Source organism: Microbacterium sp. ZOR0019, from assembly GCF_000800925.1.
Lineage (GTDB): Bacteria > Actinomycetota > Actinomycetes > Actinomycetales > Microbacteriaceae > Microbacterium > Microbacterium aurugineum.
The window spans coordinates 56,606-100,574 of record NZ_JRKC01000004.1; the positions used below are offsets into that span (position 1 = coordinate 56,606).

Here is a 43,969-nt window from a genome sequence, read left to right on the forward strand (position 1 = left end):
GACACCGAGTCTGGTGAGCGAGCCCTCGACCGCGCGCACGAGGTTCACGGAGCCGAGCCCGGGGTTGTCGGCATGAGCGCCGACGCGCACACTCAGGACGGCACGCTCGCTCTGTCCGCGCGAACGCAGCCACTGGCCGATGATGTGCTCGCTCCGGCCACCGGAGAATCCGTCCGCGGTGTGGATCGCGTTGCCACCGAACTCGACGTAGCGATCAAGGATGCCGTGGCTGGTCTCGAGGTCGACGTTCCAGCCGAACTCTGCAGCGCCGAGCATCAGCGGGAAGGTCTCGAAGCCGGTCTCGCCGAGTGGCACCCGGATGGATTCCCCTATCCCCGGACCGACGATGGGAATGGGCGCGGAGGGATGCTCGGCTGCGGCCGCGTGGTCGCGTTCCGCTGACGCTCCTGCGCCTACGCCGAACAACCGCATACTCTCTCACCCCCGCGTCGATCGGTGCGTCCCGACCTGCGTACCTGCTGGATCTGCACCCCCCGGTGCGTACTTCCGAGGGTAGGCGAATTCACACAACGTCCTGACCAATCCGGGGAACGTCGGGGAAACGCCCGATAACGATTTGGTCACACCGGAGACGACGGAACCCGGGCCCGTCCAGCGCGGACGGACCCGGGTTCCTGTTCGAGCTCTGGGCCTACTCCGCGGCAGCGGCCTCGGCAGGAGCTGCCTCGGCGGCCGGAGCGTCGTCGAGCACGGGCTCGAGCGAGAGCTTGCCGCGGTCATCGATCTTCGTGATCTTCACGAGGATCTTCTGACCGACCGACAGGACGTCATCGACGTTCTCGACCCGCTTGCCACCGGCGAGCTTGCGCACCTCGGTGACGTGCAGGAGGCCGTCCTTGCCCGGCAGCAGCGAGATGAACGCACCGAACGTGGCGATCTTCACGACGGTGCCGAGGAACTGCTCTCCGACCTCCGGGTTCGTGGGGTTCGCGATCGCGTTGACCTGAGCACGGGCGGCCTCGGCCGAGGGGCCGTCGGTCGCGCCGATGTAGACGGTGCCGTCCTCCTCGATGGAGATCTGCGCGCCCGTCTCGTCCTGGATCGCGTTGATCGTCTTGCCCTTCGGGCCGATCAGCTCACCGATCTTGTCGACAGGGATCTGCACGCTGATGACGCGCGGAGCCGTGGGCGCCATCTCGTCCGGAGCGTCGATCGCCGCGTTCAGGACGTTGAGGATCGTCAGACGAGCCTCGCGGGCCTGAGTGAGCGCACCGGCGAGCACCGACGACGGGATGCCGTCGAGCTTCGTGTCGAGCTGGATCGCCGTGACGAACTCGCTGGTACCGGCGACCTTGAAGTCCATGTCGCCGAGAGCATCTTCGGCGCCGAGGATGTCGGTCAGTGCCGCGTAGCGGGTCTCACCGTCGACCTCATCGGAGACGAGACCCATCGCGATACCGGCGACGGGGGCGCGCAGCGGCACACCCGCGTTCAGCAGCGACAGGGTCGACGCGCACACGGAGCCCATCGAGGTGGAGCCGTTGGAGCTCAGCGCCTCGGACACCTGACGGATCGCGTACGGGAACTCCTCGCGGCTCGGCAGCACCGGCACGAGGGCGCGCTCGGCCAGGAAGCCGTGCCCGATCTCGCGACGCTTCGGCGAACCGACACGGCCGGTCTCACCGGTCGAGTAGGGCGGGAAGTTGTAGTGGTGCATGTACCGCTTGCTCGTCGTGGGCGACAGCGAGTCGATCTGCTGCTCCATCTTGAGCATGTTCAGCGTGGTGACGCCCATGATCTGGGTCTCGCCGCGCTGGAAGATCGCGGAGCCGTGCACGCGCGGGATGACCTGCACCTCGGCGTCGAGCGGCCGGATGTCCGCCAGGCCACGGCCGTCGATGCGAGCGCCCTCGGTGAGGATGCGTCCACGGACGATCTTCTTCGTGACCGACTTGTACGCGGCGGAGAACTCCAGCGGAGCCGCGGCCGGCAGCGAGCCCGCCTCGGTGGCCTCGATGAGCTCGGCCTTGACGCGGTCCTTGATCGCGTCGTCAGCGGTCTGACGCTCGACCTTGTCGGCGATCTGGTAGACGTCGCTGAGCTCGGCGAAAACGCGCTCGGAGACGAAGCTGTAGACCTCGTCGCTGTACGCGGGGAAGACCGGGTACACGCCCGGCTCCTTCGACGCGGTGGCGGCGAGCTCGGCCTGAGCCTTGACGAGCTGGGCGATGAAGGGCTTCGAGGCCTCGAGGCCCTGGGCGACGATCTCCTCGTTCGGCTTCGTGGCGCCGGCCTTGATCAGGTTCCAGCTGTCCTCGGTGGCCTCGGCCTCGACCATCATGATGGCGACGTCTTCCGTGCCATCGGCCTTGGTGACCACGCGGCCGGCGACGATCAGGTCGAACACGGCCTCCGAGACCTGCTCGGCAGTCGGGAACGCGACCCACTGGTCCGCGTGCTGGCCGTTGCCGGGGATGAACGCGAGGCGCACACCGGCGACGGGGCCCGAGAACGGCAGACCCGAGATCTGGGTCGACGCCGATGCCGCGTTGATCGCGAGAGCGTCGTAGAACTCGCCCGGTGCGATCGACAGGACGGTGATGACGATCTGGACCTCGTTGCGCAGGCCGTCGACGAACGACGGACGCAGCGGACGGTCGATCAGACGGCAGACGAGGATCGCCTCGGTGGAGGGACGACCCTCACGACGGAAGAACGAGCCGGGGATCTTGCCTGCGGCGTAGGAGCGCTCCTCGACGTCGACCGTCAACGGGAAGAAGTCGAAGCCCTCGCGCGGGTGCTTGCCTGCGCTGGTGGCCGAGAGGAGCATGGTCTCGCCGTCGAGGTACGCGGCGACTGCGCCCTGAGCCTGCTGCGCGAGGCGGCCGGTCTCGAAGCGGATGGTGCGGGTGCCGAAGCGGCCGTTGTCGAGAACGGCCTCGGTGGCGGTGATTTCAGGACCTTCCAAGAGGTCTCTCCTTCTTTGTTTAGACTCGCGAGTCCATGTGACGCGCGAGCGTGTTCAAAGGAGCGGAACGGAAGGGTTCGGGCGCGCGGGCACTCCCGCGAATCTCGCCTGCGCTGGCCACCAGTAGAAAGCCACCCGACACGCGCCGAGGAACCCACCACAGGGGACCAGCTTCTCCGCCGATCGCTCCATGAGTCGATGTGAAGTTGTGCAGTTGACACACGTCAACCTCATCCACCCTACCAGCGCATACCCCGAATGCTGGTGTCGCTCCGAGCTTCGCGGATCCGACACGTGACGGTCAGATGCTGTTCATCCGCAGGATCCCGCGGCGCGACGAGGATCCGCTCTGCTGAGATCATGCGCATGTCAGTGATCGGCTGCGGGTACCTCGGTGCCGTGCATGCCGCAGCGATGGCCTCCCTCGGACACGATGTCACGGGTATCGACGTCGACGAGGAGAAGATCGCCGCCCTCATGGCGGGGAAGGCACCGTTCTTCGAGCCTCGACTCCCGGAGATGCTCGAAGAAGGCCTCGCTTCCGGACACCTGCGATTCAGCAGCCGGATGGCGGATGCCGCGGGCGCGGACGTCCACTTCCTCGCGGTCGGAACGCCTCAGATTCCCGGAGGTCACGCCGCGGATCTCCGCTACGTGGATGCGGCGATCGACGCGCTCCTCCCCCACTTGCGCCGCGGGGACGTCGTCGCGGGCAAGTCGACCGTGCCCGTCGGGACCGCCGGGCGACTGGCACGGCTCATCGCCGCGTCGGGAGCGACCCTGGTCTGGAACCCCGAATTCCTCCGCGAAGGGTGGGCGGTGCACGACACCCTGACCCCGGATCGTCTCGTGGTCGGTGCGGAACAGGGGGGTGACGGCACGCGCGCCGTCGCCACCCTGCGCGAGGCGTACGCGGCGGCCGTCGACGCCGGAACACCCTTCCTGGTCACCGACCTCGCCACGGCCGAGCTGGTCAAGGGGGCGTCGAACGCCTTCCTCGCCACCAAGATCTCCTTCATCAACGCGATGGCGGAGATCGCCGAAGCCTCCGAGGCGGACATCACGCTGCTCGCCGATGCCCTCGGGCTGGACAGCCGTATCGGGCGACGCTACCTCGGCGCGGGTATCGGCTTCGGTGGCGGGTGCCTGCCGAAGGACATCCGCGCCTTCGCCGCGCGCGCAGATGAGCTCGGTCGCGGCGAAGCGGTCGGCTTCCTGCGCGAAGTGGACATGATCAACCTGCGACGCCGCGACCGGGCCGTGCGCCTGGTGGTCGATGCGCTCGGCGGACTCGTGTTCGGGCGCCGGATCGCTGTCCTCGGAGCGGCGTTCAAACCGTTCAGCGATGACATCCGTGATTCTCCGGCTCTGGATGTCGCCGTGCGCCTGCGAGGTCTCGGCGCAGACGTCGTCGTCACCGACCCTGCGGCGATCGACAACGCCATCGCCGCGCACCCGCAACTGGGATATGCCCGCGAGTGCGACGACGCACTGCGCGACGCCGATGCCGTGGTGATCGTGACCGAATGGGACGAATACCGGCGTGAGCTCTCGCCGGAGCACGCGGGCGGGCTGGTCCGCGGGCGGATCGTCATCGATGGACGCAACTGTCTCGACGCGGCGGCGTGGCGCGCCGCCGGCTGGCAGTATCACGGCATGGGTCGACGCTGACCCCCCGTCCGGAGGGGATTCAGCCGACGAACGCGGATCGGGGAGCCGACGATCCTCCGAGGCGGACGTAGTCATCATGCTTCGCCGTCCGCCCGTCGCCCGCAACGCGACCGTGCAGACGACGCCAGACCCAGGGCAGTGCGTGACGTCGCCACCACGCCCCCACGCCGAGGGGCTCGTGCTCGTGTAGTGCGGCATCGAGCGCTCCGAGAGCGTCGGCGTCCGGCACCCCGAGGAGCTCACCCGCCCGATACGCGAGGAAGCGATGCCCCCGGCTGCTCAGATGAACCAGGTCTTCGCCCCAGTTCGGGTGTTCGGCCAGCTGAGGGTGCAGATCCGTGTCGATCAGCATGGCCCCGGTGCGCGCCGCGATCCCGGTCAGAGCCGTCGCGTAGGCGGAGAACCTGCGGGTGTAGATCCACGCCGCACGGCGACCGGGGAGAAACGGCGTCACGAGGAGCACGTCGGCACCGATCGCCCGCAACCGCCGCACCGCGACCTCGAGCTCTGCGGCGAGCGCGGAGACATCGACACGGCGCTTCACGAGGTCGTTGGCTCCGATCAAGATCGACACGAGGTCCGGGCGAAGCTCGAGTGCCCTGGTCAGCTGGACGCCGGAGACGTCGTGCACTCGCTGGGAGCGGACGGCGAGGTTCGCGTAGTGCAGGTCGCCCCGGGCGGCGAGCAGCAGGGCGAGGCGATCAGCCCAGCCGCGGAGGGTCCCGTCGGGGGCCGGATCGCACAGTCCCTCCGTGAGTGAGTCGCCGAGCGCGACATAGCGGTGCCACTTCCGATCGGTGACCGGTGCGGGCGGCTCCGGTCGGACGCGCCTGCGCGCGCGGGCGCGGGAATCCGCGTGGTGCAGCGCCTGCGCCTCGTCGAAGTACTCGAGGAGCCGGTCACACACGCCGGTCCAGCTGCGGCTCTGCACGGCGTCGCGTCCGGCTTCCCCGAACGCCCGGCGTTTGCGGGTGTCGCCGGCGAGGTCGGCCACGCGCGCACGGAGGTCGTCGAGGTCCCCCGGGCGGTACAGCCACCCGTCGATGCCCATGCGCACCAGGTCCAGGGGTCCGCCACGCCCGGTCGCGATGACGGGGACACCGCTGGCATGGGCCTCTTGGAGTGTCTGCCCGAAAGTCTCGCTCTCCCCCGGGTGCACGAACACGTCGAACGACGCGATCGCTGCGGCGAGCGCGTCACCGGCGAGGTGTCCGAGGAAAAGGGCATCCGGGAGCACGGTCTCGAGCTGCGCTCTGCTGGGCCCGTCCCCGACGATCACGAGCCGGGCGCCCGGGATGTCGCGGAGGACGACGAGGTCCTCGACCTGTTTCTCGGGGGCGAGCCGACCGACGTAGCCGATCACGACGTCGGCGCCCCAGGTCGCACGGAGCGCGGGGTCGCGTCGCGTGGGTTGGAAGCGCTCGGCATCGACCCCTCTCCCCCAGCGGCGGACACGGTCCACACCGAGTGCGGCGAGCTGCTGCGCCGCATCGGCGGAGGGCGCGAGGGTCATCGTCGCCCGCCGGTGCAGTCGTGCGATGTGCGTCTGAGCGATCCCCGTGGTCGCCGCCATCCGGTACCTCTCGGTGTAGGCGGCCACGTCCGTCTGATACGCGGCGACGCTCGCGACGTCGAGCCGCTCAGCGGCGAGCACGCCCCGCCAGCCGAGAGCGAACGGGGAGGCGAGATGGACGACGTCGGGCGCGAAGCCTCGCAGGGAGGAAGCGATGCGTTGCGCACCCGACGTTCCCACCCTGACGTCGGGGTAGCCGGGCAGTCCGAGACTCGGGATCGCCTCGATCGGGGCGCCGTCGACCTGTTCGGGGACGCCGACGGCGGCCGGAGCCACGACATGTGCCTGGTGACCTCTCTGCTCGAGGTGGCGCAGGACCTGGAGGACGGAGCCGGTGACGCCGTTCATGTGCGGAAGGAAGGATTCTGTGACGATCGCTACTCTCACATCCCCAGGATGACGGCACTCGAAGGCCGCAGCGTCGGAAGACGGCACTCGGCACCGGATGTTCACCGGATGCTGGTCGATGGGTCACCGGCTATCCGATCTCCGGTTCCCGAGTCGGTCGATCCGGCGACCGACTCGGGCCCGCTGCTCGCCGGGTGCGCGATCGAGAGAGGGTGACCCGTTGCACCGGGTGCTCTAGGCTCAGGTCATGAGCACCGAAGAAGGCGCCTCCTCGTCTGAGGAGATGAAGCGCAAGTTCAAGGAAGCGCTCGAGAAGAAGAACGCGCACCAGCGGCAGGGCGAGGCACACCTCGACGGCGATTCCGCCGTCCACAGCGCGCACGCCCCGCAGACCCGGCGCGAGTTCCGACGCAAGAGCGGTTGACCGCGCGGATGCGGGAGTCCGTTCCTCGGACTCCCGCATCCCTCTCTCTCGGTCAGGCGCTTCCGGCCCGCATCCGAGCCCGCTCCTCCTTCGCCGCCATCTCCGTGAGAACCGCCTCGCGCAGGTCCTGGACATCGGCCCCTTGCGACCCGCCCGATGTCGCGTGCGCGTCCACCCCATCGAGCAGCGACTCGTCGAACGGCAGCTCGCCGCCGAGGACCCGGCGCACGCGCGCCCGGTCGATCTGCTTCGTCCAGGTGCCGATCAGGAGCGTAGCCACGGCGTTGCCGGTGAAGTTCGTGAGGGCGCGACCCTCGGACATGAAGCGGTCGATGCCGACGATCACCCCGACGCCGTCGACGAGATCGGGACGATAGGCCTGCAGACCACCGGCGAGCGTCGCGAGCCCTGCGCCAGTGACCCCGGCTGCGCCCTTGCTCGCGATGATCATGAACACCAGCAGTCCGATCTGCTCGCCGATCGACATCGGCTGCCCCATCCCGGTGGCGATGAACAGCGATGCCATGGTCAGGTAGATCGCCGTGCCGTCGAGATTGAACGAGTATCCCGTCGGAACCGTGATGCCGACCACCGGCTTGGAGACGCCGACGAACTCCATCTTCGCGATCAGACGCGGGAGCGCGGACTCCGAGGAAGAGGTACCGACGATCAGGAGGTACTCCCGTCCCAGGTACTTCATGAGCGAGAAGATGTTCACCCGAGCCACCGTCCAGAGCAGCGCTCCCAAGACCACGACGATGAACAGGATGCAGGTGATGTAGAACGCGCCCATCAAAATGCCCAGGCTCCAGATCGCTGCGATCCCGGTCTTGCCCACCACCGCCGCGATCGCACCGAACGCCCCGATCGGCGCCAGCCACAGGATCATCCCGAGAATGCGGAACACGAGCTTCTGGAGTTGCTTGACCGCCTCCATGATGGGCGCCCCGCGCTCACCGAGCCCCTGCAGCGCGAATCCGACGAGGAGCGCGATGAACAGCACCTGCAGCACACTCTCACCGGTGAAGGCCGAGAAGAACGTGGTCGGGATGATGCCCAGGATGAACTCCTGCGTCGTCTTCGCCTCCGTGTCGGCCGCGTCGTAGGTCGCCGAGGCCATGTCCAGTCCGGCGCCGGGGTGGATGATGTTGCCCACGAGCAGTCCGATCGCGAGTGCGAACGTCGACATCACCATGAAGTAGAGCAGTGCCAGCCCGCCGATCTTGCCCACGGTCGCGGCCTTGGCGATGGAGCCGACCCCGACGACGATCGTGCAGAAGATGATCGGCGCGATCATCATCTTGATCAGCGCGACGAAGCCCTTGCCGAGAGCTTCGAACCCCTGGCCGATCTCCGGCCAGACCAGACCCACCACGGCACCGAGCACCACGGCGATCAGGACGGACACGTAGAGCCACGTATGCCTGTCCCACGCGTGCTTCCCCCGTCGCCAGTTGAACTTCGGGAGTGCGAATCCTGTCGTGAGCGCCATGCGTCCTCCTTGATCGTCGACGTCGTCGTCCGGTGGCGGCTGCGGTGCCGCCGATCGGGTCCCAGAGTCGCCGACTTCGCGGCGCAGCACGATTTGTGGTCGTATTGGTCTCGGCACGGACCATCGACGATCGGAGGCACGCGATGACGCGCACCTCCCCCGGGCGCAGCACCGCCTCTCGCGTGTTCTTCGTGCTGCTCGGCGCGACCGTCGTTATCGGCGTGCTGGTGGCCGGTTTCCTCGTCGTGGAGACCCAACGGGCGCTCCGGACCGAGGCGGAGCGGGTCACGGCTGCCACCGCGGAGGCTCTGGCGGTCTCGCCGGTGGTCGTGGCCGGGCTCGTCGGCACAGACGCCGAGGCAGCCACCGAGGTTCTCGAGCCCTACACGCTGGACGTGATCGCGCGCGCGGACCTCGACTTCATCACGATCATGACGCCCGACGGCATCCGGATCACGCACCCCGATCCGGCACAGATCGGCAAACGCTACCTCGGAACGATCCCCACCGCCGCCCGCAGCCTCACAGAGGTCTTCACCGGCACGCTCGGACCGTCCGTGCGGACGATCGTGCCCGTGACCGCCGCAGACGGAGAGGTGATCGGGTGGGTCTCGGCCGGCGTCACGACCGAGACCATCAGCGACACCCTGATCCGCCGGCTGCCCCTCACCCTCGGCATCACCGCCGGGCTGATCGCACTCGGCGCGGCCGGGGCCGTGATCGCGCGGCGGGCGACGCGGCGCATCACGGGAGATCTTCCGCCGGGGCAGCTGCGAGATGCGGTCTCTTCGTACGAGTCGATCCGTACGCTCGGCGATGCCCTCCGCGCCCAGACCCATGAACACGGGAACCGGATGCATGCCGCCGTCGCCCTGCTCGAGCTGGGGCGCAGCGCCGAAGCCATCGAGATCCTGACCGAGACGTCTCGCCAGAGTCAATCTCTCGTCGATCAGGTCACGGCGCGGCGTCACGGTGACCCGGCCGTCGGTGCGCTGCTCCTCGGGAAAGCGTCGCAGGCCAAAGAGCGTGGCATCGACTGGCGCGTGCACATCGAGCCGGAGACTCCGCGTACCCCGCTCTCGCCGGTCGACGCCGTCTCGGTGCTCGGCAACCTCGTGGACAACGCGATGGATGCGGCCGCCGAGTCCGAGGATCGCTGGGTGCGGGTGTCCCTGCGCTCCGGGGAGGAAGGTGAGGTGGTGCTCGAGGTCTCCGACAGCGGCCCGGGTATCCCGCGAGCCCAGCAGGACCGGATCTTCGAACAGGGCTACTCGACCAAGCCCGCGGACGCCCAGGGACGCGGCGTCGGCTTGGCACTCGTGCGGTCCGTGGTCACCGGAGCAGGCGGCACAGTCTCGATCAGTGACGGGCCGACGACGTTCCGCGTCGTCCTGCCCGCAGCGACCGGGCCGCGGAGGTCACGCCCATGATCCGCACGCTGCTCGTCGACGACGATGCCCTCACGCTCGAACTCCACCGCGACTACCTGGCCCGCCTCGACGGGTTCATCGTCGCCGGAGAGTGCAGCAGCGCCCGCGCAGCCTTGAACGCGGTGCTCGATCGGCCCGGCGCCGCTGCCTTCGACCTCGTCCTGCTCGACATCACCATGCCGGACGGGTCGGGGATCGATGTGCTGCGGACGCTGCGTGCTCGGGCGGAAGCCACCGACGTCATCGCGATCACCGGGGTGCGTGACGCCGAGACCGTCCGTCAGATGGCGGCCCTCGGCGTCTATCACTACCTGATCAAGCCGTTCCCGTTCGCCGTGTTCCAGGAGCGGATGGTCGGGTACCGCGCCCATCGGGAGCAGGCCACGACGACCGCAGGCGAAGCGACGCAGGCGGAGGTCGACGCCCTCCTTGGCCGTGCCACGGGCACGGTCGCCGTGCCGAAGGGCCTGTCCGTCGCGTCGCTCGAGAAGATCAGCGCCGTGTTGCGGACCTCCGGCCCGCTGTCGGCACGGGAGGCCGCCGAACGGCTCGGGATGTCGCGGGTCGCCGCGCGTCGGTACCTCGAGCACCTCGTGGCGGAGGGCGTGCTCACGCGGGCGGCGCGCTACGGGACGCGCGGACGCCCGGAGACCGAGTACGACTGGAGGCGGCGCACCGGACCGACCGCCTGACCGTCACCCGTCAGGGGCGAGTCGTGATCCGGCTCACTCGCCGGCCAGCCCGCCCAGCATGTGCCCGAACGAGCGCCCCTCGCCCAGGTACGTGGCGGGGTCGTACGGGTCTTCGACCGTCGTCTCCTCACGACGGATGATCGCCTCTGCGAGCTCTCTGGCTCCTCGCTCCACACGCTTGCCGAGCGGAGCCACATCGTCGCCGGAACCACCCCAGTCGCTCGACGCGGCGAACACCCCGGTCGAGACGGCATCGGCGTGGAGGTAGGCGAAGAGCGGCCGGATGGCGTAGTCGATCGCGAGAGAGTGTCGCGCCGTGCCGGCGTTCGCACCGATCAGCACGGGCTTGCCCCGGAGGGAATCCGGGTCGAGCACATCGATGAACGACTTGAAGAGCCCCGAGTAGCTCGTCGAGAAAATCGGCGTCACCGCGATGAGAGCGTCGGCCGAGACCACGGTGTTGATCGCGGTCTCGAGCGCAGGCGGTGCGAAGCCGGTGAGCATGTTGTTGGTGATGTCGTGTGCGTAGTCGCGAAGCTCGATGACATCGACACTCGCCTGGATGTCCTGCTCGGCGAGCGCCTTGACGGTCTCGGTCGCGAGCCGGTCGGCGAGCATCCGCGTGGAGGACGGGTTCGACAGGCCGGCGGAGACGACGGCGATACGACGCGTGGTCATCTCACGCCTCCGTCCGGCCGAGCCCGAATGCCGCGCCGGCGGGGGCGGGAGAGTCCTGATACGGCGAGTCGCCGGTCAGGTTGTCACCGCGGTTGGCGCCGGGACGGGCCTGACGGGTCGGCCCGTCCCCGAACTCGGCCTTGACGCGTGCCGCGTGGGTCGGCGCGTCGGGTACCGCGGCAGGACGGTCGTTCGCGAGTTCCTTGCGGAGCACGGGCACGACCTCGGAGCCGAGGATGTCGAGCTGCTCCAGCACCGTCTTCAGCGGCAGGCCCGCGTGATCGATCAGGAACAGCTGTCGCTGGTAGTCGCCGTAGTGCTCCCGCATGGCGGCGTAGCGGTCGATGACCTGTTGCGGGGAGCCGACGGTCAGCGGAGTCATCTCGGTGAAGTCCTCCATGCTCGGCCCGTGGCCGTAGACCGGCGCGTTGTCGAAGTACGGACGGAACCGGTTGACCGCGTCCTGCGAGTTCGCAGCCATGAACACCTGTCCGCCCAGACCCACGATGGCCTGCTCCCTGGTCCCGTGGCCGTAGTGCTCGAAGCGCTGCCGGTACAGCTCGATCAGGCGCTGGTAGTGCTCCTTCGGCCAGAAGATGTTGTTCGCGAAGAAGCCGTCACCGTAGTAGGCGGCCTGCTCCGCGATCTCCGGGGTGCGGATGGACCCGTGCCAGACGAACGGCGGGATGCCGTCGAGCGGACGAGGCGTCGAGGTGAAGCCCTGCAACGGAGTGCGGAACTTCCCCTCCCAGTCGACCACGTCCTCACGCCACAGCTTGTGCAGCAGCGCGTAGTTCTCGATCGCGAGCGGGAGTCCCTGACGGATGTCCTGCCCGAACCACGGATACACCGGTCCGGTGTTGCCGCGGCCGAGCATGAGGTCCATGCGGCCGTCGGACACGTGCTGGAGCATCGCGTACTCCTCGGCGATGCGCACGGGGTCGTTCGTGGTGATGAGCGTCGTCGACGTGGAGACGATGAGGCGCTCGGTCTGCGCGGCCAGTGCCGCCAGGAAGGTCGTGGGGCTGGAGGACCAGAACGGCGGATTGTGGTGCTCGCCGATGGCGAAGACGTCGAGTCCGACCTCTTCCGCGTGGACGGCGATGGCCGTCGTCGCCTTGATGCGCTCCTGCTCGCTGGGGGTGATGCCGGTGAGGGGGTCGCGGGTGATGTCGCTGACCGACATGATGCCGAACTGCATCGCCTGCGCGCCTGACTGCTCGCTCATGATTGCTCCGTGTTCTCCGAACCGGATGACTCGCATCCAGTTCTATTCACTTGAATGTAACTGTGTCAACGCGCTCACAGCAACTTTATTCCCGGGCTGTAATCTCGGACGATGAGCAGTACCGGCGCCGACCTCACAGGGCCCACCACAGGTTCGATCCCGCGACGAAGACGGCGCGTGCCGTTCTGGGACAACGCACGGTACTTGTGCATCGTGCTCGTCGTCCTCGGACACGCGATACAACGCCTCACCTACGACTCCGACATCGCGTTCGCCCTCTATCTCGCGCTGTACGCGTTCCACATGCCGGCGTTCGCGATCATCTCCGGGTACTTCTCCAAGTCCGGCTCCCCCACCAAGACGCAGATGGCCCGGGTGATCACAGACATCATCCTCCCCTACGTGATCTTCGAGACGCTCTGGACCCTCACCAAGTGGGCCGTGGAAGGCGAGGCATCGCCCAACTTCACGAAGCCGAGCTGGACGCTCTGGTTCCTCCTCGCCCTCGGCATCTTCCGCCTGATCCTCCCCTACCTCGCGCTGCTGCGCTGGCCGTTGCTGTGGACCGTCCTGATCTCGATCGGCTCGGGCTATCTCCCGAACGTCGACAGCACCTTCTCCCTGTCCCGCACGCTCGGACTCCTCCCGTTCTTCGCGCTCGGCTGGTGGCTCCGCGAGCATGACATCGTCGATCGACTGCGGTTGCTCGACTTCCGCCCGTGGTGGATCCGCGCTGCCGCGGTCGCCGTCCTCGCCGCAACGGGCTGGGCGGCCTGGAACTGGCTGCCCCTCTGGCAGGCCATCGACCTTCGACACTGGCTGTTCTATGAGGACGCATACTCCGATCTGGGCGGCGACCAGTGGTGGGCGGGCGGGATCCGGATCGCCCTGATGCTGCTGGCCGTCGTGCTGTGCGCGGCGTTCTTCCTCCTGATCCCCCGCGGCTCGTATTGGTGGACGTCCTTCGGTCAGTACACGATGTACGTCTACCTGCTGCACTCCTTCGTGCTCTATCCGTTCCGCGAGACAGGCGTCCTCCGAGACCTCGAACCCACCTGGCTCTGGCTGCCGCTGGTCACCGCACTCTCGGTGCTCGTCGCACTTCTGCTCGCGACCCGGCCGGTGCGCTGGGTCTTCCGCCCGCTGATCGAACCGCGCCCGGGGTGGTTCTTCGCCGACCCCGAGCTCACTCGACGGGAAGGGCGTCGCAACGATCCCACCGGTTCGCGGCGTCCGGGTCCGACCTCGTGACGGCCAGGAGCGTGGCGCACACCGTGCGGGACAGCATCGTGGAGGCAGCCACGCTCTCCGGCTTCGGCGCACACGGACTGCACGTGCGCATCGGCGACGCCGAGGCCGAGCACCGGTGGACCGCCGACGTCCGGGAAGACGTGCACTCCGTCGCGAAGGGCGTCTGCGTCCTGGGCGCTGCCCTCGCCGCCGACGAGGGGCTGGTCGACGTCGACGAACCGGTGGTCGCCTCTCTTCCCGACTTCGCGCACGGTGACGGGGTCGACGAGGTGACGCTGCGCCATCTCCTGACGATGTCGAGCGGGATCGATCTCCCCTGGTCGGAGACCCTGATGACGGATTGGCCCGACCTGGCGCGCGAGTTCCTCCGACGCCCATCACGTGGGCGCGTCTTCCAGTACTCCAACGCGAGCACCTACACCGCGATGACGGCTCTCGCGGCGCGAGTGGGCGACGTGGGCGAGTATCTGGATGCGCGGCTCTTCGCTCCGCTCGGCATCACCGACGTCGCCTGGGCACGCTGCCCGAACGGACGCATCGAGGCCGGCGGCGGTCTCCCCCTCCGTACGAACGAGATGGCGCGCATCGGGCTGCTGATCCGAGACCGCGGGAAGTGGCGAGGCAGACGGCTGGTGTCGCCGGAGTGGATCGACGCGATGCATGAGGATGCCGTCGTCGCCGGCGAGAACCCCGGATACGACCGCTATGGGCTCGCGGGATGGGGCGGCCCCGGCCCTGCGTGGCGGCTGCACGGAGCGCACGGTCAGCTCCTGATCTTCCTCGACGACGCGGTCGTGACGATCAGCGCGAACGACCATGCCGGTGCCGACGCGATGGCGGCCTCGGTGGTCGCGATCCTCGAGGACGCCCTGCCGACGCCCTGAGGTCAGGCGAAGAGATCGGCTCCGATGTACGACCCCGGCTTCACCCCGGCGGGAACCGCCCAGATCCCTGAACCGACGTGCCGGACGTACTCGTTCATCCGATCGGTCGAGAGTCGCCGCTGCAGGGAGACGAACTGCGACGGATCGCGCTGGTAGGAGAGGAAGAACAGCCCGGCGTCGAGTCGTCCGAGATCGTTGTTGCCGTCGACGTAGTTGTATCCACGACGAAGGATCCGGACGCCGTCGTTGTGCTCGGGATGCGCGAGGCTCACGTGACTGTTCTCATCGATCGCGGTGCCCTGGAAGTCGGGCGCGGTGAACTCGTCACCCCCGGAGAGAGGAGCCCCCTCCCCCTTGTCCCGCCCGATGATCGCATCCTGCTCGGACAGGCGCACCCGGTCCCAGGTCTCGATCAGCATCGCGATCTTGCGGGCGACGAGGTACGAACCGCCGGCGAGCCACGCGGGCTCATCCTGGGTCGAGACCCAGACATGATCCCTGAGCGCGGCGGCATCATCGGCGAGGATGTTCGCCGTACCGTCTTTGAAACCGAACAGGTTGCGCGGCGTCGCCTGCGTCGTCGTGGTGCGTGACGTCTTGCCGAAGCCCAGCTGCGACCAGCGCAAGCGCGCGCGTCCGAACGCGATGCGGCTGAGGTTGCGGATCGCGTGCACCGCCACCTGCGGATCATCCGCACATGCTTGGATGCACAGATCTCCGTGGGATGCCTGCGGGTCGAGGTCGTCCCCGAGGAATGCCGGGAGGCGCTCGAGCCCCGACGGCCGCTGCGCAGCGATGCCGTAGCGGTCGCCTTCCTCGTTCTCGAACAGTCCCGGACCGAAACCGAAGGTGAGGGTGAGTCCCGAGGCAGGAAGGCCCAGGGCCTCACCCGTGTCGTCCGGAGGCGCTTCGGCCGACCCTCCGACGGCACCCGTCGCGCTGACCTCGAGGCCCTGCGCCATCCGCGAGGCCGCATACGACCAATCCTGCAGCAGCGAGATCAGGTCCTCCCGGTCCGTGCGCGGCATCATGTCGAAGCTCGCGAAGTGGAGGTGGTCCTGCACCGGGGTGGTGATGCCGGCCTGGTGCTCGCCGAAGAAGCCGTACGCCGAGTGCGCGTCCTCCGCCGCTCGCGCGCGACCCAGCGCCACACCTCCGGCGAGCCCGGCGCCCGCTCCGACGGCGAGCCCCGCCACACTTCCGCCGATCGCCAGACCGAGGAGCCCTCGTCGGCTCAATCCACCGGAGGCGGATGCATCGCGCGTCGCCGCCTCGTCGGGCGCAGCGCCCTCTTCAGGTTCGTTCACGTCCGTGATGGTATCCGGTCGGTTCGGCACGCGGCTGATCAGTCGAGAACCGTGCTGGTGAGCTGCGAGAGCGGCTCGGCGAGGGCGTTGATCAGATCGGTGAACTCCCGCTTGTCGCCTTCCGTCAACGCGGAGTATCCGACGAACCCGTCCGTCAGCGAACCGTGTGCGGCGAGCGAATCATCGAGGGACGCGTAACCCGCTTCGATCTCGCCGACGAGCGCCTTCCCGTCTTCGCCCTGCGCGACGGCGAAGTCCTTCACGAGAGAGAAAGCCATCTTGGACCCCTCGACATTCGCCGCGAAGTCGTAGAGGTCGGTCCCGGACCACCAGTCCTCCTCGCCGGAGATCTTTCCCGTCGCGACCTCGTCGAGCAACGCGATGGCGCCGTTGGAGATCCCGCCGATGCCCTGGTCATCGAGAGCCGTCGTGAAGTCGTCCGAGTGCACGTACTCGTACAGCTCCTGGACGTCGGCGAGAAGCAGGTCACCGTAGTCGGCGCGCTCCTGGGGCGTCGACGGCGCCCAGTCCTGCCAGGCCGACGTCTCGCCGTCGGCGTTCAGGGCGTCCTGCGCCGGCACCCACAAGTCCTTCTCGATGCGGTGGAAGCCTGTCCAGTCCAACCCCTCGGCGACGGCGTCGACCTCACGGTAATCGATGCGCGGGTCGAGGTCGCCCAGTGCCTCGGCGACCGGTTCGATGCGCTCGTAGAACGCACGGGTCTGCGGGAAGAGCTCCCGTGCAGTGGCGTCATCGCCGGATTCGTACGCGGTGACGAATTCCTCGACGGCCGGGACGAGCTGGCCGACCTGGTCCTTCACGAACGCGGCGTAGAGGTCGACCGCCTGCTGCTTCTGCTCGGCGTCGGGTCCTTCGACAGCCACCCGATCGCCCGTGACGGTGAAGGCGGCCTTGCCGACTCCGTCACCGATCATGCCCGGCTTGCAGAGCGTGAAGTACTCTCCCGGCTGCGCCACGACCGTGAGGGTGCGGGATGCCGCGGGGGCGATGTTCTCGACCTCGCCGACGATGCGGAGACCGTCTTCGGCCAGGAGGTAGAACTCGGAGACCTGATCGGTGTCGTTCTTGACGTCGAAGGTGAGCGTCCCGCTCTTGGCCGTGGCCGCCGACACGGCGCAGTCGGTAGCGGTCGAGGATACGGCGAAGGCGGCATCCGCGGCGACGTCGCTCTTCGCGACGCACCCGCTCAGGACGAGCACTGCGGCTCCCGCGGCCGCCAGGGTCCCCAGGACACGGTGAGAGGTGGTCATGCTGCTCCTTGTTGTGTGAGAGAAGTCGGTGACGGCCCGGACTCGGGCAGCGGCGCGTCGTGTGACCGAGCCGCACGCGGAGACCGCAGGCCCCGCACGTACAGTGATCCGACGACGAGGATGTAGAGGGTCCACGCGATGACCTGGACCCACGTCATCGCGGGCATGAAGCCGACCGTGGCCTGCAGCACCGCGGCCAGCGGACCACTCGGCGCGATGACGGACGACACGTCGAAGGCCCAGCCGAACGGGAACCCCGCTCCGCCGACGGCGACCGCGCCCGTCACGGGGTCGAGCGGTGCAGCGGCGGTGAACGGCCCGGGGAGGGCACCCGCCTCCTGCAGATCCATCAGCGCGTAAGCGAGCACGCCGGCCGCGACGACGACCAGGAAACCACCGGTCCACGCGAAGAAGCGGCGCAGGTCGAGCTTCACGGCTCCGCGGGAGATGAGCCAGCCGACGATGACGGCGGCGGCGAGGCCGAGCAGCGCACCGAGCAGAGCGGAGGGGGCGTCGCCGAATGCCTGCACCATCGACCACAGCAGAAGAGTCGTCTCGATACCTTCACGCGCGACGGAGACGAAACCGATCGCGACCAGCGCCCAGAGCCCGCCGGTGGTGAGCGCACGATCGAGACCGCCCTCCAGCGTCGCCTTCATCGTGCGTCCGGCGCGCTGCATCCAGAAGATCATCCACGTGACCATGCCCACGGCCAGGAGCGAGAGCCCGCCGCCGATCAGCTCCTGCGCCTCGAACGTGAGCTCGTAGGCACCGAAGGTGAGCACGGCGCCGATGCCGAGGGCGAGGGCGATCGCGAGTCCCACTCCGGCCCACATCTTGGGGAGCGCATCCTGACGGCCGAGGCGACGGAGATACGCGACGAGGATGCCGACGACCAGCGCGGCTTCCAGACCTTCACGGAGGCCGATGAGAAAAGTGGCGAGCACGGGAGAACTCTCTTGCGATGACTGAGGTAAGGCATCCCTTACCTCCAGGACTCTAGCATCTCCTCGACGCGATATCGGAACAGGATGCGTCGGGCTGGACGAACGTGCGCGGTAACGCGACGCAACAGTCACCCTCACTCCTGGACGGCCGACGTACCCTCGGTCCATGTCTGAACTCTCGCTCCCGATCCTCGACCTGTCCCAGCTCGATCAAGGCCCCGAGGCCGCGGCGCGCTTCTGCGAGAGCCTCCGGGCGGCGACGCACGATGTCGGCTTCTTCTATCTCACCGGCACGGGCATCTCCCCGGAGCTGGAATCACGTCTGCACCGAGCTGCGCGCGACTTCTTCGCCCTCCCCGAGGAGGACAAGCTCGCGATCGAGAACGTGAACAGTCCGCACTTCCGTGGCTACACCCGCATCGGCGGCGAGCGCACCCGGGGCGAGGTCGATTGGCGTGAGCAGATCGACATCGGGCCCGAGCGCGAGCCTCTGGACGACGGCCCCGCGTTCAACCGCCTGATCGGGCCGAACCTCTGGCCGGCTGCACAACCGGAGTTGGAGGAGGTCGTGGCTGAGTGGCACGAAGCCCTCTCGGAGGTCTCGCGCACACTGTTGCGCGCCTGGGCACTGGCGCTCGGTGCCGACGAGACGTACTTCGACGAGCACTTCGGGGAGCCGTCGACCCTCATCAAGATCGTGCGCTACCCGGGCACCCATGAGCCGGAGCCGCAGCAGGGTGTCGGGGCGCACAAGGACTCCGGTGTGCTCACGCTGCTGTGGGTCGAACCCGGCAAGGGGGGACTGCAGGTCGAACGCGACGGCGTCTGGGTGGACGCTCCCCCGGTGCCCGGGGCCTTCGTCGTGAACATCGGGGAGCTGCTCGAGTATGCGACCGGCGGATACCTCAAGGCGACGAACCATCGGGTCGTCTCTCCGCAGGCACCGGATGACCGCATCTCGATCCCGTTCTTCTTCAACCCCGCGCTCGACAAGCGTCTGCCGTTGATCGAGCTCCCTGCGGAACTCGCGGCCGAGGCGAACGGGGTGACGGACGACCCGGACAACCCGATTCACGCGCTCTACGGCGAGAACGCGCTGAAGTCACGCCTGCGCGCCCACCCGGACGTCGCAGCGATCCACCATGCCGACCTCGTCGGCGCGCGAGTCTGAGCGGGAGCGCCCATCTGTCGCCTGCCTCCGCGGCTGCGTGACCCACCACACATGACGAAGGCCGCCCCACACCGTGGGGCGGCCTTCTCAAGAATGTTCTGCGCGATTGAACGCTGGCGGAATCTGCCTTATCGGCGAAGACCCAGGCGCGCGATCAGCGAGCGGTAGCGCTCGATGTCGACGCTCTGGAGGTAGCCGAGCAGACGACGGCGCTGACCCACGAGCAGGAAGAGGCCACGACGCGAGTGGTGGTCGTGCTTGTGCTCCTTCAGGTGCTCGGTGAGGTCCTTGATGCGCTGCGTCAGCATCGCCGCCTGCACCTCGGGGGATCCGGTGTCACCGGGGTGCGTCGCGTACTCTTCGATGATCGCCTTCTTGACGTCTGCTTCCAGTGCCATAGATTCGATCCCCTCTCTGCTTGTTGCGCGGCGCCCGACGCCTGATACGTGGGCTCTCTTTATCCGCGGCCGATCGAACGGCAACCTGAAGAGTCTACCAGCCGAGCGCTCCCCCGTGTGACACGGGCGGATACCGCGCACCCCGGTGCAACTAGGCTCGAACGGTGCAGAAGAAGATCCACCGGTGAGCGCGCGCCGCGGTCATCTGATCGACCTCACCCCGCTGAAGACCAGTCCCGCCTTCGCGCGGATGTGGATCGGTTCGACCCTGGCCGGTATCGGCGGGCAGCTGACGATCGTCACGGTGATGCTGCACGTGTTCGTACTGACCGGGAGCACCTTCGCGGTGTCGATGATCGCGGTCGCCGGACTCGTGCCGATGATCCTCGCCGGACTGTACGGCGGGATGCTCGCGGACGCATTCGACCGGCGGCGGGTGGCACTGATCGCGGCCACGATCACGTTCGTCTCGACCGCGCTCCTCGCCGCCCTCACCTGGACGGGCAGTGAGACCATCTGGTGGCTCTATGCGTTGAGCATGATCAACTCGGCGGCGAACTCCGTCGGGATGGCCACCCGCACAGCCATCGTCCCTCGGCTCATCCCCCGCACGCAGCTCGCCGCGGCATCCGCATTGAACGGCGTCGCGTTCGGGCTCACCGTGATGGCAGGTCCCGCACTCGCCGGGCTCCTGGTGGCGCTCACCGGCTACGGCTGGACCTACACGATCGACGTCGTGCTCATGCTCTCGATGTTCCTCGGGCTGTGGACCCTCCCGGTGCTGCGCCCGGAAGGGGATGTCGTGCGACCAGGCTTGGCATCCCTCGTCGACGGGTGGCGATTCCTCCGCAGGGCCGGCAACATCCGGATGCAGTACATCATCGACATCATCGCCATGACCTTCGGTCAGCCCCTCGTGCTCTTCCCGGCGCTGGGCACGGTCCTCCTCGGTGGAGGCGCCATCACCACCGGAATCCTGACCGCGGCCGTCGCCGTCGGCACCTTCGCCTCGAGCCTCTTCTCCGGACGCGTCGTCCAATATCGCTGGCACGGCCGCGGGATCGCGAGGGCGGTCGAGGCATACGGGGCATCGATCCTGCTGTTCGGTCTGGTGCTGCTGATCGGAGCCCTCTCGGATTCCGCGTCGGAGGACGCACCGAACGTCGGATTGATCATCGCCGCCTGCGCGGCACTCGCCCTCTCCGGGGCATCGGACAATGTCAGCTCCATCTACCGCAACACCATGATGCAGGCGGCCGTCCCGGACGCCATGCGTGGCCGACTGCAGGGTCTCTTCGTGGTCGTCGTCGCCGGCGGACCACGGGTGGGCGCCCTCTACGCCGGAACCCTCGCGACCCTGACGACGCTCTGGTTCCCTCCCCTGTTGGGCGGCGTCCTGGTGATCGCCCTGGTCGCGATGCTCTCCCGCCGGAATCGGCGTTTCCTCGACTACGACGCAGAAGACCCCGAGCCCTGAGGGCCCGGGGTCCTGGATGCTGCGCGCAGCGCGATCAGTCCTGCTGCAGGGCGCCCTGAAGGTCCAGGTTGATCGTGATGTCCTTGCCCACGAGCACGCCGCCGGTCTCGAGTGCCGCGTTCCAGGTGAGGCCGAAGTCCTCGCGGTTGATCACGGCCTTCGCAGAGGCACCCGCCTTGTAGTTGCCGTACGGGTCGGTGCCGAAGCCACCGAAGTCGAGCTCGAAGCTGACCGGCTTGGTGACGCCGCGGATCGTGAGGTCGCCATCGACGACGAGCTCGTCACCCTTGACGCGGGTCCCCGTGGAGACGAACTCCATGGTCGGGAAGTTCTCGGTGTCGAAGAAGTCTGCCGAACGGAGGTGTGCGTCGCGGCCCTCGTCATTCGTGTCGACGGAGGTCACGTCGACAGTCGCCTCGACCTTGGCCTCGAGCGGGTTCTCGGGAGCGATCAGCGTCGCGTTCTTGACGCCGAACGTGCCCCTCACCTTGGAGATCATCATGTGGCGGACGCTGAACGTCACCTCGCTGTGCGAAGGGTCGAGCACCCAGGTGCCGGGACGGTAGCCGGGAATGTCGATGCTGGTCATGGTTTCTCCTTCGGAGACATCGGCCGCGGTTGCGGCGTCGGACAGGGGCCGCAGTGACGCGACCCTCGTGACAACTTGCATTCACTCGAATGTATTCCCACGAATGAAGATGATCTCGTGCCCGCACAGCACGAGACGCTCCTCTTCAGACGAAGAGGAGCGTCTCGCAGGAACGTCGACGGGGTCAGACCGCGATCAGATCGATGATGAAGATCAACGTCTTCCCCGAGAGGAAGTGTCCGCCACCGGCCGGACCGTAGGCGAGGTGCGGAGGGACGATGAGCTCTCGACGACCGCCGACCTTCATGCCGGGGATTCCTTCCTGCCACCCCTGGACGAGCGCGGCGAGAGGGAACTGGATGGTCTCACCACGACCCCAGGAGGAGTCGAACTCTTCACCGGACTCGTACTCGACACCGGCGTAGTGGACGGTCACGGTGTCGCCGCGCTTGGCCTCCGCGCCGTCTCCTTCGATGATGTCGCGGATGACGAGTTCCGCAGGAGCGGGACCGGTGGGAGCGTCGAACTCTGGCTTTGTGCGATCAGTCATGCTTCCATCAAACCGAGCATCGTGGACGAGGTCAACGCGATCGCACTTGCTCACAGCGAACAGCGAGACCAGGCGTCGACACAAAACCCTCTTGACACTCGGCGAGAGCCGGTGCACCCTGTTTACAGATCAACTCAGCGCCCGGGAGACTCGCAGGCATCGCCGCAGCACCGGGCGCTGAGTCTTGCCACGGGCTCCGTCAGCGCCCGACTCAGTACGCCAGCAACGCCGCCCTGGCTGCGCGCGTGCGGATCAGCAAGGCGCGCTCGTCATCCACCGCGAGGGGATCGCGCCCGGTGATCGCACGCTGGCGGACAGCGGCCAGTGCCGTCGCGTCCTTGATGAATTCGCGCATGAGTGGCCTCCGGTCGCCTCGGAGTCCGCGTGCCCAGGCGAGGCCAGCCTTGCGACCGCTCGACGTGGCGAGCATCGTGACCTCTTCCGGGGTGAACCACCCCGCGCTCGCATACTCGGCGAGGCGGGCCCGGGTGAGGCGCGCCTCCTCGCGGCGCAGCGCGATGATCCCGAGGATGAAGCCGATGAAGAGCGGCACCTGGAGTGTGAAGTAGAGACCGAAGAAGTCGGCGAACGTCGCTGAGCCGTTCCACAGTCCGTGCAGCAGCACGGCCCCGAGCCCTCCCAGCAGTCCGGCGCCCAGCGCCGAGCCCGCCGAGCCGTGTCGACGCGCCACGAGGCCGATCGCGAAACCCGTGACGGCCGTGAACATCGCGTGCGCGAAGGGCGAGAGGATGGCGCGCACCGCGAACGTCACGGTCAGCTGCTCGCCACCACCCTCGATCAGGCTGATCGCGAAGTACTGGATGTTCTCGGTGAAAGCGAAACCGGCTCCCACGAGCGCCCCGTACACGACGCCGTCGACCGGACCGTCGAATGCCCGGCGGGCCAGAAGGAAGATCAGGAAGACGCCGACTCCCTTCCAGAACTCCTCGACGATCGGTGCCTGCACCACCGCGGTGAAGGCTTCGGAGGTGGGACCGATCAGGATCGTCAGGCCGACATCGACGAGAAGCGTGAGCCCGACCGCCGCCACGGCTCCCCAGGCGATCGCGAAGAAGATCAGTCGCTTGGGTTCGGGCTCCCAGCGGTCGATCATGCGCACACCGAGGAACACGATGGTCAGAGGGATCAGCGCGAGGACCAGGCCGACCACCGAGGCGAATGCGCCCAGCGCCCAGCCGAAGTAGCCGATCAGAGCCAGGAGCAGGAAGCCCAGGAAGCCGAACAACCACAGCGAGATCGTCCGCCCCTTGCGCGTCGGTACCGGCAGCGCCGGAAGCGACTCCGCGGGCGAGGGTGCGACCGGGGCCGGCGGCGTGTACGGCGTCGGCTGGGCGAGCGCCGACGCGTAGCCCGACTGCCGAAACGCTCCCGTGGCCGGCGGAGGCGTGTACGGCGACGGTTGCTGCGGCGGGGGTGGTCCTCCGAAACTCATAGCCAAAGCCTAAGGGGCACAAGAGGGACGGCCTCGGTATGGCTGTGTCCTCCATCCGCGGACCGGCCGCCACCCGGTAGCGTAGGAGCATGCGGTTCGCTCATCTGCGCCGTCCTGACTCCCCTCGCGCGGTTCTCGCCGTGGTCCAGGACTCGGACGCCATCCTCGTCTCTGATCTCCTGACCGACGCCCCTGCTACGCTGCAGCAGCTCATCGAAGGTGGGGATGCCCTTCTCGAGGCTCTGCGCGTGGCGCTGGCCGCAGGTGCCGCCGTCCGTCATCCGCTCGGTGACTGGTCGTTCGATTCCGCGGTGCTCGCACCCCCGGCCGTCCTCGCCGTGGGGCTGAACTATGCCGCCCACTCGAGCGAGCTCGGCCTGAAGACCGACGCCGCGCCCACCGTGTTCACCCTGTGGCCGAACTCGCTCACCGGCCACGATCAGACGACCTCCTGGCCGCGTGACCTCAGCGAGGCCGTGGACTACGAGGCAGAGCTCGGCGTCCTCATCGGCACCCCCGCGAAAGACGTCAGCGAGCAGGACGCCCTCACGCACGTCTGGGGTTACACCGTGGTCAACGACATCACCGCGCGGAACATCCAGTTCTCCGAGGCCCAGTGGTCCCGATGCAAGTCCTTCGACGGGTTCACACCGACCGGGCCCTTCGCGGTGACCGCGGACGAGATCCCCGATCCGCAGGACCTCCACATCTGGACCGTCGTGGACGGGCACACCGTGCAGGACGCGAGCACCGGACAGATGGTGCGCTCCGTCGCGAAGCTGATCGCCCACCTGTCGCAGTCCCTCACGCTGCTGCCCGGCACCCTCATCTCGACGGGCAGCCCCGGAGGCGCCGGGTACTCACGCGACCCGCAGATCTTTCTCCGCGATCACTCGACCGTGACCGTGGGCATCGACGGCATCGGCGAACTCACGACCCACTGCCGCATCACGGACTGAAACGGATCGAACGCACGAGGGGACGGACGCCGTGGCGTCCGTCCCCTCGTGCGTTCCCGCGCTGTCAGATCTCGATCAGATCCTCCGGCGCGACGACCGGGATCGCAGCGGTGACCGTCTCCAGTCCCGACAGGCGTGCCGGCGACAGCTGCTTGACGACCTCGTCACGCGACATCAAGCCCGCCTCGACGACGAGATCGGCGACATTCCGATTTGTCAGCAGCGCGGTCTTCGCGAGCGCCGCTGCGGCTGCGTAGCCGATGAACGGCGTCAGCGCGGTGATGACGCCGACCGACGCCCCGACCATCGCCCCGAGGCGGTCGCGGTTCGCGGTGATGCCGTCGACGCAGTTGACACGCAGGGTCCACATCGCCTGGCGCATCCAGGTGATGGACTGGAAGATCGAGTGCGCGATCACCGGCTCGAAGGCGTTCAGCTGCAGCTGCCCGGCCTCTGCCGCCATCGTGACCGTCATGTCGGCACCCGCGACGGCGAAGGCCACCTGGTTCACGACCTCCGGGATCACGGGGTTCACCTTGCCCGGCATGATGCTGGACCCCGCCTGCATCGCGGGAAGGTTGATCTCCCCCAGCCCGGCCTGCGGTCCCGACGACAGGAGACGCAGGTCGTTGCAGATCTTCGAGAGCTTCATCGCGTTGCGCTTGAGCGTCGAGGAGAACGACATGAACGAACCGGTGTCACTGGTGGCCTCGACGAGGTCTCCCGCGGTGCGCAGGTCGAGCCCGGTGATCTCCCGCAGGTGCTTCAGCACGGCAGGGGCGTAGCCCCGATGCGTCGTGATGCCGGTGCCGATCGCGGTCGCCCCCATGTTGATCTCGAACATCAGCGACGCGTTCTCGGTCAGGCGGGTGTGGTCGTAGCCGAGCGTCGTGGCGAAGCCGTTGAACTCCTGCCCGAGCGTCATCGGCACGGCATCCTGCAGCTGGGTACGACCGACTTTCAGGACGTCGTGGAACTCCCGCGACTTGCCCAGGAAGGACAGTCGGAGCAGATCCAGCTCCTCGAGCAGGGACCGCAGCGTCAGCGAAAGACCGATCTTCACGGCCGTCGGGTAGACGTCGTTGGTGGACTGGCTGCGATTCGTGTGGTCGATCGGCGAGAGGAACGCGTAGTCGCCCTTCTCCCGGCCGGCGAGTTCGAGCGCGATGTTGGTGATGACCTCGTTCGCGTTCATGTTGGTCGACGTACCGGCACCGCCCTGGATGACGCCCACCGTGAACTGCTCGTGGAACTCGCCGTCGATCACACGCTGCGCAGCACGATCGATCAGGTCGGCACGCTCGGCGTCGAGCACCCCGATCTCACGATTCGCGCGGGCGCTCGCCTGCTTGACCATCGCCAGGCCGACCACGAGATCGGGGTATACCGAGATCGGCCGCTTCGTGATCGGGAAATTCGCGTCGGCGCGGGCGGTGTGGATCCCCCAGTACGCGTCGACGGGAATCTCCATGCTCCCGAGCGAATCGGTCTCGGTGCGGGTCAGGGTAGGCGCGGCAGAAGCCATGTCACATCCTCGTGGGTCGTGGCGGGTGAGAAGAGTGGGGGATGTGCCCAGTCTACGCCGCTCAGCGCCCGGGTTTGCGGGAGAAGGCCTCGAGTCGCCCTTCCGGTGAGAGCTTCGACATCCGCTCCACCCAGGCCTCCGAGAAGTAGTCGCCGGTCACCGCGTCGGTCACCGGGACGACGGTGTGGGTGATCGTGTCGGGATACACGTGGACCATCTGGAATGCCTGCGCGGCGTCCATGCCGTTCACCTCGGCCGCCGGACGTGCCACGTTCATCGTGTAGCAGGTGGCCGACGCGACGCTCACCGGAACCCCGGCGAACATCCCGTGTGACGAATAGTGCAGATGTCCGGCCAGGATGCCACGGACATCGCTGCCGCGGATGACGTCGGCGAGTTCGTCCTGATGGCGCAGTTCCAGGATGTCGAAGAGCGGCAGATGGCTCGGGAGCGGCGGATGATGCATCGCGAGCAACGTGCCGTGCGGCGCAGGCTGGGCGAGCTGATCCGCGAGCCAGGACAGTTGACCGGCATCGAGATCGCCGTGGTGCCAGCCGGGGACGCTGGTGTCGAGGGCGACGAGACGCAGCCCGCCGAGGTCCCAGACCCCGGTGACGGGCTCTTCGGTCGGCTCGAGGTCCAGGAGTCCTGCGCGCAGGGCAGGACGCTCATCATGGTTTCCCGCCACCCAGACGATCGGCGCGCCGAGCTCCTCGGCAACCGGTTCGACGGACGCGCGCAGACGACGATAGGCGTCCGGCTCCCCCAGATCGGCGAGATCCCCGGTCACGACGATCGCCGTCGGGTGCGGGTGCACCGCACGGATCGCCTCCAGCGTGCGCGCGAAGTTCGCCTCGACGTCATACCGCCCGCCCAGCGATGCTCCCCCGGCGAGGAAGTGCGGATCGCTGACGTGGATCAGGACATGCGACGCCGGAGCGTGCCGGCCGAAGGTGTACGCGTCACCGATTGCTGCGGACATGCCCTCAGCCTAGGCGTCTGGTCAGTACTGCAGGTGTAGTGATCAGATAGGATGCGGTGGTGGCGCGGAACGAAGGCAGAAGACAGGCGATCGCGGATGCGGGGCTCACCGTGCTCGCTCGCGAGGGCTCCCGTGGGCTGACCCACCGTTCCGTCGATGCTGCGGCCGGCGTGCCGACCGGCACCACGTCGAACTACTTCCGCAGCCGCGATGCGCTGGTGGCCGGACTGGTCGAACGCATCGGTGAGCGCCTCTCCCCCACACCGGAGGAGCTGGAGCGCCGTTCCGCGGGCGAACCGGGCCGCGCGCTGTTCGCCGACTACGTGCGCGACATCGTCCGCCGACTCACCGATGACCGGGAAGTGACGCTCGCGCTCTTCGAACTGCGGCTCGAGAGCAGCCGCCGCCCCGAAGTGGCCGCGGTGCTCGGCGCCTGGCAACGCGCAGGGCTCGAGGAGGACGTCGCCTTCAATACGAGGGCGGGCCTCCCGGGGGGACGGCGCGAGATCGCGCTGTTCCACTACGCGATCGACGGGCTCCTGCTCGACCGGCTGACCACACCGATCGACCCGGAGTCACCGACCGATGACATCATCGATGACCTGGTGGAGGGTCTGCTGCGGTGATCCGAGGGTGCGCCGTGCGGATCAGTGTCCGATGACGAGCATGAGGATGCCGGCGACGACAGCCGCAGCGCAGAGCGCGAAGCACGCATAGGCGCCGACGAGAGCCGTCGTCTTCTGCCCCTCGGTGAGCGGGCTCTTCTTCGCCGCCTTCGCCGCCTGCTTCTCGGCGCGACGGAGCTCCTTCTCGGTGATCACGGTGATCGCGTCGGTGAACTCCGCGGGGCTCACGACCGGAGCACGCCCGCTGCGCACCAGCAGACGGAGGCCAAGCGCGTAGAAGGTGACGATCGCAGCCGCACCGATCAGCGCCGCCAGGAACACCTGGAGGAACGCGAGCCAGTCGATCACGATGTTCATTCGGACTCCTCCTTCCGCGCCGCATCCGCACTCTTCGACACGGCCCCGGTCTTCGCTGCCTTGCCGTCGGACTTCGCCTGAGCCTTCTTCTTGGCCTTGTCAGCCGCATCCTTCTTGGCCTGCGCCTTCGCCTTGTCGCGCGCTTCCGCACGAGCCTTCGCCTCCGCCTTCGCCTCGGCGATGCGCTGCTGGCGTCGCGTGGGCGGTGGCGTGTCGGGGAGCTCGACCGCGCGTCCCGACTCAGCGACGTCGCTCATGGCGTTCGCGGGTGTCACGGCGTTACGGCGCGAGCGCATGAAGAGCCCGAGGATGATCGCGAGTGCGAGGACCGCGTCGATCGCGACCCCCCAGTTGCCGAGCCAGACCACCAGGAGCGCGGCCAGCGCGCCGACACCACCCGCTGCGGGCAGCGTGAGGATCCAGCCCACGCCGATCCGACCGGCGGTCCGCCAGCGGACCGTGGAGCCGCGGCGTCCGAGTCCGGAGCCGATCACGGAGCCCGAGGCGACCTGGGTCGTGGAGAGCGCGAAGCCGAGTGCGCTGGAGGCGAGGATGGTGGCCGCGGTCGAGCTCTCGGCGGCGAATCCCTGCGCGGGTTTCACATCGGTGAGCCCCTTGCCGAGCGTGCGGATGATGCGCCAACCGCCCAGGTACGTGCCGAGCGCGATCGTGAAGGCACACGCGACGATCACCCAGAGCTCCGGCTCGTGATGCGCCCCCGACTGCCAGCCGATCGTGATCATCGCGAGAGTGATGACGCCCATGGTCTTCTGCGCGTCGTTGGTGCCGTGTGCGAGCGCGACCAGGGAGGACGTGAAGATCTGCCCCCACCGGAACCCGTCACGGCCATCCGGCTTTCCGTCGTAGCGACGGGTGATCGAGTACGCGATCTTCGTCGCGGCGAAAGCGATCAGGCCGGCGGTGACGGGTGCGATCAGCGCCGGAAGCACGATCTTCGAGAGCACCATGCCGAAGTCGATGCCCCCCACGCCCGCGCCGACGATCGTCGCACCGATGAGCCCGCCGAAGAGCGCATGGGACGAGCTCGAGGGCAGTCCGAGGAGCCAGGTGAGCATGTTCCACGTGATCGCGCCGATCAGGCCGGCGAAGATCAGCGAGAGGAAGAGGTCAGCCCCCGCGGAGAGGATCGCGTCCTCCCGGATGATGCCGCCGGAGATGGTCTTCGAGACCTCGGTGGACAGGAACGCCCCGATGAGGTTCAGGACGGCGGCGAGGAGGACGGCGGTCTTGGGCTTCAGCGCGCCGGTGGCGATCGGCGTCGCCATGGCATTCGCGGTGTCGTGAAAACCGTTGGTGAAGTCGAAGAAGAGTGCTAGCGCGATGACGAGCACGACGATGAGGGCTGCGGTTTCCACCGTTCGCTTTCGGTCGTTGAGGAAGAAGGAGTTGTCGACGATATCGACGTGCTGAACGAAGAGTTCACCGTGGGTTTGACTTCCGTTAACCGGCCCCGGTAAATCCTCCCACCCTCCCCCGCGCCGGTCAACTCGACCTGGGATAGCGTGGAACGGTGATTGACGCCCCGCTCGCTGCCCGCCGTTCCACCCTCCGCACTCATCATGGCGACACGTTCGACGACCCGTACGAGTGGATGCGGGCGAAGGACTCCGAGGAGGTCATCGCACACCTCGAGGCCGAGAACGCCTACACGGATGCGCAGACCGCCCACCTCGCCGCGCTTCGGACGAAGCTGTTCGAGGAGATCAAGGCCCGCGTGCAGGAGACCGATCTCTCGGTACCCACCCGCCGAGGCGACTGGTGGTACTACAGCCGGACCGAAGAGGGAGCGCAGTACGGTATCCACTGCCGCGCTGCTGCCGACGCCGGCGAGTGGACTCCGCCCGTGCTCGAGCCGGGCGTCCCTGTTCCGGGTGAAGTGGTCCTTCTCGACGGGAACATCGAGGCCGAAGGGCATGAGTTCTTCTCGCTCGGCGCGTTCGACACCTCCGACGACGCCACGAAGCTGTTGTGGTCGACCGATTTCGAGGGCGACGAGCTCTACACGGTGCACGTGCGCGATCTGACGACCGGAGCGACTCTCGACGACGAGATCCCGAACACGGGCGGCGCCTTCTTCACGCCGGACGGCACCGGAGTCCTCTACACGACCCGGGACGACGCATGGCGGCCCGACACCCTGTGGCTGCATCGCCTGGGCACACCCGTCGCGGACGACGTCCGACTGTTCCACGAACCCGATGAGAAGTTCTGGCTCGGTGCAGGGATCACACGAAGCCGGCGGTACCTCGTGATCGGCGTCGGCTCGAGCATCACGAGCGAGGAGTACCTGGTCGATCTGACCGGCGATCTCACCGCCGAACCGCGACTGGTCTGGCCGCGCCGCGAAGGGGTGGAGTATTCGATCGATCATGCGGTGGTGGACGGCGAGGACCGGCTGTTCATCCTCCACAACGACGGCGCCCTGGACTTCGAGCTGGTCTCCGTCGCGGCCTCCGATCCCCAGGGAGAGCGGCTCCCGGTCGTCGCGCACGAGGCAGGAAGACGGCTGCTCGGCATGGACGCGTTCCGTGACTTCGCCACCGTCGAGTACCGACGCGAAGGACTCGAGCGCGTCGGTCTGCTCGACTACCCCACGAACACCCTCGACGAGATCCCCTTCGACGAACCGCTGTACTCCGCGGGCGTCAGCGGCAACCCGGAATGGCACTCGCCGTTCCTGCGCCTCGGATACACGTCGTTCGTCACCCCGGGGACGGTGTACGACCTCGATCTCTCGAATCGCGACCTGATCCTGCGCAAGCAGGTCTCCGTCCTGGGCGGCTATGACCCCGCGGAGTACGGCCAGCGGCGTGAATGGGCGACGGCCCCCGACGGCGTGCGTGTGCCCATCTCACTCGTGTGGAAGCGCTCGTTCGGCGAACCCGGCACGGACGCGCGGCCGCTGCACCTGTACGGATACGGATCGTACGAGCACTCGATCGACCCCGGCTTCTCGGTCGCCCGGTTGTCCGAACTCGACCGCGGGGTGATCTTCGCCGTCGCCCACGTGCGCGGTGGTGGGGAGATGGGCCGTCAGTGGTACGAGGACGGCAAGCTCCTGCACAAGCGCAACACCTTCACGGACTTCGTCGCCTGCGCCGAGCACCTGGTCGCGACGGGCGTGACGACACCGAAGCGCCTGGTCGCCGAGGGCGGGAGCGCGGGTGGTCTGCTGATGGGAGCGGTCGCCAATCTCGCTCCCGAGCTCTTTGCAGGCATCCTCGCCGGTGTGCCGTTCGTGGACGCCCTGACGACGATCCTGGATCCGTCCCTACCGCTCACCGTGATCGAGTGGGACGAGTGGGGCGACCCGTTGCACGGCTCGGACGTCTACGACTACATGAAGTCGTACTCGCCCTACGAGAACGTGAGAGACGGCGTCGAGTATCCGCGGATCCTCGCCGTGACCTCCCTCAACGACACGCGTGTCCTGTATGTGGAACCCGCGAAGTGGGTCGCACGTCTGCGAGAGGCCGGCGCCTCGGACGTCCTCCTCAAGTGCGAGATGGTCGCGGGACACGGCGGCGTGAGCGGACGCTACAACTCCTGGAGGGAGCGGGCGTTCGAACTCGCCTGGCTGCTCGACACCCTCGGTCTCGCCGAGGACTGAACCGCCGTGGTGGGGCGCCCCGCACGGGGCGCTCCCCCGCTCCGCGTCCTCAGCCGAAGAGTGCAGCGGCCTCGTCATAGCGGTAGCGCGGCACCGTGTTCAGCTCCCCGAGAGCATCGGCGAAGGGCACCCGCACGATGTCGGTACCCTGCATGGCGACCATCTGCCCCCAGGCGCCGTCGACGAGCGCATCCGCCGCGTGCAGACCGAGTCGCGTCGCGAGCACCCGATCGAACGCCGACGGCGATCCACCACGCTGGATGTGACCGAGGATCGTCGCCCGGGTCTCGATGCCGGTGATGCGCTCGATCTCCGGAGCGAGCATGTCGCCGATGCCGCCGAGCCGGGGACGGTTGAAAGCGTCGAGCCCCTTGTCGCTGTAGGCCTCTTCCATGCCGAGGAGCTTGAATCCCTCGGAGACGACCACCAGAGGCGCGCGACCACGATCGTGGGCACTGGTCACCAGCTCGGTGATGTCGTCGATCGACATCGGAACCTCGGGGATGCAGATGACGTGCGCACCGGCGGCCATGCCCGCGTGCAGGGCAATCCAGCCGACGTGGCGGCCCATGACCTCGGCGACCATGCAGCGCTGGTGGGAATCGCCGGTCGTGCGGAGGCGGTCCATGGCATCGGTGGCGATGTTCACCGCCGTGTCGAAACCGAAGGAGTAGTCCGTGGCCTGCAGGTCGTTGTCGATCGTCTTGGGGACGCCGATGACCTTGATCCCGTCCTTCGCCAGACGGTCCGCGGCGGCGAGCGTCCCCTCGCCGCCGATCGCCACGATGCCGTCGATCTTGTGGCCGTACAGCGTCTTCGCGATGTTCTCGGCGCCTCCGCGCTCCCCCTCGTAGGGGTTCGTGCGGCTGGTGCCGAGGATGGTCCCACCGACCTTCGAGAGCCCCTTCACCTCATGGCGCGTGAGCGGCATGAAGTCGCCGTCGACGAGGCCACGCCACCCGTCCCGGATGCCGACGAACTCCAGGTCGTACGTGGTGGTGCCCTTGAGCACGATGCCGCGGATGACCGCGTTGAGGCCGGGGCAGTCGCCGCCGCTCGTCAGGATGCCGATCTTCATGCTGGTGCCTTCAGACGTTCGGGTGATGGGGGAACAGGCGACGCTGCCTTCGATCGACACTAGTGCCCCCGCGCGCTCGCGCGCCATTCGACGTCGACGAAAATCCCCGATCTTGACGTGGACGATCGAGGATATCGACGGACTTCCCGGAGAGCCCGATATTCAGCGCCGAAGTGACGTTAAGAACAGCCGTTCTTGACGCCTACGCCGCACCGAGTGCCTGCCGCAGCAGGTGCATGAGTGCTGCCAGCTGCACCGGCTCCGCGGCCGACTCCTCCACGGCCTCGCCGTCGAGCGCCCGCGCCGCGAGGCCCTGCTTCTGGTCGATCAGCTCCGCGATCTTGGTGTCGATCGTGTGCGCCGCGATGATTCGCCAGGCGGTGACCGGCTCGTCCTGCCCGATGCGGTGCACGCGGTCGATCGCCTGCGTCTGCTCGGCGGCGGTCCAGGACAACTCGGCGAGCACGACGTTCGAGGCCGCTTGCAGGTTGAGCCCGACACCGGCCGCAGTGAGCGAGCAGACCGCGATGCCCACGGAGGGGTCACCGTTGAAGTCGTCGATCGCCTGCTGTCGCGTGGTCGACGACTGGTCGCCCCGGATCGACACCGCCCGGATGCCCGCGGCGGCGAAGTGCGCCTCCGCCTGATCCATCACGTCGATGTGCTTGGCGAAGAAGACCACCTTGCCGACCGAGCGCTGAAGCTGCGCCGCGTAGTCCGCTGCGAGGGGCGCCTTGGCCTGGCCGATGCGCCTGACCATGGTGAAGACGTTGTCTCCCCCGGTGCCGGCGGCCTTCGACTCCTCGAGTTCGTTCTGAGCGACGAGACGCACGATGTCCTCGTCGATCTCCCCGGGGACCAGTCCGCGATCGCCCCGCGCCTCGATGATGCGACGGTAGCGTGCGGCGAGCCGCTCCCCCAGCTCGCGCTCGGCCTGACGGATGCCGCGTCCGAACTCGTCGTCGAGCTGCACGGGCAGGTCGGCGATCAGCTTGTCCGGGAGATCGGCGGCGACGTCCTTCTTCTTGCGGCGCACGATGCCCATCGAGATGACGGCGTCCCGCGCCTCGGGGTAGAACGCCTTGTCGGCCGGAGTGAACCCGGTCGCATCCAGCTTCTCCATGAGCTCGGCGCCCGGCTTCTCGCCGGTCGTCCAGCCCAGGAACCGCCAGATCGCGTCGAAGTCCTCGACGTCGTTGATCAGCGGGGTTCCGGTGAGGGCCAGCATGAGCGGATCGTGCCCCGGAGTGCGCTCGCGCACCTGGGCGGCCAGCGACAGGACGTTCTGCGACCGCTGCGAGGACAGGTTCTTGATGAAGTGCGCCTCGTCGACGACCATGCCGCGCAGACCGATGGAGGCGAGCCACGACATGTGCCGGTCGAGGATCTCGTAGTTCACGATGAACACGTCGGCGAACGCATCGATGTCGTCGCCGTCTCCCTGGATCACCGTCGCACGGCGCTGCGGAGTCCAGCGTTCGACCTCGCGCGCCCAGTTCATCTTCACGACGTTGGGCACGACGACGAGCAGCGGATACGCACCCGCGACGGACGCGGCGAGCACCGACTGCGCGGTCTTGCCGAGGCCCGGCTCATCAGCGAGCAAGAAGCTGCGGTGCCCCGCTTTGACCGCCTCGAGGAATCGGGACTGGTGCACCATGACCTCGAGGCCCTTGGGCGAGATGTGGTCGAACTCCGGCGCAGGCGGGAGATCCATCGATGCGGCGGATCCGCCCGCACCCGTCTCGAAGGCCTTGTACAGCGGGCCCATGAGCTCCCAGCCGTCGAGACGACGACGCGGGGTCGCCGCCGCACGCGGCGTCAGGTCGGGGGCGAGGAACGGGTTTGCCAGCTGACGTGCCTCCACCGAGGGCGGGGTGACCTGTCGCTCCGCGATCGCCGCGGGCACGACGGAGACCTGCACGGGGGCCGCATCGGCGATGATCAGGTCTTCGGGAGCGAGCTCGGCACCGGATTCGAGCAGCCAGTCGCGACGCATGCGCTTGGCCACCGGCGACGTCGCCTGGTCGGCTTCCAGCAACTGGATGAGCGACGTGTCGCGCGCAGCGGTCTTCGCGAGGATCGTGGCGACACCGTCGAGCCGCTTGAGCAGCTCGGCGCGCGCGGGATCCCCGATCTCAGCGTCGGCCTTCACCCGCGCACGTTCTTCGCGCACGAGGAAGGCGATCACCTGGAACTTCACCCGGTTCGTCGGACCCAGCTTCCCCCGCTGAGACTTGGCCTCGATCTCACGCACCTTGCGCGCGAGGATCGGGATGAGGGGTGCCTCGTCGTCACGACGGGACGTCTTCTTTCGCCGCGTGGCGGCGGTTGCCGTGGTCGGCATGCTCCTCCTGAGCGTGAAGGCTCCGGCTTCCCCAGGAAGCCGCCAGCCGTTCTCGTTGTCCGCGTGTGGCGTGAGCCAGGACCGTACGAACAGTGGATCTTCTTCCCGTCGAGGCACGCGAGAAGCGTGAGAATCGGCGGGAGCCGTTTCCCATTCTATGTCATGGTGCTCGCGTCGCGGATATTTCGGACGATCAGGACGTCACGTCGAGCGCGCGGGCGGCATCGGTGACGTCGGCGGCCATCTGCTCCATGAGCTTCTCGATCCCCTCGAACGCGACCATTCCCCGCAGTCGCTCGACGAACTCGACGCTGACATCGTGTCCGTAGAGATCCAGCCCGGTCTCGCCGAGCACGTGCGCCTCCACCTGGCGCACGAGGACATCATCGAAAGTGGGATTGGTCCCGACGGAGATCGCGGAGGGGTGCCGGATACCGGTGTCATGGTCCACGAGCCACCCCGCGTACACACCGTCGGCCGGGACGAAAGCATCGACGATCGTGGAGAGGTTCGCGGTCGGGAACCCCAGCTCTCGCCCGCGCTTGAGTCCGTGGACGACCTCGCCCCGCACATCCGGGTAGCGGCCGAGCACGGTCGTCGCCGTCGCGACATCGCCCTCCATCAGCAGCTCTCGGATCCAGCTCGACGACACGCGCCGCGCGGAGCCGGGGAGGTACACGTCGTCGACGACCTCGACGGAGAAGCCGTGCTCGGGCCCGAGCTCGCGCAGGAGGTCCGGCGTGCCCGCTCCCCTGTTCCCGAACCGGAAGTCCTCGCCGACGAGGACCGTGGAGACTTCGAGCGCACCGACGAGGATGTCGGTGACGAAGTCATGAGCGCTGCGGGCGGCGAGTTCCTCGTCGAAGGTGAGCACCAGAGTCGCATCGATGCCCATCTCGCCGAGCAGCTCGAGTTTGCGCTCGACCGTGACGACGTTCTCCGGGCATCGGTCCGGACGAAGGATCGCCAGGGGGTTGCGGTCGAACGTGACCACGACGGCGCGGCTGCCACGGGCTGCAGCGGCTTCGTTCAGCCGGGCGATCACCGCTCGGTGGCCGGCATGGACACCGTCGAACTTTCCGATGGCGACCGCACTCGGTCCGAAGCCGTCCGGGATCTCCTCCGGACTGCGGAACACGATCACGCGTGGACCTCGACCGATCGCGGGGCGTCGACAGGTCGGTGCGTGCGCAACCACCAGACGCCGAAGATCGGGAGCACCAACGGGACGAAGAGGTATCCGCGCCCGAACAGCGACCACACCGTCTCATGTTGGAACAGCGCCGGCATCAGGACGCTGAGCAGACCCACCACGAGCACCCCGGTCAGTTCGAAGACGATCGCGATCCAGGCCACCGTGTACCAGCCGCGACGTCGGGCGAGGACGAGCGCGAGGGTCGCGAGGATGTACACGACGGCGGCGAGGGCGGACAGCGAGTACGCGAGAGGTGCCTCGTCGAAGCGGCGGACGATCTGCACGAAGCTGCGTCCGGTGGCGGCCAGCGCCATCACGGCGTAGACGATCACGAGGACGCGACCGATGCCGGTCATCCGAGTGGGGGGTGCGGTGGAGCTCATAGCGCATTCCATCCTAGAGCCGCGGGAGGCGGCCGGACTCTGCCCGAGGTCTCAGCTCATGCGATCTGGACGGACCAGATGACCTGCATGCGCCACAGCATGATCGCGATCGCGAACGCCGCGACCCCGAGGATCACAGTGCTCCACCGGCTGCGCTCCATGAGCGCCCACAGCACGGCTCCGACGGGAAGCAGTGCGGCCGATACGAGGTAGACCCAGTACTCGAGCAGGTCTCCCGTCGGAGGGTTGCCGGCGAGGGGTGCGACGATCGCGACGATCACCTGGACGATCAGGAGGAGCTCGACCAGCGCGAGTGCACCGACGCTGAAGTCGCTCGGCCGGCGCCCGATGAGCCCCGCGATGAGGCAGAAGACACCCGCCGCGACGGCCACGACGACCTGGGCGATCGTGAACCACAGGATCATCGCACGGCCTCCGGCATGTTCATCGCACTCTTCAGGTCGGCTCCCCGCTTCTCGACGATGCCGACGAGGAGCCCGTCCTCGTCGATGGCGGCTGCGATCGGTCCGTCCAGGCGCGCGGCGTGGCCGGTGAGACGCTTGCCGTGCCGCAGGTCGCGCGCTTCCTCGGCCGTCATGTCCAGAACCGGGAGGATGCGTCGGGCTGCCTGCGCCGCGGTGAGAGTGGACGCCCCCTCGAGGGCGTCGACATCCACGGCGTCGCTCACCTCGAACGGGCCGACCCGCGTGCGCCGCAGCGCGGTGAGGTGCCCGCCGACGCCGAGGGCCTCCCCGAGGTCGCGAGCGAGCGAGCGGATGTAGGTGCCGGACGAGCAGTCGACGATCACATCGAGATCGAGCGCTCCGTCGCTCGGCCGGCTCGCGACGAGGTCGAACCGGGAGACGACGACTTCTCGGGGGGCCAGGACGACCTCTTCGCCGGCACGGACGCGATCGTAGGCTCGACGCCCGTCGACCTTGATGGCGGAGACGGCGCTGGGCACTTGCGAGATCTCTCCGGTGAGGGCAGCGATCCCCGCGGCGACCGCATCGTCCGTCACAGCGTCCCACGCCTCCGCAGCGGCGGTCGTGAGGATCTCGCCCTCCGCGTCATCGGTGCCGGTGGTCTGGCCCAGTCGGATCGTCGCCGTGTAGGTCTTGTCCGCGCCCACGATGTAGGTCAGGAGCCTGGTCGCTCCCTCGATCCCGATGACCAGCAGCCCGGTCGCCATCGGATCGAGCGTTCCCGCGTGACCGACTTTCCTCGTCCCGAACGCACGGCGGGTGCGCGCGACGACGTCGTGACTGGTCAGCCCAGCGGGCTTGTCGACGAGGAGGATGCCGGGCGAGACCATCCCCCCAGCCTACCGAGACCACAGCGGTCGACCGTTCGTGAGCCTCGGTCGACGGCGTCGTTCCGGGCACGGTTGCGCGCTCCCGTAGGCTGAGGGGATGCCCGGATCGCAGGCCCTGCCCGACATCGTGTCGCGCCTGTCGGACTGGTATCGGGACGCGGCGCGTGACCTGCCGTGGCGCCGGTCCGCGTTTCATGACGAGTTCGGCGCCTGGGGCGTCCTCGTGAGCGAGTTCATGCTGCAGCAGACCCCCGTCTCGCGGGTCATCCCCCACCTGGAGGCGTGGCTGGCGCGGTGGCCGACCCCGGAGGCGATGGCCGCGGCATCCACGGCGGACGTCGTGCAGCAGTGGGCGAACCTGGGCTATCCGCGACGGGCGCTCTGGCTGCACCGTGCCGCGGTGGAGATCACGGAGCGGCACGACGGCATCGTTCCCCGCGATGTCGACGCGCTCCTCGCGCTCTCCGGCATCGGCGACTACACCGCCCGAGCGGTCGCCGTGTTCTCCTATGGAGACCGGCACCCGGTGGTCGACACGAACACGCGGCGCGTTCTGGCGAGGGCGATCGACGGCCGAGCCCACCCCGCGCCGCCGTCTCGTCGTGACCTCGCGCTGATGGAATCCCTGCTCCCGGCTTCGGTGCCCGAGTCCGTGGTCTTCAACGCCGCGGCGATGGAACTGGGCGCCACGGTCTGCACGGCGCGAGCTCCGCGCTGCGAGCAGTGTCCTCTCTCCCCGTCCTGCGCCTGGCTCGTCGCGGGCCGCCCCGACACAGGGGATGACCGACGACGCCAGGCATCATACGAGGGATCGGATCGTCAGGCCCGTGGCCTCGTGCTGCGCCTTCTGCGAGAGGCGTCCCCCGACGCGGTGCCCCTGGTCGCCGTCCTGCCCGACTGGCCGGATTCGCCTCAGCGCGATCGCGCGATCGACTCGCTCATCGCCGACGGGCTCGCCGAGGCCGACGGCGAAGCCCTCTCGCTGCCTCGGTGACGACGCTTCAGAGGTGATGATCGGTGCGGTGTGCGAGCACCGTGAGCTCGACGCGGCTGCGGACGTCGAACTTCGTGAAGATCCGCCCGAGGTGCACCTCGACCGTGCGGACCGACACGTTCAGCATCTCGGCGATGTCCCTGTTCGGGGATCCGCCGACGGCGAGCATCGCCACCTCGAGCTCCCGTGCGGTGAGCGCGAGCGACCATGCGGCGCGACACGCGGAGAGCGGATCGGCCGCCGGAACGATGCTCCCCTCCCTGGCGTCGAGCCGGTCGATGCGGTCGCGGATGGACCGCGCCCACGCGGTCGCTCCTGAGACCTCGAACAGACGCTCGGCACGGTGGAGGTGCACCCTGGCCGCGGCATGATCATCGTGGATCGCGTGCTGGGTTCCGAGCATGGTCTCCACTCTGGCTCGCGTGAACGGAGAGGCGAGCGTGCGTGCGGCCTCCGTCACGGCATCACGCTCCGAACGCCACCGGGCGTCCCCGGCCGTCGCGATGCGCACGCGCAGCCGCTGCGCGAGCGCGATCTCCGGCGGCTCGATCGAGCCGACCGTCATCGGGCGCGCCTCCACCGTGAGAGCGAGTTCGTCGAGCGCCGGCACCGACATCGCGGTCCGCGGTGACCCGAGCTCGGCCCAGAGTCGAACCGTGGCGGCGGCATCGTGGAACGCGCCGGCGAGAAGCGACTGGATACCCCGATCGACGAGCACATCGATCCGTGCCCCGTTCGGCAGGGCTGCCGTGAGTGAAAGCGAGAAGGGACCGAGTTCGCCGAGCACGGCGAGATCGAGACGGCGTGCGAGGACCACGCCCAATCCTGCGAACGGCAACGCGACCGGCAGCACGAGCGCGGCCTGGATCAGTCGTTCCCGCGCGAGGCCGATGTCGCCTCGCCACGCGAGCAGCAGGACGTCGACGACCCGGCGGTACGCCTGGATGATCGGGCTGTGCTCGTACCCGGGAACCAGAGGGTCCGGCGCGGAGCCGATCGCCGAGTCGTCTTTGGCGAGGAGACGTCGCGCTCGATCGATGTCACCGTGCAACGCTGCGCGCAGGGCACTCAGCATCCCCCCGCTCACCGGACCGGACCCCGCGACCTCATCGACGTCACGGTCTCCGACGATGAGCCAGCTGAGGGCGATCGCCGGATCCCGCAGTTCGCGCTCCGTACCGGTGCGGGCTGCCCCCTCGCGGAGCGCATCGAGCCACACCCGCATCCCCCGCCGGTCACCTCGCTCAGCGCACATCACTGCCACGAGCGCGCTCGCGCGCGTCCAATGTCGCCAGTCCTCCGGGTCATCCGTCTCCGGACGCAGCGAACTCGGGTCGATCTCGGGCACCGCCCCCTGCGCGAGCGTCTGGGCGACGAGGAGTGCGCCGAGGCCTCGCGAACGCCGGGGGTCGGAAGTCTCGGAGTACAGCGCGTTCAACCATGCCGAGGCCTCGGACACGAAGCCGGCTGCGAGCGCCGACGTGCCTGCGACCAGACGCGCGTCGTCTCGGTCGCTTGCGGTGGCGTGGTCCGAAGCCTCGCGCGCGAGCAGCAATGCGCGCTCGGGATGGCCCGCGTCACTGAGTTGCCCGGCGATGTCGATGAGCTCGGGAGCAGCCGCAGGGTCGCCTTCGAGGGACGCCCGCGCATGATGCCAGTTCGCGCGCACCTAGTCGCCGCGCGCGCGGAAGACAGTGCTCAACCGCTCGTGGACGATCGCCGTGGTCGCGGCCGAGGAGGTGGCTCTGATCCAGATCGACAGGCGGGCATCGACGAAACGAACACGACCGGCATGCACGCGGAGGCGGTCGCCCACCGGAGCGGCCGCGACCTCTGATGCGGATCTCCCGTCGAACGCGAGCAGAGGTTCGAGATCATCCTCCAGCGACACCGAGAGTGCGAGGAGCAATTGCCGGTCATGCGATTCGAGTTCCACGGTCTCGAACCTGCGGGCGATCGACGGGACCAACGGGAGCGGTGACGGCAATGGACGGTGTCCGTGTCTTTGCTCGGGCGTCAGACTCTCGACGACTTCGCGGACCGTGGGGGCATGCGCGTCGAGATCGACGGCGAGACCGGCGAGCACATGCGGTGCGCATGCGAGATCCCGTTCGAGAAGCTCCTCGAGGATGATTCCCACCACCGCGGGCGCGACGAATCGCCCCCGCGCCATGCTCCGACCCACGATGCCGCCCCCCAGCTTCGCGGGATCTGGTCCCGCGAAGCTGAGCGTATCAAACGGCGATCACTCCGCGTCGTCGTCCGTGCGGTACGGGTCGGCGTCGCCGGCATGCGATGCCGAGGACGCGAGCTTCGCGACGTCCGCATCCCGCTGCTGGGCTTCGCGGAGCAGCGCACCGATGTGATCCGCGTTCTCCGGAAGCGCGTCGGGGATGAACTCGAGCGTCGGCACGAGCCTGGTGCTGAGCTGCCGCCCGACCTCGCTGCGCAGCATTCCGGTGGCCGAGGTGAGCGCGGCACCGCTGGAGATGCGCTCTTCCTCCGTGCCGAGCACCGTGTAGAACACCGACGCGTGCTGAAGGTCTCCGCTCACGCGGACGTCGGTGATCGTGACGAAGCCGAGGCGCGGGTCACGCAGCCCCTTCTCCAGTCGTTCAGCGAGGATGACGCGGATGCGATCCGCGAGCCGAGCCTGTCGTTCGCCTGCCATTGTTCTCTCCCTGTACGGAAACCTCAGGGCGTCCCCCGCTCCGCGCCCCGAGGGGAGCGGTGCGACGGACGCCCGAGAGGTTGTTCGAATCGATCAGCCGCGAGGCTTCTCGACGAGCTCGGTCGTCTCGATCTCATCACCGATCTGGATGTCGTTGTACTTGCCGAGGCCGATACCGGCCTCGTAGTCCGTACGGACTTCGGTGACGTCGTCCTTGAACCGGCGCAGCGACTCGATGGCGAGTCCATCGGCGACCACGACGCCGTCGCGGATGACGCGAGCCTTGGCGTTGCGGGTGATCGTTCCCGATCGCACGATGACACCGGCGATGTTGCCGAACTTGGAGGAGCGGAACACCTCGCGGATCTCGGCCACACCCGACTGGATCTCTTCGAACTCCGGCTTGAGCATGCCCTTGAGCGAGCTCTCGATCTCGTCGATCGCGTTGTAGATGACGGAGTAGAAGCGGATGTCCACACCCTCACGGGAGGCACGCTCGCGCGCCTTCGTGTCGGGACGGACGTTGAAGCCCACGATGATCGCGTTGTCGATCGTCGCCAGGTTCACGTCGGACTCGGTGATCGCACCGACACCGCGGTGGATGATGCGCAGCTGCACCGAGTCGTCGACCTCGATCTTGAGCAACGATTCCTCGAGCGCCTCGACGGCACCGGAGACGTCACCCTTGATGATGAGGTTGAGCGACTCGACCTTGCCCTCTTCGAGAGCACGGGTGAAGTCTTCGAGCGAGATGCGCTTGCGGGCCTTGGCCAGCTGGGCGTTGCGCTCGACCGCTTCACGCTTCTCAGCGATCTGGCGAGCCATGCGGTCTTCCTCGGTCACGATGAAGACGTCACCGGCACGCGGCACGGAGTTCAGACCCTGCACCTGCACCGGACGCGACGGGTAGGCCTCGAGGACCTGCTCGCCGTTCTCGTCCGCCATGGCACGCACACGGCCGTACGCCGTACCTGCGACGATCGCGTCGCCGACCCGGAGCGTTCCGGACTGGATGAGCACCGTGGCGACCGAACCGCGGCCCTTGTCGAGCTTCGCCTCGATGGCGACACCACGAGCGGCCTTGTTCGGGTTGGCGGTCAGGTCGAGACCGGCGTCTGCGGTGAGCAGCACAGCGTCCAGGAGTTCCTGGATACCGGTACCGGCACGTGCGGACACGTCGACGAACATGACATCGCCACCGAACTCCTCGGCGACCAGGCCGTACTCGGTCAGCTGCTGACGCACCTTGGAGGGGTTGGCGTCGGGCTTGTCGACCTTGTTCACCGCGACCACGATCGGCACGTTCGCCGCCTGCGCGTGGTTCAGCGCCTCGACCGTCTGCGGCATGATGCCGTCGTCGGCTGCGACCACGAGGATCGCGAGGTCGGTGACCTGCGCACCACGGGCACGCATGGCGGTGAACGCCTCGTGACCCGGGGTGTCGATGAAGGTGATGGCGCGCTCGATGTTCTCGTGCTCGGTCCAGACCTGGTAGGCACCGATGTGCTGGGTGATGCCACCGGCTTCACCCTCGATGACGTTGGTCTGACGGATCGCATCGAGCAGTCGCGTCTTACCGTGGTCGACGTGACCCATGACGGTGACCACCGGCGGACGGATCTCGAGGTCGTCCTCGCTCTCCGCCTCCAGCTCGGCCTCGAGGTCGAGACCGAAGCCCTCGAGGAGCTCCTTGTCCTCGTCCTCGGGCGAGACCATCTGGATCTTGTAGCCGAGCTCGGCACCCAGGACCTCGAAGGTCGCCTCATCCAGGGACTCGGTGGCCGTGGCCATCTCGCCGAGGTTGAAGAGGATGGTGACGAGGGTTCCCGGCTGGACCGTGTAACCGGTCAGCGTCTCGATCTTGTCGGCGAAGTCCGCGATCGACGCGCCGCGGCGCATGCGGATGGTCTCTCCGTTGCCGCGGGTGACGTTGACGCCACCGACGACCGGAGCACTCCGCATCTCGAACTCTTGCCGCTTCGCCCGCCGCGACTTGCGCTGCTTGCTCTTTCCGCCGCCCTTACCGAAGGCACCTGCGGTGCCGCCACCGGGACCACGGCCTCGACCGCCGCCCCCGCCGGGACGACCAGCGAAACCGCCGCCGGGACGCGCGCCGGGACCACCGGCACCGCCGGGTCCGCCG

The 43,969-nt window shown here is 68.0% G+C and carries 39 protein-coding genes (1 of these 39 only partly in view); 12 read left to right on the forward strand and 27 right to left on the reverse strand.

Translation table 11 applies throughout. The features are described 5' to 3' along the window. On the reverse strand, nt 1-432 hold the beginning of the coding sequence (locus tag L978_RS00735; RefSeq protein ID WP_047519313.1) for an aldo/keto reductase. Its footprint begins 597 nt before the window's first position; 432 of the gene's 1,029 nt are visible here — the first part of the coding sequence; its start codon is at nt 430-432; its stop codon lies beyond the left edge, outside the window. 220 nt (nt 433-652) lie between these two features. Continuing rightward, on the reverse strand, nt 653-2,929 hold the full coding sequence (locus tag L978_RS00740) for a polyribonucleotide nucleotidyltransferase (protein WP_047519315.1): 2,277 nt from the start codon (nt 2,927-2,929) through the stop codon (nt 653-655). Nucleotides 2,930-3,289: 360 nt separating this feature from the next. On the opposite strand from L978_RS00740, the gene L978_RS00745 reads away from it, so the two are divergent. After that, entirely contained in the window at nt 3,290-4,600 is a 1,311-nt protein-coding gene (locus L978_RS00745; RefSeq protein ID WP_047519318.1) for a UDP-glucose dehydrogenase family protein, read from the forward strand. A 19-nt stretch (nt 4,601-4,619) separates the two neighbouring features. On the opposite strand, the gene L978_RS00750 is transcribed toward L978_RS00745, so the two are convergent. After that, on the reverse strand, nt 4,620-6,521 hold the full coding sequence (locus L978_RS00750; RefSeq protein WP_231554945.1) for a GDSL-type esterase/lipase family protein: 1,902 nt from the start codon (nt 6,519-6,521) through the stop codon (nt 4,620-4,622). Nucleotides 6,522-6,768: 247 nt separating this feature from the next. Here L978_RS00750 and L978_RS18860 point away from each other — a divergent pair, with 247 nt between their 5' ends. Continuing rightward, entirely contained in the window at nt 6,769-6,945 is a 177-nt protein-coding gene (locus L978_RS18860) for a DUF5302 domain-containing protein (protein WP_165875365.1), read from the forward strand. A gap of 52 nt (nt 6,946-6,997) precedes the next feature. Here the strand turns inward: L978_RS18860 and L978_RS00755 are convergent, their stop codons facing one another. Further along, on the reverse strand, nt 6,998-8,437 hold the full coding sequence (locus L978_RS00755; RefSeq protein WP_047519322.1) for a cation:dicarboxylate symporter family transporter: 1,440 nt from the start codon (nt 8,435-8,437) through the stop codon (nt 6,998-7,000). Nucleotides 8,438-8,580: 143 nt separating this feature from the next. Between L978_RS00755 and L978_RS00760 the strand changes: the two genes are divergently transcribed. Together L978_RS00760 and L978_RS00765 are read left to right on the forward strand one after the other, a co-directional pair. After that, nucleotides 8,581-9,867, forward strand: coding sequence for an ATP-binding protein (locus tag L978_RS00760; protein ID WP_047519324.1), 1,287 nt, complete (start codon nt 8,581-8,583; stop codon nt 9,865-9,867). Then, a complete protein-coding gene (locus L978_RS00765; RefSeq protein ID WP_047519325.1) occupies nt 9,864-10,559 on the forward strand; it encodes a response regulator in 696 nt (231 codons plus the stop codon). The genes L978_RS00760 and L978_RS00765 overlap by 4 nt, the downstream gene beginning before the upstream one ends. Before the next feature lie 33 nt (nt 10,560-10,592). Here the strand turns inward: L978_RS00765 and L978_RS00770 are convergent, their stop codons facing one another. Both L978_RS00770 and L978_RS00775 read right to left on the reverse strand, forming a co-directional pair. After that, nucleotides 10,593-11,237 carry an FMN reductase gene (locus tag L978_RS00770; protein WP_047519327.1) on the reverse strand — a complete coding sequence of 215 codons (645 nt, stop codon included), beginning with the start codon at nt 11,235-11,237 and terminating at the stop codon, nt 10,593-10,595. A 1-nt stretch (nt 11,238) separates the two neighbouring features. Continuing rightward, the gene (locus L978_RS00775; protein ID WP_047519329.1) at nt 11,239-12,465 is read right to left on the reverse strand and encodes an LLM class flavin-dependent oxidoreductase; all 1,227 of its coding nucleotides are present in this window, start codon (nt 12,463-12,465) and stop codon (nt 11,239-11,241) included. A 111-nt stretch (nt 12,466-12,576) separates the two neighbouring features. Here L978_RS00775 and L978_RS00780 point away from each other — a divergent pair, with 111 nt between their 5' ends. After that, on the forward strand, nt 12,577-13,716 hold the full coding sequence (locus L978_RS00780; protein ID WP_052193233.1) for an acyltransferase family protein: 1,140 nt from the start codon (nt 12,577-12,579) through the stop codon (nt 13,714-13,716). Between the two features lie 11 nt (nt 13,717-13,727). Continuing rightward, nucleotides 13,728-14,600 (forward strand): serine hydrolase domain-containing protein, encoded by an 873-nt coding sequence (locus L978_RS00785; RefSeq protein ID WP_052193234.1) that lies wholly within the window; start codon nt 13,728-13,730, stop codon nt 14,598-14,600. Nucleotides 14,601-14,602: 2 nt separating this feature from the next. On the opposite strand, the gene efeB is transcribed toward L978_RS00785, so the two are convergent. From efeB to efeU, 3 genes are read right to left on the reverse strand one after another with little or no spacing between them, the layout of a single operon-like run. Next, entirely contained in the window at nt 14,603-15,916 is a 1,314-nt protein-coding gene (gene efeB, locus L978_RS00790) for an iron uptake transporter deferrochelatase/peroxidase subunit (protein WP_442921779.1), read from the reverse strand. Between the two features lie 29 nt (nt 15,917-15,945). Beyond that, nucleotides 15,946-17,178 (reverse strand): iron uptake system protein EfeO, encoded by a 1,233-nt coding sequence (gene efeO / locus L978_RS00795; RefSeq protein ID WP_047519331.1) that lies wholly within the window; start codon nt 17,176-17,178, stop codon nt 15,946-15,948. Then, nucleotides 17,175-18,125: an iron uptake transporter permease EfeU gene (gene efeU, locus L978_RS00800; protein WP_047519333.1), complete on the reverse strand. Its 951-nt coding sequence runs from the start codon at nt 18,123-18,125 to the stop codon at nt 17,175-17,177. The genes efeO and efeU overlap by 4 nt, the downstream gene beginning before the upstream one ends. A gap of 166 nt (nt 18,126-18,291) precedes the next feature. Here efeU and L978_RS00805 point away from each other — a divergent pair, with 166 nt between their 5' ends. Continuing rightward, nucleotides 18,292-19,296 (forward strand): isopenicillin N synthase family dioxygenase, encoded by a 1,005-nt coding sequence (locus L978_RS00805; RefSeq protein WP_047519334.1) that lies wholly within the window; start codon nt 18,292-18,294, stop codon nt 19,294-19,296. Nucleotides 19,297-19,424: 128 nt separating this feature from the next. On the opposite strand, the gene rpsO is transcribed toward L978_RS00805, so the two are convergent. Next, nucleotides 19,425-19,694, reverse strand: coding sequence for a 30S ribosomal protein S15 (gene rpsO, locus L978_RS00810; protein WP_017203073.1), 270 nt, complete (start codon nt 19,692-19,694; stop codon nt 19,425-19,427). Nucleotides 19,695-19,878: 184 nt separating this feature from the next. Between rpsO and L978_RS00815 the strand changes: the two genes are divergently transcribed. Next, on the forward strand, nt 19,879-21,171 hold the full coding sequence (locus L978_RS00815; protein WP_047519338.1) for an MFS transporter: 1,293 nt from the start codon (nt 19,879-19,881) through the stop codon (nt 21,169-21,171). Nucleotides 21,172-21,205: 34 nt separating this feature from the next. On the opposite strand, the gene L978_RS00820 is transcribed toward L978_RS00815, so the two are convergent. The 3 genes from L978_RS00820 to L978_RS00830 all read right to left on the reverse strand — a co-directional run bounded on the left by L978_RS00820 (nt 21,206) and on the right by L978_RS00830 (nt 23,763). After that, nucleotides 21,206-21,760, reverse strand: a complete 555-nt coding sequence (locus tag L978_RS00820) for a YceI family protein (RefSeq protein ID WP_047519339.1) — start codon at nt 21,758-21,760, stop codon at nt 21,206-21,208. Between the two features lie 184 nt (nt 21,761-21,944). Next, entirely contained in the window at nt 21,945-22,310 is a 366-nt protein-coding gene (locus tag L978_RS00825) for an FKBP-type peptidyl-prolyl cis-trans isomerase (protein WP_047519341.1), read from the reverse strand. Nucleotides 22,311-22,521: 211 nt separating this feature from the next. Further along, entirely contained in the window at nt 22,522-23,763 is a 1,242-nt protein-coding gene (locus L978_RS00830) for a PrsW family intramembrane metalloprotease (RefSeq protein ID WP_047519343.1), read from the reverse strand. Nucleotides 23,764-23,852: 89 nt separating this feature from the next. On the opposite strand from L978_RS00830, the gene L978_RS00835 reads away from it, so the two are divergent. Continuing rightward, the gene (locus L978_RS00835) at nt 23,853-24,722 is read left to right on the forward strand and encodes a fumarylacetoacetate hydrolase family protein (RefSeq protein ID WP_047519345.1); all 870 of its coding nucleotides are present in this window, start codon (nt 23,853-23,855) and stop codon (nt 24,720-24,722) included. Nucleotides 24,723-24,786: 64 nt separating this feature from the next. On the opposite strand, the gene L978_RS00840 is transcribed toward L978_RS00835, so the two are convergent. Beyond that, complete coding sequence (locus L978_RS00840; protein WP_047519347.1) at nt 24,787-26,247, reverse strand: aspartate ammonia-lyase; 1,461 nt, start codon at nt 26,245-26,247, stop codon at nt 24,787-24,789. A 61-nt stretch (nt 26,248-26,308) separates the two neighbouring features. Continuing rightward, nucleotides 26,309-27,229: a phosphodiesterase gene (locus L978_RS00845; RefSeq protein WP_047519348.1), complete on the reverse strand. Its 921-nt coding sequence runs from the start codon at nt 27,227-27,229 to the stop codon at nt 26,309-26,311. A gap of 59 nt (nt 27,230-27,288) precedes the next feature. On the opposite strand from L978_RS00845, the gene L978_RS00850 reads away from it, so the two are divergent. Further along, nucleotides 27,289-27,855, forward strand: coding sequence for a TetR/AcrR family transcriptional regulator (locus tag L978_RS00850; protein WP_047519350.1), 567 nt, complete (start codon nt 27,289-27,291; stop codon nt 27,853-27,855). 21 nt (nt 27,856-27,876) lie between these two features. Here L978_RS00850 and L978_RS00855 read toward each other — a convergent pair whose 3' ends face one another. Both L978_RS00855 and L978_RS00860 read right to left on the reverse strand, forming a co-directional pair. Then, nucleotides 27,877-28,212: a hypothetical protein gene (locus L978_RS00855; protein WP_047519352.1), complete on the reverse strand. Its 336-nt coding sequence runs from the start codon at nt 28,210-28,212 to the stop codon at nt 27,877-27,879. After that, entirely contained in the window at nt 28,209-29,588 is a 1,380-nt protein-coding gene (locus L978_RS00860; protein ID WP_047519354.1) for an inorganic phosphate transporter, read from the reverse strand. Before L978_RS00860 ends, L978_RS00855 begins: the two co-directional genes overlap by 4 nt. A gap of 155 nt (nt 29,589-29,743) precedes the next feature. Here L978_RS00860 and L978_RS00865 point away from each other — a divergent pair, with 155 nt between their 5' ends. Further along, on the forward strand, nt 29,744-31,843 hold the full coding sequence (locus L978_RS00865; RefSeq protein ID WP_047519356.1) for a S9 family peptidase: 2,100 nt from the start codon (nt 29,744-29,746) through the stop codon (nt 31,841-31,843). A gap of 49 nt (nt 31,844-31,892) precedes the next feature. On the opposite strand, the gene L978_RS00870 is transcribed toward L978_RS00865, so the two are convergent. The 6 genes from L978_RS00870 to truB form a co-directional block, all read right to left on the reverse strand. Next, nucleotides 31,893-32,921: a 6-phosphofructokinase gene (locus L978_RS00870; RefSeq protein WP_047519389.1), complete on the reverse strand. Its 1,029-nt coding sequence runs from the start codon at nt 32,919-32,921 to the stop codon at nt 31,893-31,895. Nucleotides 32,922-33,123: 202 nt separating this feature from the next. Next, nucleotides 33,124-35,268, reverse strand: coding sequence for a DEAD/DEAH box helicase (locus tag L978_RS00875; RefSeq protein ID WP_047519358.1), 2,145 nt, complete (start codon nt 35,266-35,268; stop codon nt 33,124-33,126). A 193-nt stretch (nt 35,269-35,461) separates the two neighbouring features. Then, nucleotides 35,462-36,412, reverse strand: a complete 951-nt coding sequence (locus tag L978_RS00880; protein WP_047519360.1) for a bifunctional riboflavin kinase/FAD synthetase — start codon at nt 36,410-36,412, stop codon at nt 35,462-35,464. After that, nucleotides 36,409-36,846, reverse strand: coding sequence for a hypothetical protein (locus tag L978_RS00885; RefSeq protein WP_227991603.1), 438 nt, complete (start codon nt 36,844-36,846; stop codon nt 36,409-36,411). Before L978_RS00885 ends, L978_RS00880 begins: the two co-directional genes overlap by 4 nt. A 56-nt stretch (nt 36,847-36,902) precedes the next feature. Beyond that, nucleotides 36,903-37,271 carry a hypothetical protein gene (locus L978_RS00890; protein ID WP_047519364.1) on the reverse strand — a complete coding sequence of 123 codons (369 nt, stop codon included), beginning with the start codon at nt 37,269-37,271 and terminating at the stop codon, nt 36,903-36,905. After that, complete coding sequence (gene truB, locus L978_RS00895) at nt 37,268-38,161, reverse strand: tRNA pseudouridine(55) synthase TruB (RefSeq protein ID WP_047519366.1); 894 nt, start codon at nt 38,159-38,161, stop codon at nt 37,268-37,270. Before truB ends, L978_RS00890 begins: the two co-directional genes overlap by 4 nt. 115 nt (nt 38,162-38,276) lie before the next feature. Here truB and L978_RS00900 point away from each other — a divergent pair, with 115 nt between their 5' ends. Further along, nucleotides 38,277-39,155 (forward strand): A/G-specific adenine glycosylase, encoded by an 879-nt coding sequence (locus tag L978_RS00900; RefSeq protein WP_047519391.1) that lies wholly within the window; start codon nt 38,277-38,279, stop codon nt 39,153-39,155. Between the two features lie 7 nt (nt 39,156-39,162). Here the strand turns inward: L978_RS00900 and L978_RS00905 are convergent, their stop codons facing one another. From L978_RS00905 to infB, 4 genes are all read right to left on the reverse strand, one after another. Continuing rightward, the gene (locus tag L978_RS00905; protein ID WP_047519368.1) at nt 39,163-40,824 is read right to left on the reverse strand and encodes a response regulator transcription factor; all 1,662 of its coding nucleotides are present in this window, start codon (nt 40,822-40,824) and stop codon (nt 39,163-39,165) included. Next, nucleotides 40,825-41,328 carry a hypothetical protein gene (locus L978_RS00910; protein ID WP_047519370.1) on the reverse strand — a complete coding sequence of 168 codons (504 nt, stop codon included), beginning with the start codon at nt 41,326-41,328 and terminating at the stop codon, nt 40,825-40,827. It lies immediately after the preceding gene. Nucleotides 41,329-41,400: 72 nt separating this feature from the next. Continuing rightward, nucleotides 41,401-41,826: a 30S ribosome-binding factor RbfA gene (gene rbfA, locus L978_RS00915; RefSeq protein WP_021199404.1), complete on the reverse strand. Its 426-nt coding sequence runs from the start codon at nt 41,824-41,826 to the stop codon at nt 41,401-41,403. A gap of 93 nt (nt 41,827-41,919) precedes the next feature. Next, nucleotides 41,920-43,969: translation initiation factor IF-2 (infB, locus tag L978_RS00920; protein WP_047519393.1), on the reverse strand; the 2,050-nt coding region annotated here is incomplete at its 5' end.

Excerpts from the sequence above, each read along its gene's own strand:
- L978_RS00835 (WP_047519345.1), top strand. The coding sequence starts at position 23,853 with ATGCGGTTCGCTCATCTGCGCCGTCCTGACTCCCCTCGCGCGGTTCTC.
- L978_RS00755 (WP_047519322.1), bottom strand. The coding sequence starts at position 8,437 with ATGGCGCTCACGACAGGATTCGCACTCCCGAAGTTCAACTGGCGACGG.
- L978_RS00780 (WP_052193233.1), top strand. The coding sequence starts at position 12,577 with ATGAGCAGTACCGGCGCCGACCTCACAGGGCCCACCACAGGTTCGATC.
- L978_RS18860 (WP_165875365.1), top strand. The coding sequence starts at position 6,769 with ATGAGCACCGAAGAAGGCGCCTCCTCGTCTGAGGAGATGAAGCGCAAG.
- L978_RS00830 (WP_047519343.1), bottom strand. The coding sequence starts at position 23,763 with ATGAGTTTCGGAGGACCACCCCCGCCGCAGCAACCGTCGCCGTACACG.
- L978_RS00745 (WP_047519318.1), top strand. The coding sequence starts at position 3,290 with ATGCGCATGTCAGTGATCGGCTGCGGGTACCTCGGTGCCGTGCATGCC.
- L978_RS00870 (WP_047519389.1), bottom strand. The coding sequence starts at position 32,921 with ATGAAGATCGGCATCCTGACGAGCGGCGGCGACTGCCCCGGCCTCAAC.
- truB (WP_047519366.1), bottom strand. The coding sequence starts at position 38,161 with ATGGTCTCGCCCGGCATCCTCCTCGTCGACAAGCCCGCTGGGCTGACC.
- L978_RS00845 (WP_047519348.1), bottom strand. The coding sequence starts at position 27,229 with ATGTCCGCAGCAATCGGTGACGCGTACACCTTCGGCCGGCACGCTCCG.
- L978_RS00760 (WP_047519324.1), top strand. The coding sequence starts at position 8,581 with ATGACGCGCACCTCCCCCGGGCGCAGCACCGCCTCTCGCGTGTTCTTC.
- L978_RS00770 (WP_047519327.1), bottom strand. The coding sequence starts at position 11,237 with ATGACCACGCGTCGTATCGCCGTCGTCTCCGCCGGCCTGTCGAACCCG.
- L978_RS00885 (WP_227991603.1), bottom strand. The coding sequence starts at position 36,846 with ATGAGCTCCACCGCACCCCCCACTCGGATGACCGGCATCGGTCGCGTC.
- L978_RS00825 (WP_047519341.1), bottom strand. The coding sequence starts at position 22,310 with ATGACTGATCGCACAAAGCCAGAGTTCGACGCTCCCACCGGTCCCGCT.
- L978_RS00765 (WP_047519325.1), top strand. The coding sequence starts at position 9,864 with ATGATCCGCACGCTGCTCGTCGACGACGATGCCCTCACGCTCGAACTC.
- L978_RS00805 (WP_047519334.1), top strand. The coding sequence starts at position 18,292 with ATGTCTGAACTCTCGCTCCCGATCCTCGACCTGTCCCAGCTCGATCAA.
- rbfA (WP_021199404.1), bottom strand. The coding sequence starts at position 41,826 with ATGGCAGGCGAACGACAGGCTCGGCTCGCGGATCGCATCCGCGTCATC.
- efeO (WP_047519331.1), bottom strand. The coding sequence starts at position 17,178 with ATGACCACCTCTCACCGTGTCCTGGGGACCCTGGCGGCCGCGGGAGCC.
- L978_RS00855 (WP_047519352.1), bottom strand. The coding sequence starts at position 28,212 with ATGAACATCGTGATCGACTGGCTCGCGTTCCTCCAGGTGTTCCTGGCG.
- L978_RS00775 (WP_047519329.1), bottom strand. The coding sequence starts at position 12,465 with ATGAGCGAGCAGTCAGGCGCGCAGGCGATGCAGTTCGGCATCATGTCG.
- L978_RS00890 (WP_047519364.1), bottom strand. The coding sequence starts at position 37,271 with ATGATCCTGTGGTTCACGATCGCCCAGGTCGTCGTGGCCGTCGCGGCG.
- rpsO (WP_017203073.1), bottom strand. The coding sequence starts at position 19,694 with ATGGCACTGGAAGCAGACGTCAAGAAGGCGATCATCGAAGAGTACGCG.
- L978_RS00750 (WP_231554945.1), bottom strand. The coding sequence starts at position 6,521 with ATGAACGGCGTCACCGGCTCCGTCCTCCAGGTCCTGCGCCACCTCGAG.
- L978_RS00875 (WP_047519358.1), bottom strand. The coding sequence starts at position 35,268 with ATGCCGACCACGGCAACCGCCGCCACGCGGCGAAAGAAGACGTCCCGT.
- L978_RS00820 (WP_047519339.1), bottom strand. The coding sequence starts at position 21,760 with ATGACCAGCATCGACATTCCCGGCTACCGTCCCGGCACCTGGGTGCTC.
- L978_RS00840 (WP_047519347.1), bottom strand. The coding sequence starts at position 26,247 with ATGGCTTCTGCCGCGCCTACCCTGACCCGCACCGAGACCGATTCGCTC.
- L978_RS00910 (WP_047519370.1), bottom strand. The coding sequence starts at position 41,328 with ATGGCGCGGGGGCGATTCGTCGCGCCCGCGGTGGTGGGAATCATCCTC.